This window comes from Clostridium sp. K13 (assembly GCF_019734195.1).
GTDB lineage: Bacteria > Bacillota > Clostridia > Clostridiales > Clostridiaceae > Clostridium.
The window spans coordinates 115,344-173,014 of sequence record NZ_JAASHM010000003.1 but is presented as its reverse complement, the minus strand read 5'-3'; the positions used below and the strand labels follow the sequence as shown (position 1 = coordinate 173,014).

The 57,671-nt window shown below is 26.7% G+C and carries 53 protein-coding genes and 2 pseudogenes (2 of these 55 cut by a window edge); 26 read left to right on the top strand and 29 right to left on the bottom strand.

Annotated elements, in window-relative coordinates:
- Together HCG76_RS19340 and HCG76_RS03700 are read left to right on the top strand one after the other, a co-directional pair.
- Nucleotides 1–640: the 3' portion of a xanthine dehydrogenase family protein molybdopterin-binding subunit gene (locus HCG76_RS19340; protein ID WP_221698584.1), read on the top strand. It extends 284 nt beyond the left edge of the window; the window shows 640 of its 924 coding nt (coding positions 285–924); its start codon lies beyond the left edge, outside the window; the stop codon is at nt 638–640.
- Nucleotides 641–1,195: 555 nt separating this feature from the next.
- Complete coding sequence (locus HCG76_RS03700) at nt 1,196–1,642, top strand: nucleoside phosphorylase (RefSeq protein ID WP_311776377.1); 447 nt, start codon at nt 1,196–1,198, stop codon at nt 1,640–1,642.
- A gap of 20 nt (nt 1,643–1,662) precedes the next feature.
- Here the strand turns inward: HCG76_RS03700 and HCG76_RS19490 are convergent.
- Nucleotides 1,663–1,905: pseudogene (locus HCG76_RS19490) on the bottom strand (DUF3888 domain-containing protein); the annotation flags it as partial.
- A 305-nt stretch (nt 1,906–2,210) separates the two neighbouring features.
- On the opposite strand from HCG76_RS19490, the gene HCG76_RS03695 reads away from it, so the two are divergent.
- From HCG76_RS03695 to HCG76_RS03685, 3 genes are all read left to right on the top strand, one after another.
- Nucleotides 2,211–2,912: a DUF6062 family protein gene (locus HCG76_RS03695; RefSeq protein WP_221698586.1), complete on the top strand. Its 702-nt coding sequence runs from the start codon at nt 2,211–2,213 to the stop codon at nt 2,910–2,912.
- Nucleotides 2,913–3,039: 127 nt separating this feature from the next.
- Nucleotides 3,040–4,026, top strand: coding sequence for a DUF4003 family protein (locus HCG76_RS03690; protein WP_221698587.1), 987 nt, complete (start codon nt 3,040–3,042; stop codon nt 4,024–4,026).
- Between the two features lie 255 nt (nt 4,027–4,281).
- The gene (locus HCG76_RS03685; protein WP_221698588.1) at nt 4,282–5,199 is read left to right on the top strand and encodes a transposase-like zinc-binding domain-containing protein; all 918 of its coding nucleotides are present in this window, start codon (nt 4,282–4,284) and stop codon (nt 5,197–5,199) included.
- Between the two features lie 268 nt (nt 5,200–5,467).
- On the opposite strand, the gene HCG76_RS03680 is transcribed toward HCG76_RS03685, so the two are convergent.
- On the bottom strand, nt 5,468–5,794 hold the full coding sequence (locus HCG76_RS03680) for an inorganic diphosphatase (RefSeq protein ID WP_221698589.1): 327 nt from the start codon (nt 5,792–5,794) through the stop codon (nt 5,468–5,470).
- A gap of 79 nt (nt 5,795–5,873) precedes the next feature.
- Nucleotides 5,874–6,695 (bottom strand): tyrosine-type recombinase/integrase, encoded by an 822-nt coding sequence (locus HCG76_RS03675; RefSeq protein ID WP_221698590.1) that lies wholly within the window; start codon nt 6,693–6,695, stop codon nt 5,874–5,876.
- 299 nt (nt 6,696–6,994) lie between these two features.
- On the opposite strand from HCG76_RS03675, the gene HCG76_RS03670 reads away from it, so the two are divergent.
- Nucleotides 6,995–8,011, top strand: a complete 1,017-nt coding sequence (locus tag HCG76_RS03670; RefSeq protein WP_221698591.1) for an ELKS/Rab6-interacting/CAST family protein — start codon at nt 6,995–6,997, stop codon at nt 8,009–8,011.
- Nucleotides 8,012–8,034: 23 nt separating this feature from the next.
- Here HCG76_RS03670 and HCG76_RS03665 read toward each other — a convergent pair whose 3' ends face one another.
- Nucleotides 8,035–8,472 carry a hypothetical protein gene (locus HCG76_RS03665; protein WP_221698592.1) on the bottom strand — a complete coding sequence of 146 codons (438 nt, stop codon included), beginning with the start codon at nt 8,470–8,472 and terminating at the stop codon, nt 8,035–8,037.
- 139 nt (nt 8,473–8,611) lie between these two features.
- Here HCG76_RS03665 and HCG76_RS03660 point away from each other — a divergent pair, with 139 nt between their 5' ends.
- A complete protein-coding gene (locus HCG76_RS03660) occupies nt 8,612–9,220 on the top strand; it encodes a hypothetical protein (RefSeq protein ID WP_221698593.1) in 609 nt (202 codons plus the stop codon).
- Between the two features lie 32 nt (nt 9,221–9,252).
- Here HCG76_RS03660 and HCG76_RS03655 read toward each other — a convergent pair whose 3' ends face one another.
- On the bottom strand, nt 9,253–9,642 hold the full coding sequence (locus HCG76_RS03655; protein WP_195987971.1) for a PadR family transcriptional regulator: 390 nt from the start codon (nt 9,640–9,642) through the stop codon (nt 9,253–9,255).
- A 500-nt stretch (nt 9,643–10,142) separates the two neighbouring features.
- On the opposite strand from HCG76_RS03655, the gene HCG76_RS03650 reads away from it, so the two are divergent.
- From HCG76_RS03650 to HCG76_RS03610, 9 genes are all read left to right on the top strand, one after another.
- Nucleotides 10,143–10,847: a hypothetical protein gene (locus HCG76_RS03650; protein WP_221698594.1), complete on the top strand. Its 705-nt coding sequence runs from the start codon at nt 10,143–10,145 to the stop codon at nt 10,845–10,847.
- A gap of 58 nt (nt 10,848–10,905) precedes the next feature.
- Nucleotides 10,906–11,676, top strand: coding sequence for a ClpP family protease (locus HCG76_RS03645; protein ID WP_370778398.1), 771 nt, complete (start codon nt 10,906–10,908; stop codon nt 11,674–11,676).
- Between the two features lie 126 nt (nt 11,677–11,802).
- Nucleotides 11,803–14,184: an FtsK/SpoIIIE family DNA translocase gene (locus HCG76_RS03640; RefSeq protein ID WP_221698595.1), complete on the top strand. Its 2,382-nt coding sequence runs from the start codon at nt 11,803–11,805 to the stop codon at nt 14,182–14,184.
- A 73-nt stretch (nt 14,185–14,257) separates the two neighbouring features.
- The gene (rimO, locus tag HCG76_RS03635; RefSeq protein ID WP_221698596.1) at nt 14,258–15,595 is read left to right on the top strand and encodes a 30S ribosomal protein S12 methylthiotransferase RimO; all 1,338 of its coding nucleotides are present in this window, start codon (nt 14,258–14,260) and stop codon (nt 15,593–15,595) included.
- Nucleotides 15,579–16,166 carry a CDP-diacylglycerol--glycerol-3-phosphate 3-phosphatidyltransferase gene (pgsA, locus tag HCG76_RS03630; RefSeq protein WP_221698597.1) on the top strand — a complete coding sequence of 196 codons (588 nt, stop codon included), beginning with the start codon at nt 15,579–15,581 and terminating at the stop codon, nt 16,164–16,166. Before rimO ends, pgsA begins: the two co-directional genes overlap by 17 nt.
- A 169-nt stretch (nt 16,167–16,335) precedes the next feature.
- Entirely contained in the window at nt 16,336–17,379 is a 1,044-nt protein-coding gene (gene recA / locus HCG76_RS03625; RefSeq protein ID WP_195987955.1) for a recombinase RecA, read from the top strand.
- Nucleotides 17,380–17,660: 281 nt separating this feature from the next.
- A complete protein-coding gene (gene rny / locus HCG76_RS03620; RefSeq protein ID WP_221698735.1) occupies nt 17,661–19,187 on the top strand; it encodes a ribonuclease Y in 1,527 nt (508 codons plus the stop codon).
- 165 nt (nt 19,188–19,352) lie between these two features.
- On the top strand, nt 19,353–19,613 hold the full coding sequence (locus HCG76_RS03615; RefSeq protein WP_005212907.1) for a stage V sporulation protein S: 261 nt from the start codon (nt 19,353–19,355) through the stop codon (nt 19,611–19,613).
- A 140-nt stretch (nt 19,614–19,753) separates the two neighbouring features.
- The gene (locus HCG76_RS03610) at nt 19,754–20,014 is read left to right on the top strand and encodes an HPr family phosphocarrier protein (protein WP_042398687.1); all 261 of its coding nucleotides are present in this window, start codon (nt 19,754–19,756) and stop codon (nt 20,012–20,014) included.
- Between the two features lie 56 nt (nt 20,015–20,070).
- On the opposite strand, the gene HCG76_RS03605 is transcribed toward HCG76_RS03610, so the two are convergent.
- The gene (locus HCG76_RS03605) at nt 20,071–20,295 is read right to left on the bottom strand and encodes a DUF378 domain-containing protein (protein WP_221698598.1); all 225 of its coding nucleotides are present in this window, start codon (nt 20,293–20,295) and stop codon (nt 20,071–20,073) included.
- A gap of 137 nt (nt 20,296–20,432) precedes the next feature.
- On the opposite strand from HCG76_RS03605, the gene purB reads away from it, so the two are divergent.
- The 6 genes from purB to HCG76_RS03575 all read left to right on the top strand — a co-directional run bounded on the left by purB (nt 20,433) and on the right by HCG76_RS03575 (nt 28,363).
- Nucleotides 20,433–21,863: an adenylosuccinate lyase gene (gene purB / locus HCG76_RS03600; protein ID WP_221698599.1), complete on the top strand. Its 1,431-nt coding sequence runs from the start codon at nt 20,433–20,435 to the stop codon at nt 21,861–21,863.
- A gap of 135 nt (nt 21,864–21,998) precedes the next feature.
- Nucleotides 21,999–23,837: a hypothetical protein gene (locus HCG76_RS03595; RefSeq protein WP_221698600.1), complete on the top strand. Its 1,839-nt coding sequence runs from the start codon at nt 21,999–22,001 to the stop codon at nt 23,835–23,837.
- Between the two features lie 115 nt (nt 23,838–23,952).
- Nucleotides 23,953–25,878 (top strand): ABC-F family ATP-binding cassette domain-containing protein, encoded by a 1,926-nt coding sequence (locus HCG76_RS03590; RefSeq protein WP_221698601.1) that lies wholly within the window; start codon nt 23,953–23,955, stop codon nt 25,876–25,878.
- A gap of 70 nt (nt 25,879–25,948) precedes the next feature.
- Nucleotides 25,949–26,560: an acetate uptake transporter gene (locus HCG76_RS03585; protein ID WP_221698602.1), complete on the top strand. Its 612-nt coding sequence runs from the start codon at nt 25,949–25,951 to the stop codon at nt 26,558–26,560.
- Between the two features lie 110 nt (nt 26,561–26,670).
- Entirely contained in the window at nt 26,671–26,859 is a 189-nt protein-coding gene (locus tag HCG76_RS03580) for a hypothetical protein (RefSeq protein WP_221698603.1), read from the top strand.
- A 499-nt stretch (nt 26,860–27,358) separates the two neighbouring features.
- Complete coding sequence (locus tag HCG76_RS03575) at nt 27,359–28,363, top strand: tyrosine recombinase XerC (RefSeq protein ID WP_221698736.1); 1,005 nt, start codon at nt 27,359–27,361, stop codon at nt 28,361–28,363.
- Nucleotides 28,364–28,481: 118 nt separating this feature from the next.
- Here HCG76_RS03575 and HCG76_RS03570 read toward each other — a convergent pair whose 3' ends face one another.
- The gene (locus HCG76_RS03570) at nt 28,482–28,880 is read right to left on the bottom strand and encodes a hypothetical protein (protein WP_221698604.1); all 399 of its coding nucleotides are present in this window, start codon (nt 28,878–28,880) and stop codon (nt 28,482–28,484) included.
- 147 nt (nt 28,881–29,027) lie between these two features.
- Here HCG76_RS03570 and lexA point away from each other — a divergent pair, with 147 nt between their 5' ends.
- Nucleotides 29,028–29,630, top strand: coding sequence for a transcriptional repressor LexA (gene lexA / locus HCG76_RS03565; protein ID WP_370778393.1), 603 nt, complete (start codon nt 29,028–29,030; stop codon nt 29,628–29,630).
- A gap of 62 nt (nt 29,631–29,692) precedes the next feature.
- On the top strand, nt 29,693–30,682 hold the full coding sequence (locus HCG76_RS03560; RefSeq protein WP_221698606.1) for a DUF3267 domain-containing protein: 990 nt from the start codon (nt 29,693–29,695) through the stop codon (nt 30,680–30,682).
- A 39-nt stretch (nt 30,683–30,721) separates the two neighbouring features.
- On the opposite strand, the gene HCG76_RS03555 is transcribed toward HCG76_RS03560, so the two are convergent.
- The 15 genes and pseudogenes from HCG76_RS03555 to HCG76_RS03485 all read right to left on the bottom strand — a co-directional run bounded on the left by HCG76_RS03555 (nt 30,722) and on the right by HCG76_RS03485 (nt 48,875).
- Complete coding sequence (locus HCG76_RS03555) at nt 30,722–31,975, bottom strand: methionine gamma-lyase family protein (protein ID WP_370778853.1); 1,254 nt, start codon at nt 31,973–31,975, stop codon at nt 30,722–30,724.
- 152 nt (nt 31,976–32,127) lie between these two features.
- Nucleotides 32,128–32,364 (bottom strand): RNA chaperone Hfq, encoded by a 237-nt coding sequence (hfq, locus tag HCG76_RS03550; RefSeq protein WP_195987939.1) that lies wholly within the window; start codon nt 32,362–32,364, stop codon nt 32,128–32,130.
- A gap of 50 nt (nt 32,365–32,414) precedes the next feature.
- Nucleotides 32,415–33,341: a tRNA (adenosine(37)-N6)-dimethylallyltransferase MiaA gene (gene miaA / locus HCG76_RS03545; RefSeq protein WP_221698608.1), complete on the bottom strand. Its 927-nt coding sequence runs from the start codon at nt 33,339–33,341 to the stop codon at nt 32,415–32,417.
- Nucleotides 33,342–33,354: 13 nt separating this feature from the next.
- Nucleotides 33,355–35,388, bottom strand: coding sequence for a DNA mismatch repair endonuclease MutL (mutL, locus tag HCG76_RS03540; protein WP_221698609.1), 2,034 nt, complete (start codon nt 35,386–35,388; stop codon nt 33,355–33,357).
- Nucleotides 35,389–35,398: 10 nt separating this feature from the next.
- Entirely contained in the window at nt 35,399–38,137 is a 2,739-nt protein-coding gene (mutS, locus tag HCG76_RS03535; RefSeq protein ID WP_221698610.1) for a DNA mismatch repair protein MutS, read from the bottom strand.
- A gap of 559 nt (nt 38,138–38,696) precedes the next feature.
- Nucleotides 38,697–38,951 (bottom strand): hypothetical protein, encoded by a 255-nt coding sequence (locus HCG76_RS03530; RefSeq protein ID WP_221698611.1) that lies wholly within the window; start codon nt 38,949–38,951, stop codon nt 38,697–38,699.
- Between the two features lie 178 nt (nt 38,952–39,129).
- Nucleotides 39,130–40,473 (bottom strand): tRNA (N6-isopentenyl adenosine(37)-C2)-methylthiotransferase MiaB, encoded by a 1,344-nt coding sequence (miaB, locus tag HCG76_RS03525; RefSeq protein ID WP_221698612.1) that lies wholly within the window; start codon nt 40,471–40,473, stop codon nt 39,130–39,132.
- Between the two features lie 176 nt (nt 40,474–40,649).
- Complete coding sequence (locus tag HCG76_RS03520) at nt 40,650–41,321, bottom strand: manganese catalase family protein (RefSeq protein ID WP_221698613.1); 672 nt, start codon at nt 41,319–41,321, stop codon at nt 40,650–40,652.
- Between the two features lie 157 nt (nt 41,322–41,478).
- Nucleotides 41,479–42,414, bottom strand: coding sequence for a GNAT family N-acetyltransferase (locus HCG76_RS03515; RefSeq protein ID WP_221698614.1), 936 nt, complete (start codon nt 42,412–42,414; stop codon nt 41,479–41,481).
- Between the two features lie 113 nt (nt 42,415–42,527).
- A pseudogene (locus HCG76_RS03510) lies at nt 42,528–44,433 on the bottom strand (bifunctional 4-hydroxy-3-methylbut-2-enyl diphosphate reductase/30S ribosomal protein S1).
- A 43-nt stretch (nt 44,434–44,476) separates the two neighbouring features.
- Nucleotides 44,477–45,133 carry a (d)CMP kinase gene (gene cmk / locus HCG76_RS03505; protein ID WP_260458003.1) on the bottom strand — a complete coding sequence of 219 codons (657 nt, stop codon included), beginning with the start codon at nt 45,131–45,133 and terminating at the stop codon, nt 44,477–44,479.
- A 148-nt stretch (nt 45,134–45,281) separates the two neighbouring features.
- A complete protein-coding gene (locus HCG76_RS03500) occupies nt 45,282–46,496 on the bottom strand; it encodes an NAD(P)/FAD-dependent oxidoreductase (protein WP_221698615.1) in 1,215 nt (404 codons plus the stop codon).
- Between the two features lie 77 nt (nt 46,497–46,573).
- Nucleotides 46,574–47,470 carry a MurR/RpiR family transcriptional regulator gene (locus HCG76_RS03495; protein WP_195987911.1) on the bottom strand — a complete coding sequence of 299 codons (897 nt, stop codon included), beginning with the start codon at nt 47,468–47,470 and terminating at the stop codon, nt 46,574–46,576.
- 113 nt (nt 47,471–47,583) lie between these two features.
- On the bottom strand, nt 47,584–48,123 hold the full coding sequence (locus HCG76_RS03490; RefSeq protein ID WP_221698616.1) for a tRNA (mnm(5)s(2)U34)-methyltransferase: 540 nt from the start codon (nt 48,121–48,123) through the stop codon (nt 47,584–47,586).
- An 11-nt stretch (nt 48,124–48,134) separates the two neighbouring features.
- On the bottom strand, nt 48,135–48,875 hold the full coding sequence (locus HCG76_RS03485) for a pseudouridine synthase (RefSeq protein WP_221698617.1): 741 nt from the start codon (nt 48,873–48,875) through the stop codon (nt 48,135–48,137).
- A 228-nt stretch (nt 48,876–49,103) separates the two neighbouring features.
- Between HCG76_RS03485 and ilvA the strand changes: the two genes are divergently transcribed.
- A complete protein-coding gene (gene ilvA, locus HCG76_RS03480) occupies nt 49,104–50,303 on the top strand; it encodes a threonine ammonia-lyase (protein WP_221698618.1) in 1,200 nt (399 codons plus the stop codon).
- A gap of 51 nt (nt 50,304–50,354) precedes the next feature.
- Here ilvA and pyrE read toward each other — a convergent pair whose 3' ends face one another.
- A complete protein-coding gene (gene pyrE, locus HCG76_RS03475; protein WP_195987906.1) occupies nt 50,355–51,026 on the bottom strand; it encodes an orotate phosphoribosyltransferase in 672 nt (223 codons plus the stop codon).
- A 189-nt stretch (nt 51,027–51,215) separates the two neighbouring features.
- On the opposite strand from pyrE, the gene HCG76_RS03470 reads away from it, so the two are divergent.
- Complete coding sequence (locus HCG76_RS03470; protein WP_221698619.1) at nt 51,216–52,172, top strand: alpha/beta hydrolase; 957 nt, start codon at nt 51,216–51,218, stop codon at nt 52,170–52,172.
- A gap of 507 nt (nt 52,173–52,679) precedes the next feature.
- Here HCG76_RS03470 and HCG76_RS03465 read toward each other — a convergent pair.
- From HCG76_RS03465 to pulA, 6 genes are all read right to left on the bottom strand, one after another.
- Nucleotides 52,680–53,597, bottom strand: a complete 918-nt coding sequence (locus tag HCG76_RS03465; RefSeq protein ID WP_221698620.1) for a S66 peptidase family protein — start codon at nt 53,595–53,597, stop codon at nt 52,680–52,682.
- Between the two features lie 66 nt (nt 53,598–53,663).
- Nucleotides 53,664–54,611: a DUF6414 family protein gene (locus HCG76_RS03460; protein ID WP_221698621.1), complete on the bottom strand. Its 948-nt coding sequence runs from the start codon at nt 54,609–54,611 to the stop codon at nt 53,664–53,666.
- Between the two features lie 111 nt (nt 54,612–54,722).
- A complete protein-coding gene (locus HCG76_RS03455) occupies nt 54,723–55,538 on the bottom strand; it encodes a TerC/Alx family metal homeostasis membrane protein (protein ID WP_221698622.1) in 816 nt (271 codons plus the stop codon).
- A 124-nt stretch (nt 55,539–55,662) separates the two neighbouring features.
- On the bottom strand, nt 55,663–55,917 hold the full coding sequence (locus HCG76_RS03450) for a DUF3243 family protein (RefSeq protein ID WP_221698623.1): 255 nt from the start codon (nt 55,915–55,917) through the stop codon (nt 55,663–55,665).
- Nucleotides 55,918–55,992: 75 nt separating this feature from the next.
- Nucleotides 55,993–56,958: a YbgA family protein gene (locus HCG76_RS03445; protein WP_221698624.1), complete on the bottom strand. Its 966-nt coding sequence runs from the start codon at nt 56,956–56,958 to the stop codon at nt 55,993–55,995.
- Between the two features lie 124 nt (nt 56,959–57,082).
- Nucleotides 57,083–57,671, bottom strand: the final stretch of a protein-coding gene (pulA, locus tag HCG76_RS03440; RefSeq protein ID WP_221698625.1) for a type I pullulanase. 2,606 nt of this gene lie beyond the right edge of the window; the window shows 589 of its 3,195 coding nt (coding positions 2,607–3,195); its start codon lies off the right edge, out of view — the gene reads right to left on this strand; its stop codon occupies nt 57,083–57,085.

The following is a 57,671-nucleotide window of genomic DNA, read 5'->3' as shown; positions in this document are numbered from 1 at the left end:
TAATGCTGTTTTAGATGCTTGCAGTAAATTAAGAAATAATATTAATAAAGTTACTAATGAAACAGAAATAATTACCTCTTCTGATATTCTTAATAAGATATTTGAGGATATGATAAAAAATAATATTTCAATATCAGAAGATGGATATTTTAAAGCAACTACATCAACTATCCATACTAAAAATGGTCAAGGAAATCCTTATTGGCCATATACCTTTGGAGCACAAAGAGCTACTGTTATAGTAGATACTGAAACTGGTAAAATAGATGTGTTAGAAATTATAGCTATTAATGATGCAGGTAAAATTATTAATCCTACCTTAGCCGAAGGTCAAGTAGAAGGTGGATGTTCAATGGGAGTTGGATATGCTCTTATGGAGGAAATAAACTTAAATAAGGGAAAAATTAAAAACACTAACTTTTCCAATTATATAATTCCAACATCTATGGATATGCCAGATGTAAAATCATATTTTGTTGAAGAAAAAGAGACTACAGGACCTTTTGGAGCAAAAGGATTAGGTGAACCAGTAATGTTACCAACTGCTCCTGCTATTTTAAATGCTATATATGATGCTATTGGTATTAGGTTTTATGAATTGCCTGTAACTTGTGAAAAAGTATTAGCAGCTTTAAAATAATAAGGATTTATAATTTGAATATAAATTTGTTTTAATATGGATTGTATCTTTATATAAAAGTATAAAGATACAATCCATATTTTGTATTTTAAGGAGATGATTAATTTGCATATGGTATAATATAGAAAATATACAATTTTATTAAGGATGGGGATTTTATGCTAATTGAAGTTAAAGAATTATCAGATAAATAAAAATTTGTGGAGGATAAAAGAATACTAGACTTATTTATGCTTATTGCAGTAATAGGCAGTGGAGTAGGTAATTAAGGTAATAATGATTTTTGAATGGTATACATTGATTAAAATCTTCTTGTGCAATATCAGTTATGATTTTTATAAGTGTAGAATTTATTTTAAAGAAAACTTTTTATAAAAAAGGTTATTAAGTTATAAAAGGTATTGGGTAACTTTAGATTAGGGTTATATTGTAAAAGATATTCAAGAGGTAAGTAAATTGATTAGATTTTATGAGAAGCATGGCTTTGTTTTAACTAAGTTTACAAATTTTAAAATATAATTATTGTATAAACCAGAAATGAAGGGGGGAATAAATGTGAGTATTATAGTTAAAGAAATTATTTCGGCTGGTTCTTGTGGAGCATTAGAGAATTTTCCGGAAAATACTTTCCTTATTCCTAAAAAAGCTTTAAGAGATGAAGGTACATCTTATCACTATATGATGCCATCACGCTATGTTGATATTAATAAATATGCATTAAGAGCAATTGAAAAAACATTAAAAGAACATTCGCTAAAATATACTGAGGTTATATCCTGGTCTACGGATGGATTTTATCGAGAAACAAAAGAAAAGGTATTATATAGAAAAGAAGAAGGTTGCTCAGTTATTGAAATGGAATGTTCTGCATTAGCTGCTTGTGCGCAAATGAGAGGAGTAATATGGGGAGAAGTTTTGTTTACAGCTGACAGTCTAGCTGATATTGAGAAATATGATCCAAGAAATTGGGGAGGAGATTCATTCCAATTATTATTAGAGTAATAATGGTGGTATTCTGTACGCTCTCCTTGGGGTCTTTGTATATTTAATATTTTTACATCCCAAAGATCAAATAAATATTCTTCTCCATAGTAATTCAAAATTGCTTTTTGTACTTGTGGAGAAATTAAGGTAACAATTATATCGTGATATAATTCCTCTTCATTTTCTTGTAAATTAATAGCAGTATCTGCTTGAATGCTAGTAGTGGAATAGTTAATGAATAATAGTATTAATATAAGTAATAATAAAATTTTCTTATTCAAATAATCACCTCATATATACTTTTTATTAGTGTTTACTAACTTTTTTAATTAATTCATATAAAGAGGTATTATTATGTATAACTAAAAAAAATACGTTTTACTATATTTATAGTGTACAGAATGAATATTAAGTTTAGCAAAACAATATATGGTATAATAAAACAAATAATACTTATGTTAGCATATTAACTAGAGAGATTTTAAGTTGCATAAATAAGTTTATTATAATTAGATTTAATACAAAAATACTGGAAATTTAATTTTAAAATCAAAGTGGCTATAAAATTAAAGAAATGGAGAAGTATATGGTAAATGGGGAATTAGAGAAACTAAGTATTGAACATATTAGAATTTATGAGAGCTTTGAAAAGAAAGAAAAGTGTGCTTTATGTAGATGTATAGAGGATTTTGAAAACCAAGTACTAAATGCTATATCTACAGATTTAGTTATGGATTTAGAATTCTTCCCTAAGTTTGGGAACGAGTATACATTTTGTGATTATCATATGAGTAAAATCGAAGATATGCAAGATAAGTTAGGAATGGCTATAATGCTTAAAAAGCTTATTACATTAGAAATAAGAAAAATGGAAAGTGGACAAATTGAAAATAAGAAAACAAAACTGTTTATGAAAAAATCAAATGACAAAAAGTGCTTTGTTTGTGAGAAGGTAAATCTTAAAGCTATGAATATGGATATTGATATTACTTTAGATTTATGGAAGAATACAAACTCTTTTAGAGAGAATTTTAGATCACAACAATGTTTTTGTTTTAAGCATAATAAGCTACTTCTTAATGGTGCTAAAGATAAATTCAATAAAAATGATTTTGAAATATTTAAAGAAGAAATAACTGCAGTTCAACTTAAATATTGTAAAGAGTTAGAAAATGATTTAGAATGGTTCATTAATAAATTTGACTATAGATATCAAAATGAACCCTGGTATAATTCTAAAGATTCTTTATATAGAGCAAGAGAAATATTAAAGAGAGATAATATTTAAAAATGATTGAATAGAAACTAAAGTAGTATATAGAGTAAACAATATTTTTAAAAATAGTAAAAAATATATTGAAAAGCAGTAATTGATAACTTATAATTAACTTAAGGAAAATTGTGGGGTGAAAATTATGAACGAAAAAATCAACTTATTTTTAGAAAATGATAATGCTTTAAAAAATATTAAGGGCTCTTGGAATATGTATGAGGTCCAAAAGAAGTGTAGTGCTTTAGAAGTTACTATTAAAAATAATAAAATTGATTCAGAGAGAATTAATTTAGCTTTACAAAAAATAAAAGAAAACACATCTGTATTTTCAAATTTTAGGGGAACAAATAGATTAACTACAGCGATAACTATTTCTTTAGAAGAGGATATGGAAAGTAGCTTAAAAGAAATAATTTCTATTTACGATAAATTAAAAGAAGAATTTTCAAGTAGTGAGTATTTAATTATAGCATCTCAAATAATTTTTAACGCTAGATATAGAGTTGATGTTGATCTTGCGGTAAGAAATACAAAAGTTGCTTATGATTATATGAGAAAAAGCCATAGGTTTTTAACTGGAAGAGAAGATATTTCTTCCGCAGCTATAATTGCTACTACATCTTCAGATATTGAAAAAACATTTACTGATATTGAAGAATGTTATGAGTTAATAAAAAGAGAAAAGATTTCTTCAAGTAATAATATTCAAGCTTTATCACATATATTATCATTAATAAATTTATCTTCAAAAGATAAGTGTGAAAAAGTAATAGAAATGTATTATGTTTTAAAGGAAAATAAAGTTCCATTAAAGGATTTTTATTTACCTCTATTAGGAATTGTTAGCTTTTTAACTGACAATAAAGAAGGCTTTACAAAGAATGTAGTTGAATTAAGTAAGGAGTTAAAAACTCATAAGGGATTTGGAAATTTTGCATTAGGAAGTCAATTAAGAAACATGCTTTCTACAGTTTTAGTATCTATGGAGTATTTAGATAATTTAGATAATGATTTAAAAGATAGTCTTATAGATAGTACAAATAATGTAGCATTAACAGTTGTTATAGCTATGCAAACAGCTATAATAGCCGCTTCTTCAGCAGCAGCTTCAAGTGCATCATCATCTTAATATATTGATAGTTTTCGGTTATTTATAAAGAGTAGATAGAATTTTAATATATATGATTCTATCTACTCTTTAAATTTTTAGAACATTTTATAGAGTTATCTGTAAAACATCGTGGTATTGTACCAAGTATATAAGTATTTTAAGTATAAAGCTATTTTTAAGAATCCTTGTATCATTATTGTCCAGATGGATTTTAAATTAAGTATATATGTTTAAAATCATATAAACCTGTTAATAATTACGATTGGTGATAATATGGATAATATTTATAAGAACTTAATTAAAAATATCTCTAAAAATAAAGTAATTAATTCTAATATAAATGATAGTAATTTTATAATGTTAAAAAATAAAACTATAGATAAATGCCCGTACTGTAAAAATAAAGAATTTATTAAATATGGTAATTATAATAAAGCCCAAAGATATAAATGTAAAAATATTAATTGTGGCAAAACTTTTACAAGTGAAACTTATAATGTATTTAGATACTCTAAAAAATTTAAACAAAAGTTTCAAGAGTATTTTTCTTTATTAAATGAAGGACTTACAATAAGGCAATGTGCAGAAAAATTAAATATAACAATTGTTACATCTTTTTTCTGGAGGCATAGGTGTTTATTTTATTTAAAAAGGAAATATTATATTGAAAAAATAAATAATCATGTTGAATTAAGTAAGATGATAATAACTGAGAATTTTAAAGGCTCTAGAGAAATTGAAAATAAAAGAAGAGATAAAATCGTAGTTGTAAATGCAATAAATAATATTTCAGATTCAATTCCCATTTTTGCAGCACGAAATATTTTTGGTATATATGAAGTGCGTGATAATATACTTCCTAGACTGGAGAAAGGTGCCTATGTTGTAGGACATTTTGATGGAAAGTTAAAAGCTTTTTCTGAAGCATTTAATGAGATTTATAAAACAAAATTAAAACCACAATGTAATACTATTATAGATAAGTGTTATTCTAATAATACAAAAAGATGGCTTGTTAAATTTAGGGGAGTTGCAACTAAATATCTGGATCATTATTTATATTTTAGATTGTTCAATTATAAAAATAATAGGGCACTAATTGAAGAAAATGATGTTGATTATAAATCAATATATGAAGTAAATAGTTATATAGCATGGAAAAATATAAAGTTAAAGAAACTAAATATATAAATTTTTAAATATATAGTAGGGTTTTAATATTATATAAAATATTAAAAATAACTTGGCCAGTATTTTAAGAGTGTAGTGGCTTGTTTATTATATCTTAATTTATATGAATATGAAATTTTATTAAAAATTTTATATTGAAATTAATTATTTCTTTATAAATACCTATTGTAAGAAGTATTAATATTGACTATTACATAAAACTGTTATATTAAATTGTTGTTACCAATATTTTAATATAACAGTTTTATATAGATAAGAATTAAACAGTTTATATAAGCATCTCAATAAAGATATCAAAATATTGTTCTTGGAAATGTACTAATTCTTGAATTTGTTTTTCAGATAGTTTAGTGCCTGTAGGTATAACAACCCATTTATCTTCAATATCATCTTTTCTATGTATTATAGCAATAACTTCTCCTTCAAATTCTTGCAAGGGGATGTCTACGCCCAGAATATAAGCATCTTGTTCTTCGAGATCACCAGCTATAGTTCCTGGAATATAGCCGTAATTTACAGTGTAGCAAATATCTTTATGAGTGGGATGATAACTCCCTAAAGGCCTATCTATAATTACTTTTGCAAATTTATTCATATAGCACTTCCTCTTAATAATATTAGATAATGTATAAATTTAAGCTTATAGTTTATAATTTTTATTTGCTCCCTCTGTTTTATAGTGCATAAGAGAAGTCAATTTTACTACTCATCTCTTTTAACTTCTTCATACTTACACCTAAATATCTCATAGTTGTTTTTATATCAGAATGATTTAGTACATGTCTAACTAATTCGATATCGTATCCTGATTCTTCATATAATGTATGAGCAAAAAGTTTTCTAAATGAGTGTGTACCAATATTTTTGTATCCTAAATAATCAGTAATTATTTTTAATTGTTGTTGCATGTTTCTTACTTTGTTTGGGTAAATAAAATCATCCTTATCTAATTTATTATTTACAGCATATTCTAATAATTTATTATACATTGCATCATTTAAATCTCTATTTTGCCACTTACCTGTTTTTATTTCTTTTATGGCAAATTTACTTCTATTAAAATCTGAAACCTTTAAATTAACTATATCTGAAGCTCTAAATCCTAACGTTGCTTGAAGTGCTAAAGCAAATGCCAAAGATGGATTAGGCCTAAATTTTTTTTCTCTCCCTGTGTTTTTATCATAATAACTAAATCCTTCTTTACATAATTTTATTATCGTTTCATATTCTTCTACCTCTAATGGTCTTGTTGCTTTATAATTTTTCTTTTTACCCTCTTCTTTTATATTTTCACCAAATTTACTTGAAATTTTATCATTTAAAATTGCTCCCTCTGTTTTTTGAGCTATTTTTTTAGAAATATTGTTTGCTCCCTCTGTTTTGGGTAGATTTTCTTTAGTTTTATTAGTAAACTCATTATTTTCTTCATGTGCTTTCATTTGTTTATAAAATTCGTAGAATTTCATCATCTCTAGCATTTCATCATTTAAATTCATTTAAAATTTCCTTTCTCGTACAAATCGATTTTTACCCAAAATAAAACTGCGCATTTTATTTTTAAAAACTGCGTATTTTGTATTTTTATATATTTATGATACCATAGAAATGGCTTAATATCAACGTTTATATAAAAAACTGCGCACATTCGGGAATGTGCGCAGTTTTTATTTCAAACAATATTGCTAAATTTTTATAGAATTTCATTTTTTTATATGTTATAATTAAAATGTAAAGTTAACCATAGTTAACTTAGTTAACTATGGTTAACTAAAGTAAAAATGAAAGAGGTTTTAGTGTGATGAAAAATAATGATAAAATTAGCGAAAATGAAGATAAAATAGATGAAAAGAATAGTGAAATAACTGTTGAGAATGAAGTGAATAATATTGACTTACCACAAGAAGATAAAGAAAAAATAGAAACTAAAGGATTAAAATTAAAAAAATCTACAAAAGAAAGACTAAATTTGCTTCAAACAAGCTTTGAAGATGCCGAAAGTATGGTAATTGCATTACTAAATCAATACGAAGTCTTTAAATTAGATAGTAATGATAAATTTTCAGATAGAAAAGCTGAAATTGAAAGATTTAATTTCCTTATGGAGTCTATAAAGGGCTGCTTTGTTAATTCTTTGGAGATGGCTACATATATAGAAGATAAATGTACAGAGAAAATTAAGAATGAAATGAAGAAAAAAGACAGAGTTATATCTTTATTGCAGGATGAAAATAATTCTTTGCTAAAAAAAATAAGGGAAAATGAAGTAGAAACTAATAATAGAAGTAAAGAATTGGAAGATACAAAAGAAAGTTTTAGTAGAGTTAACTTGGCGTTAACTACAGTTGAGAAAGAATTAAACGAAAAGGCTAAAATTATTGAAAATCTACAGTTGCATATATCATCTCTTTCAGAGGTAACTGCAGAAAATAGATCTTTTAAAGAAGAAAATGCTAATTTAAAGGAAAAGTTAAGAATATTAGAAGCCCAGTTAACTGAATCAAAAATAGATTCTCAAAGTTTTGAATATTTAAAGAAGGAGAATGAAAGATATACTGTTGAAATTGCTGAATTAAGAAAAGAAAGAAATGAGTATAAAGAATATAGTAATGGATTAAATAAACAAATACAGGAAATATTGCTTGAAAAAGCTAATGAAATAGCAAAAATTAACCTAGAAAAGGATAGGGTTTTAAAGGAATACGATGAAATTAATACTAAAGAATTAAAGGAAGCAAATGATATTATTAATAAGTTAAAAGATGAATTATATGAAATAAAGTTAACTATGAATCAAACAAAAATGGGAAAATAGTTTTAATAAAAAACACTAGGGGATTAGCCTAGTGTTTTTTTGTTAACTATACTAGAAAGTCGTAGTTCACCATTATCTAAAACTCTTATAAACCATTTAAAATCTGTATTATTTATATTATTTTCAAAGGTTATTATATTTTTTTCTGGTAATATAGGGATTAGTATTGTTTCGCTTGTACTATTTTGAGCGTTTATAAAAATAGAACCTTCGTAATCAGTAAAATAAAACCAAAGATTACTTAAATCAAGGGTTAATGTATTTGGTAAATCAGTTGAAAATGGACAAATTAATTCTTCTCTATTTTTAGTATTTTTTATTATTATCATAGAAAAGTTTAGTTTATCGTAATCCTTAGATGAAAAATAAAGAACTAATTTATTGTTATTCTTGATACATTTTTCTAATGAAATCCTTTTTATATATGATGACTTCATATAATTACTCATTGCAAAAGACAAGTTTATTCCTCCTTTTATAATTGTTATCAATAAATATATTATGCAAAAGTTTAAAAATAGACATAAAATATTAAAATTATAAAAATAATATTTATGTGGCAATTATATTGCATAATATTATGTGTAAGGAGTGATTTTTTTGCCTATTGCACTTGTTACGGCTTTAATATCCGCAGGAGGATTGGTGTTAGGTTCGGCAATTGGAGCTATTTGTAGTTGGTTTATAAGTAAATTTTCCTTGCATGAACAAAAGAGGCTTCAAAAAGAAAATTTAAATTATCAACAGCAATGTAAATGTGAAGAAAAGTATGTTAATGCAAATATTATTAGATTAGATTTTTGGAATGCAATATATCAAAGTATAAGATATTTGCAAAAAGAAGATAATTATTCTTTTTACAATTGTATACCTATTTATAAAGAATATCACAAAATAGTTGCATCTTTATGTGGAGAGTATTCTTTAAAGGAGTTAAGCTATATATATCAACTATATGGAATTTTAGAAGAATGCTCCAAGATGGTTGAATTTTATTGGCGTAATGGCTCTGTAGATATCATTACTGTTAGAAATGCCTACAAAAATGTTTTGGAAAAGATTTATGGAAGTAATTATTTAAAAGTTTTATCTAAGAATATTGATTATATCGGTTATAAGGATTTATGTAATGATTCTTTAATGAAAGAGGGATATAGAAATGTTCTTAAGTCTTTAGATGAAATTTGCAACTCGGAACATGAAAAATAAAAGATGATGAAATATACTCATCATCTTTTATTCTATTTCAACATTTCAATCATCAAATCTAAAGTGTTTTTGGTTCTTTTTAAATTATCTATATAATCAGCTATGTGATGCTTATAATAATAAACACCGTCATCGGTGATAGAATAGATTTTTTTGCTTCTTTTATTTAAGAAATCATCACCTGTCCATTTACTTATGACATAACCTTTGCTTTCAAGATCATATAGTGTTTCGTAAATTGTACTTGAGGATACTGGAAATGGTAAATTTGAACTTTGAAATACATCTTTAAATGCTTCAAGTACCTTATTACCGAATATAACTTCTCCTTTTGATAATTCCTTTAATATATAAAATGAATATAGCATTTTTGTATTAACAACATTTCTAGGTGCTATAAGTCTATTTCGATTGGTATTCATACTTGTATCACTCCTTAGATTACCATATATGATTATAATAACAAAAAATATAAATCATGTCTAATTATAAAGAATATATTCAGATTGGTGAACATAAAAAAGTAAAGTTGAATATTATATATTAAAGTACCAATGATAGGAGATGGGAAACATGTCAAAGAAGTGTTGTTGCAGAAGAAACAATTGCTGCCAAAATAATTGTTGTTGTACTTGTTGTACTCCTTGCAATTATAACAATTGCGGATGCGGCGGTTACGGAGGTTGTGGCGGCTATGGCGGCTATGGTAATTGTGGCGGCTGGGGCGGCTACGGAGGATGTGGCTGTGGCGGCTGGGCTTGGTGGATAATTTTATTATTATTCTTCGGTGGCGGTTGCTGGTAATTTATAGCTTAGTGTACCAAAAAGTGTATCAAATTTTTGGTGCACTTTTTTATTTATAATAAATTTATTTGTAATATTAGGGGAAAACTATTTTAGAAAGAAACTCTAGAGGTGTTGTATGATGAAAAAAAATACAGTTCTATTTAGCTTAATTTTAATTATTTTAATAGCTTTAAATTGTGGTATGGCATATTCGGAACCAACTGACGTTACAGAAGAAAAGAAAAGTACAGATCAGGACGAAAATATAGAAAATGAGCCATATAAAACTTTAGAAGAGTTGAAAAAGGAATTAAAAGAGGAAAGGAGACAAATAGACCAACAAAGGCTAGAGGAAATTAGAAAAAAAGAACAAGAAAAGAGAGAAGAGTTAGGAGAGAATGAAATTGAAAATGTAGAAAAAAAGGATGAGAATAATAAGGATGATAAGAAGGAGAAAAAAAGTAAAGAAAGTGAGTATATACCTTCTTTAATAGTAAGATTAAGGGGAAAGCACTCAACTAAATATTTATGCTCATATCATTTTGTTATAGAAAATGAAAATACTGAGAGTGAGCTAGACAAAACTAACTTCGACGATTATCAACTGCTTTTAAAAAAGCCTTCTTTGAAAGTTAGAGCTGGAGAAGTAATAAACTTTGAATTTAGTGAAGAGCCTATAAAAGTTAGAGCTTATATATGGGGTGATGAAATTAAAGAATTAGAAATGAAGAGAGGGACTATAAGAGTTCCAGAATTAGATAAGAAAATAGTAGTTGGAGTTGAAGGAACTTATAAAAACGGAAAAATACTTTATGCTGTTGTTTTGGATATTAGAGGGTAAGATCATATTTAAAATACAGTAAAAAAATAAATATTTATATGGAGGTAACTAAAGAATTATGAATAATGAAAATTATGAAAAAGATATTGACCAACAATTAAAATGCATGAGTGTAACTGAAGAAGAAAAACAAGAAGATAATGAGGAAGAAAAACTAAAAAAAGAACAAGCGAAAGTTTCTGAAATCAAGGAATTAGGAACAAATAATATGACTGGTCCTGATCAAAGTATTCAAATATTACCGATAATAGGTCAAATAGAAGGTCATGTAGTTTTACCACCTCAAACTAAAGCTACAAAGTATGAACATATAATACCACAATTAATTTCAATGGAGCAAAATGATAAGGTAAAAGGTATACTAATTGTATTAAATACCGTAGGTGGAGATGTTGAGGCAGGTTTAGCCATATCAGAAATGATATGTTCTTTATCAAAACCAACAGTTTCAATTGTAATTGGAGGAGGCCATTCTATAGGGGTTCCATTAGCAACCTCTGCAGATTATTCATTTATTACTCCGTCAGCTACAATGATAGTTCATCCTGTTAGAATGAATGGTTTTGTTATCGGTGTTGCTCAAACATTCCATTATTTTAAAAAAATGCAAGAACGTATAAATAATTTTATTGTGAGAACATCAAAAATAGATAGAGATGAGTTAGAGCGTATGATGTTAAAATCAGATGAATTACTAAATGATATGGGAACAATTTTAATTGGTCAACAAGCTGTTGAATGTGGCTTAATAGACAATGTTGGTGGCATAAAAGATGCTTTGGATAAATTAGATGAGCTTATAAGAGAAAAACAAGAAAAAAATAAATAAAATAAAAGAAAAAGAAATTCCTGTAAAGGAGTTTCTTTTTTAGTTGAAATGTGTTTAAAATATTTATAAGCTATAATATAATAAAATTTGCTAAAAATGATGTTTTTTTAATATAGAGGTGATTTGATGGGAACAGGGAGTAAAAAAAGAAATTCAAAAAAGAAAGGTAGTGAATCTATTGAAAAGAAGGGGGATGTTAAAGCGGTATTATATATAGCTATAGGAATATTATTAGCATTTTCAACTTATACAGATTTAGCAGGTATTTTATCTGTATTATCTAGAAGAACCATGTATAACATGTTTGGGGTAGTGGTATATCTTATACCGGTGTATCTTATTTATTTCGGAATAGATACAATAAGGTCTAAGGGAACAATAAAATATTCTAGAAGATTTTTTAGTATTACCTTATTAGCTATTGTTATTTGGCTATTTTGCAGTACAATGTCTATTCAGTTTATGAGCGGATCTGCATATAATAATGAAGGTTTTTTAGAAATGATTAAAAAAATGCATTTTTCAGATAATTATTCTCTTCATGGAGGATTTTTTGGTTTTTTAATTACATATCCGTTATCAAAGCTTATTGGATATATAGGAAGCTATATATTGTATAGCACTTTAGTTTTGATTGGTATGATATTGTTAATGGATATAACTTTATATGATATTTATATAAAGGTTAAGAATATGATAACTGCATTTATAGGCATTGGATTTTCGAAAAATGAAAATAAGAAAGTAAATCCTAAAAAGAAAAGAGAAAAAGTTATTAGTAATGACACTATTGAAGTTGTTGTTCCGGATGTTGCAAATGAAAAGGAAGAATTTATAAAGGGAATAAACAATAAAATACAAATACTAGACTTTATGAAAAATTCAGAGCTTCAAGATTCTAATCCTCTTCAAGATTTTAATTTAGAGAATACTGAAGTGTATAGTAAAGAGAATTTCGTAGAAAATGAAAAAAATAATTTAAAGAAGCATAATAAAAATTTATCTCATGAAGATAAAGAAGTTTTAAGTAAAGAGATAGAACATTCAATAAATCAAGTAGGTGAAAGTGTAAAAAAAGATTATTTATTTCCTACTATGGATTTATTAAATGTAAATTCTAAACTTAAATTAAAAAATGAAGATAAAAAAGATTTAATTGAAAATGCAAATAAATTAGAAGAAACTCTTTCTAATTTCGGGGTTGAAGCTAAAGTAGTACAAGTTACTAAAGGGCCTTCTGTAACAAGATTTGAATTACAACCAAGTCCTGGAGTTAAAGTATCTAAAATAGTAAATTTACAAGATGATATTGCTTTAGGGTTAGCAGCTGATGGAGTTAGAATGGAAGCGCCAATTCCAGGGAAAGCAGCTATTGGTATTGAAGTGCCTAATAAGAAGCAATCTCCAGTATTTTTAAGGGAAGTTCTTGATTCTAAGGAATTTACAAGTACTAATAAAAATTTAGCTTTTGCATTAGGTAAAGATATCACTGGAAAGTGTATTGTTGGTGATTTAAGTAAAATGCCACATATGTTAATAGCTGGGGCAACGGGATCGGGAAAATCTGTTTGTATAAACTCTCTTATAATAAGTTTGTTATATAAATATTCACCTGAACAAGTTAAGCTTCTTATGGTTGATCCAAAAGTTGTTGAGTTAAGTGTTTATAATGGAATACCACATTTATTAATTCCTGTAGTAACAGATCCTAAAAAAGCTGCTGGAGCTTTAAATTGGGCAGTTAATGAGATGAATAAAAGATACAACTTATTCTCGCAAATGAAAGTTAAAAATATAGGATCTTATAATAATTTATTTGAAAAAGGTGAAATACAAGAAAAGTTACCTTATATAGTAGTTATTGTAGATGAGCTTGCAGATTTAATGATGGCATGTCCAAATGATGTGGAAGATTATATTTGTAGATTAGCACAGATGGCTAGAGCGGCAGGTATGCATTTGATTATAGCTACTCAAAGACCATCAGTAGATGTAATAACAGGTGTTATAAAGGCTAATATACCATCAAGAGTTTCCTTTGCTGTTTCTTCTGGAACAGACTCAAGAACTATACTTGATCAAGTTGGAGCAGAAAAACTACTAGGAAGAGGGGATATGCTTTATTATCCTATTGGTGAAAATAAGCCAGTTAGAGTTCAAGGAGCGTTTATCTCTGAAGAAGAGGTAGAAAATGTAGTTGAATTTATAAAACAGGCTGATGAAGATATGGATTATTCAGAAGATATATTAAATCATATAAATAATGAAGTTAGTAGTGAAGCTGTAACAACTAGTGATGGTGATGAGTTATTAGAAGAGGCTATGAAAATAGTTATTGAATATCAACAAGCATCAACATCCTTTATACAAAGAAAGTTGAGAGTTGGATTTAATAGAGCATCCAGGATAATGGATGAATTGGAAGAGCGTGGAGTTATTTCTGAGAAGGATGGAAGCAAACCAAGACAAGTATTGATTGAAAAAGAAGATGTGTATGATAATCAATAGTATAAAATACTTGTAAATATAATGTAGTTAAATTACAATAAATATTATTATTTGAACTTAGGAGGAAATTATTTTGGAAAAATATAAAGTTGGAATGGTTAGCTTAGGGTGCGATAAAAATAGAGTTGATTCTGAATTAATATTAGGATCTATAAACAAACATTATGAGATAACTAATGATGCAAAAAAAGCTGACATAATTATTGTTAATACATGTGGATTTATAGAAAGTGCAAAACAAGAATCTATAGATACAATTTTAGAGATGGCAGAATATAAAAATAAACATAACTGCAAGATGCTTATTGCTACAGGATGCTTAACTCAAAGATATGGAGATGAATTATTAGATTTAATCCCAGAGATAGATATATTAATGGGTGTTAATGATTATATGAAATTGCATAAATTAATATTAGATTTTATAAAGGATCATAAAAGAATCTCATCTGCGTCATACAGTGATGAGGGAATTAATGAAGGCCTTAGATTATTAACAACTAAACAACATACAGCTTATGTTAGAATTGCAGAAGGATGTAATAATTTCTGTACTTACTGTATAATTCCTAAAATTAGAGGAAAGTTTAGAAGTAGATTAGAAAAAAATATTTTAGATGAAATAAAGATGTTAGCGGATAATGGGGTTAAGGAAATAATTTTAATTGCTCAAGATTTAACTGATTATGGTGTTGATATTTATGGAAAAAGAATGCTTCATGATTTAGTATCTAAGATATCTAAAATTGAAGGTGTTGAATGGATAAGACTTTTATATTGTTACCCTGAAGAAATTACTGATGAATTAATTGAAGAAATAGCAAATAATAAAAAAGTTGTTAAATATTTAGATTTACCAATTCAACATATCAGTAGTAGTGTTTTAAAACAAATGGGAAGAAGAACTAATAAAGAAGCTATTATAAATAAAATAGAGACTTTAAGAGCTAAAGTTCCAGGGATAGCATTAAGAACATCTTTAATTGTTGGATTCCCAGGAGAAACAGATGAAAACTTTGAAGAATTAGAAAAGTTCTTAGAAGAATATAAATTAGAAAATGTTGGAGTTTTTGCTTATTCTCAAGAAGAGGATACTCCAGCAGCTAAAATGGAAGGTCAAGTTGATGAAAAGGTTAAAATAAATCGTCAAAAGAAGCTTATGGCCCTTCAAAGAAAAGTTGTTAAAGCACAAAATCAATTGAAAATAGGAAATATTTATGATATTATTATAGATGGAAATAATGGAGAATATTACACTGGAAGAAGCTACGAAATGGCTCCTGAGATTGATGGTCTTATTTACATAAAAAAAGAAAAATCATTAAATTTAGGTGATATAGTAAAAGTTAAGATTCATGATGTTATGGAGTACGATTTAATAGGAGAGGTTTTAGATGAATTTAGCAAATAAATTGACAATGATTAGAATATTTTTAGTTCCTGTCTTTTTGATTTTTATAACGCTAGAAGATATTCCTTATGGATCAATAATAGCTACTGTTGTGTTTATCATAGCATCATTAACTGATCAATTAGATGGTCATATAGCTAGAAGTAGAAATCAAATAACTAATTTCGGAAAATTTATGGATCCGTTAGCAGATAAATTATTAGTAACAGCAGCATTGGTTTCTTTAGTCGAACTTAATTTAGTACCAGGTTGGGCTGTAGTTGTTATTCTTGCAAGAGAGTTTGCGGTATCTGGATTAAGAACATTAGCTGCTTCAGATGGTATAGTTATAGCAGCTAGCTGGTGGGGAAAAATTAAAACAGTAACACAGATGATAGCAATATTACTATTATTAATAAAAGTAAATATTAATTCTTCTGTAAGTGCAATTAATTTTGTAAATAATAATAGCTTCTTAAGTGGTTTCTTTGCTTATGTACCAGAAACTATGATGTTTATAGCTGTTTTAATAACAATTATTTCAGGTATTGATTATTTTGTAAAAAATAAAAATGCTATTTCTATGAAATAGATGTTTAAAAGCGGAGTAAATGGATATAATTTTAAAAAAAGGTTCCTTCTATATTTTATAGTAGGAACTTTTAATATATAAAAAAAGATAATAAATGTTGACTATGAATTAAATATAAATTATAATTTATTCATAGAAGAACAAATGTTCATGAAAGGGTGGTTATTTTATGGCAAATATAGATGAAAATAAGTTAAAAGCAATTGAGAATGCAATGAGTCAAATTGAAAAGCAATTTGGTAAAGGTTCTATAATGAAATTAGGTGAGCACAGCACTTTGAATATAGATTCAATTTCAACTGGGTGCCTTGATTTAGATATAGCTTTAGGAATTGGTGGAGTTCCTAGAGGAAGAATAATAGAAGTTTACGGTCCAGAGAGTTCAGGTAAGACAACAGTTGCATTACACATTGCTGCAGAAGCTCAAAAATTAGGTGGAGCAGTAGCTTTTGTAGATGCTGAACATGCATTAGATCCTAGCTATGCAAGAAATTTAGGAGTAGATACAGAAAGTCTTATTGTATCTCAACCAGATACAGGAGAACAAGGTCTTGAGATTGCTGAGGCACTAGTTAGATCAGGAGCTATAGATGTTCTTGTAGTTGACTCAGTTGCAGCTTTAGTTCCAAGAGCTGAAATAGAAGGTGAAATGGGAGATTCTCATGTTGGTTTACAAGCTAGATTAATGTCTCAAGCATTAAGAAAATTAACAGGTACAATTAATAAATCTAAATGTGTAGTTATCTTTATAAACCAATTAAGAGAAAAAGTTGGAGTTATGTTTGGAAATCCAGAAACAACTACTGGTGGTAGAGCTCTTAAGTTCTATTCAAGTGTAAGAATGGATGTTAGAAGAATAGATTCAATAAAACAAGGTGATGAAATTGTTGGTAACAGAACAAGAGTTAAGATAATGAAAAATAAAGTTGCACCTCCATTTAAGCAAGCTGAATTTGATATTATGTACAACGAGGGGATTTCTAGAACTGGTAATATTGTTGATGTTGGTGTTAAAGAAAATATTGTTCAAAAGAGCGGAGCTTGGTTCTCTTATGGTGATATAAGATTAGGTCAAGGTAGAGAAAATGCTAAACAATATTTAAAAGAAAATCCAGAAGTTGCATTAGAAATTGAAAATAAGATAAGAGCAAAGCATGAATTACCTTTAATGGAAGATAAAAGCAAAAAAATAGATAAAAAAGAAAATAAATAAGTACTAATAAAGGACTATATAATTAACATTAATTATATAGTCCTTTAATAGTACTTATTTAAATAGGGAATACTAAAAATGAAGTATATAGCTATAATTTCTTATATCTATATACCAATCAACTAATCTTGACATAATTTTGTTTTTAAGGTAAAATAATAACAAATACTGGTTTATCATATTCATAGGGACAGTGAGAATAATATGGCACCTAGACGTTCTCTATTCAAATATAAATAGAGATTTTACGAGGAGGTGTTAGTTTGGATAATATATTACCAATGATATTGGTCGATATTTTATTATTAGTAGTATTCGGTTTTATCGTATACAAAGCTATACAAAAAGCCACACAAAAGAAAGTTTTATTTTTAGAAAAAGAAGCAGATGATTTAGTGGAAAAAGCTAAAAAAGAAGCTGAATCAACTAAAAAAGAAGCTATTTTAGAGGCTAAAGAAGAGGTTCACAGACTAAGAAATGATTTAGACAGAGATTCTCGAGAGAGAAGAAATGAAATTCAAAGGCTTGAAAGAAGAATTCTTCAAAGAGAAGAATCTTTAGACAAAAAGAGTGATCTTTTAGAAAAGAAAGAAGAAACTATCAATAAGAGATTGCAAGAAATTGATCAAATGGAAGAAAACGTTCAGCAGTTATATGTAAAAAGAAGAGAAGAATTAGAAAGAATTTCTAATTTAACATCAGAAGAAGCGAAAGAGATTCTTCTAGGAGAAGTTAGAAAAGAAGTTTCTCACGATGCGGCTTTATTGATTAAAGAAATTGAATCAAAAGCTAAAGAAGAGGCTGATAAAAAGTCTAGAGAAATTATAACTACTGCGATTCAAAGATGTGCAGCTGATCATGTATCTGAATCAACAGTTCATGTTGTTGCATTGCCAAATGATGAAATGAAAGGCAGAATTATTGGAAGAGAAGGTAGAAACATAAGAACACTCGAAACATTAACAGGAGTAGATTTAATAATTGATGATACTCCAGAAGCTGTTATTTTATCTAGCTTTGATCCTATAAGAAGAGAAGTAGCTAGAATAGCACTTGAAAAATTAATTGTAGATGGAAGAATACATCCAGCTAGAATTGAAGAAATGGTTGAAAGAGCCAAAAAAGATGTTGAAAATGATATTAAAGAAGAAGGCGAACAAGCGACTTTAGAAACAGGAGTACATGGTTTACATCCTGAAATTATAAGACTTTTAGGAAGATTAAAGTATAGAACTAGCTATGGTCAAAATGTTTTAAAACATTCAATAGAAGTTGCATACTTAGCAAGCGTTATGGCTTCAGAGCTAGGTCTTGATGTGAATTTAGCTAAAAGAGCAGGTTTATTGCATGACATTGGTAAGGCAATAGATCAAGAGCAAGAAGGTCCTCATGCTTTGATCGGAGGAGATTTTGCTAAAAAGTATCACGAATCACCTTTAGTGGTAAATGCTATTGCAGCTCACCATGGGGATGTGGAAATGATGTCTTTAGAAGCTGTTTTAGTTCAAGCAGCTGATGCAATATCAGCAGCAAGACCAGGAGCAAGAAGAGAAACGCTAGAAGCTTATATTAAGAGATTAGAGAAACTTGAAGAAATTGCAAATTCTTATGAGGGCGTAGATAAGTCATATGCCATTCAAGCTGGAAGAGAAATTAGAATTATGGTTAAACCAGAACAATTAGACGATGCTGGTTCAATAGAGTTAGCTCGTAATTTAGCTAAAAGTGTTGAAGAACAATTAGAGTATCCAGGGCAAATTAAGATCAATGTAATAAGAGAAATAAGAGCTGTGGATTTTGCTAAATAAATAAATAAAAATACATTTTGTATTAACACAAAATGTATTTTTTTTATTTTATAATTTTTTTAAATTAAAGAAGGAAATTTAAGTATTTTGTAGAATATATAATCATATAAGTAACTATACGTTATTAGATGTAAACGATTTTAAAATCAGGAGGTAGAAATACAAATGGAAGTATTAAAAGTATCAACAAAATCTAATCCAAATTCAGTGGCAGGTGCGTTAGCAGCAATAATTAAAGAAAAAAATATTGTAGAAATACAAGCTGTAGGTGCAGGTGCAATAAATCAAGCGGTAAAGGCTATAGCAATTGCAAGGGGCTTTGTAGCACCAAGCGGAAGAGACATAGTATGTGTGCCTGCCTTTACAGATATAGAAATTGATGGAGAGGAAAGAACTGCTATAAAACTAATAGTTCAACCTAGATAAACATGTAAGAAAATGATTCGAGAATAAAAAAATGCTTAACTTTTTTATTAAAAAGCATTTTGGTCTTGAAATTCTTCGAAATACGTTATATAATGTAATCGTTAGATATATAATATATTATACGTAAAGAGGTGTGTTTAATGGTATCTAAAGAAGTAATAGTAAACAATGGAACTGGTTTACATGCAAGACCAGCGACTTTATTAGTTAAAAAGGCTTCATCTTTCAAATCAGATGTAAGCATTGAATTTAACGGAAAGAAAGCTAATGTTAAAAGCTTAATCGGTGTTTTATCATTAGGAGTTACTAAAGGAGCTAACATCACAGTTACAGCTAGTGGTGATGATGAAACTTTAGCAGCTGAAGAAATCGCTAAATTAATCGAAACTTTAGAAGACTAAGATAAAAAAAGTGCTTTATGCACTTTTTTTATTTTGCTAATTTTTATGTAGTGGAATTAATTATTATTTATTGTTTTAAATATATTACATCTAAATAGAAGGGAAATTAGATCAATTGCGCCAACTAAGATTAAAATATATATTATTCTAAAAATAATAACGTTATTACCTACTAAAGAAGCGATAATATTAGTACTGAAAAGACCAATGCCGCCAGAATTAAATGCACCTAATAAAACAAGAATAGCAGAGAGTTTGTCAAAGAAATTTAATTTACACATAATAATTCCTCCGTATTATATATTTATATAAAATAATATGAAAATTTTTTTGGAATTATAACTGACAAACTAAATAAAAATATGTTATAATACGAATTATATTAAATACATAATAAAAAATATTCGGAGGTATTCAAATGACAAACTTATACAATTCGCCATTAAACTCAAGATATGCATCAAAGGAAATGAGTTATGTATTTTCTGATGATATGAAATTTTCAACTTGGAGAAAGCTATGGGTTGCATTAGCTGAAGGTGAAAAGGAGTTAGGCTTAAATATTACTGATGAACAAATAAATGAATTAAAGTCTAATATAGATAATATAAATTATGAAGAAGCTATTAAGAAGGAAAAAGAAGTTAGACATGATGTTATGAGTCATGTTTATGCTTATGGATTACAATGTCCAAATGCAAAGGGAATAATACATTTGGGAGCTACAAGCTGCTATGTTGGTGACAATACTGATATAATAATAATGAGAGATGCTTTATTATTAACTAAGAAGAAAATAGTAACTGTATTATATCACCTTTCTAACTTTGCAATGAAATATAAAGATATGCCAACTTTAGGTTTTACACATTTCCAACCTGCTCAATTAACTACAGTAGGTAAAAGAGCTTCATTATGGATGCAAGATTTAGTTTTAGATATAGAGAATATTGATTTCTTATTAACTAAATTAAAATTAAGAGGAGTAAAAGGAACAACTGGTACTCAAGCTAGTTTTATGAATTTATTTGAAGGTGATGAATCAAAAGTTAAAGCATTAGATACATATGTTGCTGAAAAAATGGGATTCGATAAGAATTATGGAGTAACTGGTCAAACATATCCTAGAAAAGTAGATTCTATAGTTTTAAATACATTATCTGAAGTTGCTCAAAGTGCATATAAGTTTAGTAATGATTTAAGATTATTACAAAGTATGAAGGAAGTTGAAGAACCATTTGAAAAACATCAAATAGGATCATCTGCAATGGCATATAAAAGAAATCCTATGAGAAGTGAAAGAATTGGTGCCTTAGCTAGAACTGTAATTGTAAATGCGTTAAATCCTGCTATAACAGCTTCTACACAATGGTTTGAAAGAACTTTAGATGATTCAGCTAATAAGAGAATATCTGTTGCAGAAGCATTCTTAGCTTTAGATGGAGTATTAAACTTATATATTAATATAGCTGAAAATATGGTTGTATATGATAAAGTAATTGCTAGTCATGTTAATAACGAATTACCTTTCATGGCTACAGAAAACATAATGATGGAATCTGTTAAAAAAGGCGGAGATAGACAAGAATTACATGAAAGAGTAAGAGTTCATTCTATGGCTGCATCTCAAAGAGTTAAAGGCGAAGGCTTAAACAATGATTTAATAGAGAGAATTATAGCAGATGAATCATTTAATTTAAGTAAAGAAGAAATTTTAGCTATTATAGATCCACAAAAGTTTGTTGGAAGAGCTCCAAGTCAAGTTGTTGAATTTATAGAAGAGTATGTTGAACCTATTATAAGAGATAATAAAGATGCTCTTGATATAAAAAGTGAAATAAATGTTTAGATATTAATATAAAACTCGTTCAGGGCATAGTTACATGTCAGGGACGAGTTTTTTTATTAAAATCATATTCGTAGTAATCTAATTAATTTAGAAAACATATTTATATAGTAATAAGGGGATGAGGAGAATATTACTATGAATAGTGTATATAGACTTATGTTAAATAATAAAGCTTTTGATGATATAGTAGAAAATTTAATAAACAATAAAAAGGTTGCAATAATTAAACAGGGTAATGAATTAGAGGAACTTATTATATATTTTAAAGAATTTATAATTAATAATTTTGATAAAGATAGTTTGATTATAGAAATTAATAAAATTATGAGTGATACTAATGATAAGAATTTAGAAATAAAAAAGATAATAGTTCTTAGAAGGCAAATTGTTAATAATGCAGAAAATATTATTAAAATATTCTCTGGATTTATTGATAAAGATTCTAAAAAATACTCTTTAAATGATTTATATTCAATAACTCAGAAAATTATTGAATTTAAAGATAAAGAGTTTGAGTATTATTCTTTATTAAGTAAGGCTTCTATTATAATTGAAAATGATAGTTCAATTATAATAAAAAAAGTAAAAGAATTAATAAAAAATAATTATGTAAATACTTTTATAAGATATAAAAAATTTAAAAGTAATAAGAGATTTGATGTGCTTAGAGATGATATTCAAGCAAATTGTATTGATGATATAATTAGAAAGCTAAGTGGAGTGTTAAACAATACTTTTGCCTTTATACCACCAATTTATTTTAATGATTATACTAGTGATTTCCAAGAGGATAAAGTTTATTATAAAAATTATAGTAATGATCAGATTAAAGAGATAGCTAGAAATGTGAACTATAAGCATAATAAGAATATATTAGATGATATAGAAAAGTTAAAATGGTATAAGTACATTGGAATAAAAAGATATAAGGAAATGATTAATAAGAAAAAGAAAAGATATGAGGAATATAATGAAAAGGAAGAATTAATATATAATCAATATATAGAAAACATAGAAAATTTAAAGTTTTTTTCTAATTCATTCTCATTTGTAAAAAAAGTATTTAAAAATGAAGTTTTGGACAAGATAAATAATTGTATTATAAATGAGGAAGAATTATATAATTATATTTTATATATAAAAGAAACCTTATCTATTTATAAGGATTATTTAACATTAGAAAAGAAAGTTAAGAGTTTAGATGAGGATTTAATTAAACTTTTAGAATATATATATGAAAAAATAGATGATAAGGGTGAGTTAATAAATATATTAGAATTTATAGAAAACTACTATTTTTATAAACAAATAGAATATGTGGAAAACGAAAGAATAGATATTATAAATTCTTATAATAAAGTATATGAAAAGATAAATAAATTAAATGAATCATTAAAATCATATAATAAAATTCTAATACAAGCTTTAAGAGAAGGCTGTATTAAAGGAATGAAAGAGTTTTGTGAAAGTAAAAATATAAAACTTGATGGTGTTGATGTAGATAAGTTATGTGATAATAGATATGATGAAGAAAATAATGAATTATTATTAAATATATTTCCTATATTAATTTTAGATGAAAATCAATATAAACAATATAAAGATAAGATAGATAGAAGTTTTGATTTAATTGTAAGTCAGTCAGACTTTAATGAGAAAATAGAAGAGAAAAGTGTTAAAGAAAATAAGAGATGCAATGAAAGATTAGATAGAAATATTTTCAAAATGCTAAATAATTTAGGGTATACTATTTTTAGAAAAGATGATGATATTTCAGTGATATATGTTAATTTTAATAAAGAAAAAGATAAAGTTATATATATAAATAATAAAGAGCTTTTTGATTATGAAGAACTTATTAAAATAATAGATTTAATGAATTCAGAGGATAAAATAATTTTTGTTTGGTATAGAAATTGGTGGTTAAATAAAAATGATGAGGTAGAGAAAATACACAAATTAATAAATGAATAATAGAAATAAGAGATATCTAAAATAAGATATCTCTTATTTTTTTTATTAAATTTGAACTATATCATTAAAATATGATAAAATTAGTGAATGAAATGAATAATCAAAGGAGAAAAAAATGAATTTATTAAACATTGAAAATATTAGTAAAACTTATAGTGAAAAAATACTATTAAATAATGTATCTTTTGGTATAAATGAAGGAGATAAGATTGGAGTTATAGGTTTAAATGGTAGTGGAAAATCTACTTTATTAAAAATTATAACTGGTAAGGATGAATTTTTTGAAGGAACCTTAACTAAAGGTAAAGGTGTTAGGATAGAGTATTTAGAACAAAACTCACCATTTGATTCAGATGCAACTGTGCTTCAACAAATATTTAAAGGTGATACTCCTGAAATGAAATTGTTAATGGAGTATGAAGAGTTATTGGAAAAAATGAATTCTAATGGTTTTAATGAAGAGGATAATAATAGACTGATTAAAATTCAAGAAAAAATAGATGCTTTAAATTTATGGAATTTAGAGAGTGAAGTAAAGGTGATACTAAATAAACTTGGAATAAAGGATTATACACTGAAAATGGGCTCTTTATCAGGTGGTCAAAAGAAAAGAGTATTTTTAGCTTCTGCATTAATTAAACCTTGCGAATTATTAGTTTTAGATGAGCCTACAAACCACTTAGACTCAGATTCTATAGAGTGGTTAGAAGAATATTTAAATAATAGAAAAGGAGCTCTATTAATGATTACTCATGATAGATACTTCTTAGATAGAGTATCTAATAGGATATTAGAGTTAGATAGAGGAAGTATCTATCAATATGTAGGTAATTATAGTGACTTCTTAGAGAAAAAGGCTGAAAGGTTGGAATTAGAATCTGTATCAGAGGAGAAAAGACAAAAGTTAATTCAAAAAGAATTACAATGGGTTAGAAGAGGGGCTAAAGCTAGAACAACAAAACAAAAGGCTAGACTTCAAAGATTTGATGATTTAGTTAATCAAGATTATATAGCACAAAAGCCAAATGTTGAAATGTCTTTCATAGGTACTAGATTAGGTAAGAAGATTATTGAGATGCATAACATATGTAAGGGGTATGGAGATAAAAATCTTATAAATGATTTTAACTATACCATTTTAAAGGAAGATAGAATAGGTATAATAGGAAATAATGGTGTTGGTAAGACAACTCTATTAAGTTTAATAAGAGGTTCAATTAATCCTGATAAGGGAGAAGTTGAAGTTGGAGAAACTGTAAAAATAGCAACATTTACTCAAGATGATTCTCATATGGATTTAACTATGAAGGCTATTGATTATATAAGAGAAGGTGGAGAGTGGATACCAACAGAGGGTGGTAGTAAAATAAGTGCTTCTCAACTAGCGGAAAGATTCTTATTTGATGGAACAATGCAGTATACTATGATTGAAAAACTATCAGGAGGAGAGAGAAGAAGATTACACCTAATGAGAGTTCTAATGGAGGCTCCTAATGTTCTTATACTAGATGAGCCTACAAATGATCTTGATATAGAAACTCTAAAAATATTAGAGGATTTTATTGATGAGTTTGTTGGTGTTGTAATAGTTGTATCTCATGATAGATATTTCTTAGATAGAATTTGTAATAAGATTTTTTCTTTTGAAAATAAAGGATTAATTAATATATATAACGGAAACTATAGTGATTATTTAATAAATAAAGAAATAAAGTTCTTAAAGGAAAAAGAGGAGCAGGGTAATAAGGTAGAAGCTACTAAGAAAAAAGAGTACGTTAAGAATAAAGATGAAAGACCTAAGTTTACTTTTAAGGAACAAAAAGAATTTGAAAATATTTATAGTGATATTGAGGCTATAGAATTAAAAATAGCAGGGATAGAAGAGGAAATGGAGAAAAACTCTAGTAGTTATGGTTTGTTAAATGAATTAGATCAGGAAAAGGGGAAATTAGAAGAGGAACTGTTAGAAAAATATGAGCGCCAAGAATATTTAGAGGAGATTGCTAAAAGAATAGAGGAATATAATAATAATAGATTATAAAGCGTTGACAAGATAAGCAGTTTCTGATAATCTTGATTAGGTCATAATAAATGTTTCTTAGGAGGAAAAAATGGAAAACACGCAAAAGATAAAAATTGTTACTGCTGATCCGTCAGCATTAGGTTTATTTGGACTAGCTATAATTACTTTAGTTGCTTCATCTCAAAAATTAGGGTGGACTTCAGGAGTATCTTTAGTATTGCCATGGGCTATATTCTTAGGAGCAACAGCTCAATTATTTGCTTGTATCAACGATTTTAAACATGATAATACTTTTGGAGCAACAGCATTTGGTGCTTATGCATTCTTCTGGTATTCAATGGGATTCACATGGTTAATTCAAAATGGAGTATTTGGAGAAAAGTTAGCTCAAGCTACAGATACTAAGCAATTAGGGTTTGCTTTCTTAGGATACTTAATATTTACTGCATTTATGACAATAGGTGCAATGGAAACTCACAAAGTATTATTTATAATATTTGTTTTAATTGATTTCTTATTCATAGGCTTATCATTAAATTCTTTTGGTATTATGCCAGAGTTTTCACATGGGTTAGCTGCATGGTCTGAATTATTAATAGCAATAATGTCATTCTATGGTTCTGCAGCAGCTGTATTAAATAAGCATTTTGGAAGAGTATTTTTACCAGTAGGAAAACCATTTGGGATTTTCAAAAAGTAAATTAAATTTATAAAGAGAAGGAAAGGTTTGTATAAACTTTTCCTTTTTTTCTTTATAAATTTAAAATCATGATGTATACTAAAAGTATAATTGAAACAAAGGAGTAAGTTATGAAGATTAAGATTAATATTAAAGGGCAAAAGGATCCTATAATATATAGTGGTGATCGTATTGATGTTCTTGATTTTGAAATGAATGGAGAAAAATATAAACAAATAAGATATTTTAGAAAGGGTTTTTCTAAATCAGAATTATTAAAGGCTGATTTGATTGTTAAAATTGTAGAGATTGAAAAATAAAACGTATTTTTATATACGTTTTATTTTTTTTGTTTAGAAATACACATGGCTCTTGAAAAAAATATAAAATTTTTATTTTTTTATTAAAGTGAAAATGATAAAGTTAATAAAAAGTTGAAATTTAAAATTTGTAGAAATCAAAGTGTTAAATAAAGATAAATTTAAATAATAATGGAAGTTTAAAAGCGATAGATATAAATAGGTGTATATGTAAGAAGTTTTTATAATTTAGGTAAGAATAATATACAATATAATAAAAATAAGAGTAAAAACTCAAAAAAACACCGAAAAAACTCTAAAATTTATTTCGCTAAATAACCATTTAGCGAAATAAAGTGTATTGTTAGCATAAAATACCTATGATATAATGAAATTAATGTTAAAGTAACATTTTAGGGGGATTTAAATGACTGAAATAGAAGGTTCAAATAATAAAAAAACAAAAAGTAAAATTGATATAAATTCAATTATAAATGATGATGAAAAATATATTAATAATATGAAAAATAGATTTGGTATTGAAGTTCAACAAATAAATAAATTGCCTAAGGTTATAATGGATTTTTTAAATTATTTAGAAACTATTAAAGGTAAGTCAAATAATACTATTGAAGCATATAAAATTGATTTATGTTTATTGTTCAAATATTTAAAGGTCTATAAAGGTTATAATATACCAGATGATATAGAGTTTAAAGATATACCTATAAATGATTTAGGTGAGGAATTTGTAAGGAGTATTGTTTTGACAGATCTTTATGCATTTTTATCTTTTGTTGAAAAACAAAGGGGTAATGGGAACTATGCTAGAGCTAGGAAGGTAGCTACTTTTAAGTCATTCTTTAATTATTTACAAGGAAAGGCTAAAATAGTAACATCTAATCCAGCAGCTGAATTGGAATCACCTAAGATAAATAAAAGACATCCAATATATCTTACATTAGATGAAAGTGTTTCACTACTCTCCTCCTTAGATCCAAGTAATTGTAATTATTTAAGAGATTATTGTATATTAACTTTATTTTTAAACTGTGGAATGCGTTTATCAGAGTTATGTTCAATAAAAATAGATAAAATTAAGGAGGATACTTTAACTATAATAGGAAAAGGTAATAAGGAACGAACTGTATATTTAAATGAAGCGTGTATATCGGCTATAAGTAATTACTTATCTAAACGAAACGACTCTAAAGCTACAGATGAAAATAAAAAGTATTTGTTCTTATCATCTAGAAATACACCAATAAACAAGAGAACTGTAGAATTGTTAGTTAAAAAGCATGTTAAAAATGCAGGATTAACCAATGCTAAGTATACGCCTCATAAACTTAGGCATACTGCTGCTACTTTAATGTATAAGCATGGAAATGTTGATATCAGAAGTTTACAAAGTATTTTAGGTCATGAGAATATATCTACAACTCAGATTTATACCCATGTAGATGAAGAAATTTTAAGAGAAGCTGCTAATGCAAACCCTTTAGCTAATATAAAAAACGATTAAAGAACATATGTTCATAACTCGTAAAAATAGCATTTTGTTATTAAAAATGCAAAAAAATATATAAAAAATTAAAAGAAACTCAAAAATTACATGAGTTTCTTTTAATTTTTTATATTTGCTATTTTTTCATTTTTCTTATACCTGGATAAATTTCTTCTGTTAATTCTTCTAATTCAGTATCATTATCTACTCCAAGTTCATCAAAATAAACTATATTATCAAAGGCATCAACATAATCTTCGTTATTATCTAAGTTATTTAAAATATCGTTATAATTTTCTAAAGTAAGTTCTTCTTCTGAAGAGTTTTCAGAATCCTGTTCCTCTTCTTTTAAAGCTTCTAAAGCATTTTTTAACTCTTCTTCAATAAATGCATTTTCTTCAACGGTTTTAGCTATATCATCAATGTTGATGGCTCTAATATCAATACCATCTTCTTCTAAACATTTTCCACAATTATCACAGATTTTTTTAGAAAATAAATCACAATAATCGTCTTCAGTATATTTATAAGTCATAAAATCACCACCTAGTTTTATTAACCTTATTATTCTATCAGTTATTTAATAATATTTCAATAATAAATATTATTATTATAAAGAACATAAGTTTGATATTGTATTTTGTATATGGTATAATATATTTAAATAAGTGAGGTGTTGAAAATGCGTGAAGTAAGCGAAAAACAAAATGAAATATATGAATTCTTAAAAACTTACACCGATAACAAAGGATACCCTCCTTCAGTAAGAGAAATTTGCGAAGCTGTAGGATTAAAATCTACATCATCAGTTCATGGCCATCTTAAACGTTTAGAAAGTAGAGGTTTAATAAAAAGAGATCCTACTAAACCAAGGGCGTTAGAGATAATAGATAATTCAGTAAAAAAAGAGATGGTTAACATTCCTATTATAGGAAAAGTAACTGCTGGTTTACCGATATTAGCAAATGAAAATGTAGAGGATATATTCCCTATTCCACTTGATTATGTTAGTCATAATAAAGAGTTATTTATGCTTAATATAAGTGGTGATAGTATGATTAATGCTGGAATATTTGATGGAGATTTAGCTATAATAGAAGAATGTAAAACGGCAAATAATGGTGAAATAGTTGTTGCATTAATAGAAAATGAAGCTACTATTAAAAGGTTTTATAAAGAAAAAAATAATATTAGATTACAACCTGAAAATGATAACATGGAAGCTATCATAGTTGATGATTGCAAAATTTTAGGTAAATTAGTTGGGTTATTTAGGACATATTAATATTTAAGGAGTCATACAATATTGTATGACTCTTTTTATTTTAATTTAAGGTGTGTGATTATATGAGAATAGATTTAGGTAGATTCATAAAAAGAAAGGAAGACTATGATAGTGAAAATATAATATCCCCTATAAAAGATTACAATAGAGACAAATATTTAAATAGAAGGGTTTTTATAAGAATACTCTTTACATTAATTTATGGTTATGGATTTGGATATATATTAGCTATAGAAGCTACTACTATACAAGAAATTAAAATAACTATCATAAATTTTATTGTTTTTTATATTCTAAGTTTTTATTTAATTCAAATTCCACATGAATTTATTCATACTTTGTTTTATAAGAAGCCATTTAAAAATAGTGGTAATACTTTAGTTTTTTTTAATAAGAAAAGAATTGTAACTTCTGAATTAAATGAAGAAATTCACTCTACTCTTCTATGTCTTAGTTTAATTATGCCATTTATATTATTTTCTATTATGCCATTAATAATAATTCAATATTTAGGATACGTTGATTTATACTTATATTCACTTTCATTTGCTAATGCAATACTATCATCAGATGATTTGCTTAATATAATTTTACAACTTTTTGTTAAACCTAATGAAAAGGGTTTTAAAAGATTATATGTTATACCTAATAATTATGATTATCTTATTGAAGTTAGTGATAACTTAGAGGTTGATTTTAAGGAAGAAAAGTTACCTGAAAGTATTGTAGAAAGTGATATAGGTATTATTATAAATGATAATAATGATAATGTTGTGGGTGAAAAAGAAACTATTATGGATACAACTTATAATGAATTAGTTGATGTTAATGAAAATGATAATAAAGAGTCTATTGATAACACTCTTAAAGAGGAAATAAAAGATCTTGATGTTACTGAAATAGACAATAAGGATATTTCTATTGAAGTGAATAACTTACAAACAGATAATACAGCTGAAATAAATGATTTGCAAATAAATAATATAGATAATGATGATAACTCTACAAATATTAATGATGTTGATTTAGATCCAAGTAATAATAGTATTTAAAAATAGGCTATATTAAAAAATATAGCCTATTTTTAATAATTAAAGTATGTTATTTAATGAAATTAATATACCTATTTTAGCATGATCGAATGTTAAACCACCTTGTAGATATGCTATATAAGGCTCTCTTATAGGAGCATCAGCAGATAATTCAATAGATGAACCTTGAATAAAAGCACCTGCTGCCATTATAACTTCATCATTATATCCAGGCATTGCCCATGGTTCACATTCAACATAAGAATCAATTGGAGATCCTTTTTGAATTCCCTTACAGAATTTTATTAAGTTTTCTCTATCATTAAACTTAATAGCTTGAATTATATCGCTTCTCTTATCGTTATACTTAGGTAAAACTTCAAAACCTGCAATTTCCATTATTCTAGAACAGAATATAGCTCCTTTAAGGGCTTCTATAACTATATGAGGTGCTAGGAATAGTCCTTGATAAAGTTGTCTCATAACGCCAAATGTAGAGCCACACTCCCCTCCTATTCCTGGAGTTGTTAATCTGTATGCAGCTTGTTCTACATATTTTGCTTTACCAGCTACATAACCACCAGTTGGTGCTATTCCACCACCTAGGTTTTTAATAAGAGATCCAGCAACTAAATCAGCGCCAACATCTGTAGGTTCAATTTTATCTATTAATTCTCCATAACAGTTATCAACAAAAACACAAACATCGCTTCTAATTTCTTTTATTTTAGAAATTACTTCTCCAATTTCAGAAACTAAGAATGATTTTCTCCAACCGTATCCAGTACTTCTTTGTATATGTACTAATTTAATTGTTAAATCTTCTTTAAGAACTTCAATAATTTTTTCAGTATCAAAAGTACCATTTTTTAAATCTACTTGTTTATAGTTAACACCATACTCTTTTAATGAGCCTATGTTTTCTTTACTACTTATACCAATTATGTTATGTAAAGTATCATAAGGAGCACCAGTAATACATACCATAGTATCTCCAGTTTTTAAATTACCCATTAGAGCACAACCAATAGCATGAGTACCATTTACGAAGTGAGGTCTAACTAATGCACTTTCAGTATTGAAAATTCTTGCATATACTTTATCTAAAGTATCTCTACCAATATCATCATATCCATATCCAGATGAATTTGTAAAATGCATATCACTTATTCTTTCTTCTTGGAATGCACTTAGTACTTTTAATTGATTGTATTCTCTTATTTCATCATAAATTTTAAATTGTTCTTCTACATCATTTAAAGCCTTTTTATATAATTCAAATACGTGTGGCTTAATGTTGTATGACTCCATCATTAACTTTTCTGTTTCTTTTAACATTAAAGTTCCTCCATTATATAATATTTCATAATTATTATATATAATTATATATTAAATATAAAGTTTTTTTATATTTAAAAATTAGAAAATTAATAAAACTAGAGAAAAGGAACTGCTATATGCAGTTCCTAAAATGATTCATTATCTGTAAAAGATATAGGTTTTGATGGGGTTATTGTTGTAATTGAATGTTTATATACTAGCATTTGTTTTCCTTCACAATCTAAAACAACAGTAAAGTTATCAAAGCATTTAACTGTTCCTCGTAGTTGAAAACCGTTAACTAAATAAATAGAGACTAATGTTTTACTTTTTCTAGCGTTATTTAAGAAAATGTCTTGGATATTATTGCTTTGTTTATTCATAATAACCACCTCCATGGCTAATAATTTATTTTAATATAATTATAAACCTATTATTTATTTAAATCATCCATTATTATTTGGAGTATTTCATCATCAGATAATATATCTTTATTTAAAAATTTAGCTCTTGGATCCTTTCTAAACCACGTTAATTGACGCTTTGCATAATTCCTAGATCCCTGCTTTATCATTTCTGTAGCCTCTTCTAATGTTATTGAGTTTTCAAGATATAAAAGAACTTCTTTATAGCCTATTCCTTGCATTGCCTGCATAGAAGAATTATACCCATTTTCCTTTAATTTAATACATTCCTCTAGTAGTCCATTTTCAAACATTATATCTACTCTTCTGTTTATTCGTTCATAAAGCTTTTCTCTATTCATATCTAAAACATAATAGTGAACGTCGTATTTACTTTTATAAAAGTCTTCACCAGCATTAAAAGAACTAAAAGGTTTATTAGTTACTTTGTATACTTCAAGAGCTCTAATTACCCTCTTCCTATTATTAGGATGAATTGAATTGTAACTGATTGGATCAATTTCTTTTAACATATTATGAATATAGTTATCACCATTAGATATTGCAAGTTCCTCTAATTCTTTTCTATACTCTTCATCATTTGTTGCATCAGTAAAGTTCATATTGCAAGTTAACGAATTAATATAAAGTCCTGTACCACCAGTTAAAATAGGAAGTTTATCGTCCAATAATAAATTATCTATTATCGGCATTGCTAAATCCTTAAAATCTACAACTGAAAATGGTTTATCAGGTGTTGTTACATCTAACATGTGATGTTTTACTCCATCCATTTCAGCAGGAGTTATTTTTGCTGAACCAATATCCATATATTTATATATTTGCATAGAATCAGTTGATACTATTTCTCCATTTAATTTCTTAGCTAATTCTATAGATAAAGCTGTTTTTCCTACTGCTGTAGGCCCAGCTAAAACTAGTATTTTATTTTTCATATTATAAACCTTTCTACACTATTCTTCTAAACTTTTTATCTAATTCATATTCAGTAAATTTAATTATTATAGGTCTTCCATGTGGACAGTTAAAAGGATTATCTATATATCTTAAATCAGAGATAAGTTTCTCCATTTCTATTTGTGTTAAATAATCATTTGCTTTTACAGCAGCTTTACAAGCCATTGTAGCAATTTTATTTAACTTAACTTCTACAGTTTTACCACTACCTAAGTTTTTTAAGTTATCAATTATACTTAATAAGAAGTTCTTAGCATCAAGTTTTCCTAAAAAATAAGGAACTTCTTTTAATGCTATTGTATTACCTCCGAATTCTTCTATAACAAAACCAGAATTAGTAAATACATCGATATTTTCTTTATAACATTCATAGTCATCTAAAGATAAATCAATTATACAAGGAATAAGTAATTGTTGTACTATTATCTCTTTAGTTTCAATATCTTTTACATACTTTTCATATAGTATTTTTTCATGAGCAGCATGCTGATCTATTATATAAAGTGTATCTAAATATTCAGCTAATATATAGGTTTTGCTAAATTGGCCAATAACTCGTAAGTCAGGGAATTTAGCCTTTTTTATTTCAGTTTCTTCTACAATTTCATTGGTTGAATTTATGATATTTGTAGATGAGTTTGAATTGCTAATATTTTCTGAAATAGGTATATTAGCTTTAGTTGAAGTAAAAGTATTTATTGAGTAAGACTCTGTATTATTAGTATTTTCATTTATACTTGTATTATTTAATGATTGTAAATTACTATATTTTAAATCTTCTTTAGTTGTAGTATCCTTAGAAGAGGCAGTAAATTTGTTTTTATTTAATTCTTTTAATCTATTGTATAAATCCTCTTCTTTAGCTACATCCTGTATAGTAACATTGTTATATATATCATTTATAGATGGTTCAATCTTGTTAGAAATAATCGGTTCATCTATAGTTTTACTTTGAGAAGGAGTATCTAAATCTAATTTTATTTCTTCTACTATATCTTCAACTACAAATTTATCTTCAACTGCAAATGAATTAAAAATATCTTCTTTTAAGGCACCATGAACAGCATCAAATACTCTCTTATAAATAACCCTTTCATCTTTAAATTTTATCTCTGCTTTTGTAGGATGTATATTTACATCTATAGAGTCAGGTGATAAATCTATAAAAAGTACAAAGAAAGGGAATTTATTTACTGTAGAGAATGATTTAAATGCATTTTCTACGGCTGCTACGATTGTTTTATTTTTTATATATCTATTATTAACAAATATGCTTTCGTTGTTTCTAGATCCTCTAGCTATGATTTCTTTACCTATATATCCATGAACCTTTAAAGTTTCATCTTCATATTCAAAGGGTAATACATGTTCAGATATATTTTTCCCATAAATAGTTCTTATTACATTATTTAAATTACCATCTCCATATGTATGAAGTGTCTTTTTACCATTGTTAAATAGTTTAAAAGATATATTAGGATTTGATAAGGCTATTCTTAAAATAATATCATTAATTAAGCTACCTTCTCTTGAAATAGATTTTAAAAATTTTCTTCTAGCTGGAACATTAAAAAATAAATCTTTAACTTCCATCACAGAACCGTTATTCATACCTATATCACTTAAAGATATTTTTTCTCCTGCCTCTAAAATTATTTCCTTACCAAAGTCACAATCTGAAGGTTTACTTCTAAATGTTAATTTAGATACAGAAGCTATAGATGGAAGAGCTTCCCCTCTAAAGCCTAGGGTGTTTATTGAATATATATCTTCAACAGTACTAATTTTAGAGGTAGCATGAGGTAGAAAAGCTTTTTCTATATCTAAATTGTGTACTCCAGATCCATCATCAATAACTCTTATAAGAGCTATTCCACCTTCTTCTATCTCAATAGTTATATTTTTAGAGACAGCATCTATAGAGTTTTCTACAAGCTCTTTAACTACAGAGGAAGGACGCTCTACAACTTCCCCTGCAGCTATTTTATTAGATGTATGTTCATCTAATAGATTAATTCTTTTCATAGAGCACCTCCTATTTTAGTTTTTTTGCATCTTGGACTATTTTAAATAGTTTATTCATTGCATCTAAAGGTGTCATTGTCATAACTTCAATATCAGCAATTTCGTTAAGTAAAGATTCTTTTTCAAGCATAGTGAAATCCATTTGTAAAATTTCATTGCTTTCTTTAACTTGTATAGGCTCATTAACTACTTTAACTTCTTCTTTAACTTTTTCTTCAATAACAGGTTCAGTTATTGGTTCTTCTTTTATTTCAACGACTTTACTTTTACTTTGTTCTGTTACTGCAGCTTCAATAACTTTTTCACTTTCTTTATAATTATTAAATAATTTATCTATTTCAATTGATTTTTCATTTTCTAATTTAGCTAAAATATGCTTTGCTCTCTCTATTACTTCTAACGGTAATCCAGCAAGTTTAGCAACTTCAATACCATACGATTGATCTGCTCCACCTTCAACTATTTTTCTTAAGAATATAACTTGTTCATCAGTTTCTTTAACTGCAACTGAATAGTTTTTTACACCTTCAATAATTCCTTCTAACTTAGTTAATTCATGATAGTGAGTAGCAAATAAAGTTTTGCATTTTAAATCCTTATTTTTAGAAATATATTCTATAACAGACCAAGCAATACTTAATCCATCATAAGTTGAAGTACCTCTTCCTACTTCATCTAATAAAACTAAACTATTAGGTGTAGCATTTTTTAATATATTTGATACTTCCCACATTTCAACCATAAATGTTGATTTACCACCAGCTAAATCATCTGATGCACCTATTCTTGTAAATATTTTATCACAAACAGAGATATTAGCCTTTCTAGCGGGTACAAATGAACCTATTTGAGCCATAAGTGTTATTAAAGCAACCTGTCTCATATAAGTTGATTTACCAGCCATATTAGGACCTGTTATTAAAAGTAATCTATTATCTTGTTTATTAATACAAGTATTATTAGATACAAATTCACCGTTACCTATTACTTTTTCTACTACAGGGTGTCTACCATCATCTATTTCTATTACACCTTCATTATTTATATTAGGTCTAATATAATCATTATCAACAGCAACCTTAGCTAAAGTAGTAATAGCATCTAATGATGATATTATATTAGCACTGTTTTTTAATCTTGGAATTTGAGCTTCTACCTTATCTCTTAATTCTACGAATAGTTCATATTCAAGAGCCATTAAGTGTTCATCAGCACCAAGAATCTTTTCTTCTACTACTTTAAGTTCTTCTGTAATATAACGTTCTGCATTAGCTAAAGTTTGTTTTCTTATATATCTTCCTTCTGGTATTAGATTATAATTTGCTTTAGATATTTCTATATAGTATCCAAATACCTTATTGTAGCCTATTTTTAAAGATTTAATTCCAGTAAACTCTCTTTCTTTACTTTCTAGAGAAGCAATCCATTGTTTACCGTTTAATTTGGCCTCTCTTAGCTCATCTACTTTGTCAGAATAACCAGTTCTTATGATATTACCTTCTTTAATAGAAGTAGCAGGATCGTCTAATAATGACTTTGAAAGCAATGTACTTATATCTTCTAATACATCTAAGTTTTTATACCAATTACTTAATAAATTAGATTTACAAACAGATAATCTTTCTTTTATTTCGGGTAATTTTTTTAATGATATATTTAAAGATACTAAATCTTTAGCATTTACATTTTTATTAGATATTTTACCTACTATTCTTTCAATGTCATAAATATCTCTTAAAGCTTCACGTAATTCCTCTGTAAAGTAAATATTATTAAATAATTCATCTACAGAATTTAATCTATTATCTATTTCATCAATATTTATTAATGGTTCTTCTATCCACTTTCTTAATGCTCTTCCACCCATTGTAGTAGATGTTTTATCTAAAACCCAAATTAAACTACCCTTTTTAGATTTTTCTTTAAGGTTTTCTGTTAATTCTAAGTTTCTTCTAGAACTACTATCTATAGTCATATAATTAACTATGTCATAAGTTTCAAGAACATTTATATTAGAAAGGCTCATTTTTTGAGTGTCTAATATGTATTTTAATAATATAGAAGAGGCTACTTTACTTCTTAAATCTAACCCAGCAACTTCTACTTCACTAAATTGATTTATAAGCTCTTCATCAGTGCAATTGAAATTAAGAACATTTTTCTTAGTTATTAAAGCATTGCTTATATTATGAATTTCATTTAGTAACTCTTCATCAAAGTTAGTATCAACAATTACTTCCTTAGGTAATATTTTAGACACTTCATCTAAAAGTGTTGTTTTTAGGTCCTTAAAGAAAGTTGTTTTGAATTCACCAGTTGAAATATCTGATGATGCAATTCCATAATATCCATCTTGGTTATATATAGCCATTATATATGTATTTTTATATTCTTCATCACCATTCCCTTCAGCAAATGTTCCAGGAGTAACAACTTTTATTACGTCTCTTTTAACTATTCCTTTTGCTTGAGCAGGATCTTCAACTTGCTCACATATTCCAACTTTATATCCTTTAGAAACTAATCTAGATATGTAGTTTGCAGCTGCGTGAAAGGGAATTCCGCACATAGGGGCTCTTTCTTCTAAGCCACATTCTCTACCTGTTAAAACTAATTCTAACTCCTTTGAAGCAGTTTTAGCATCTTCAAAGAACATTTCATAAAAATCACCTAATCTATAGAAAAGGATACAATCTTGATATTTATCCTTTATCTCCATATATTGTCTCATCATTGGAGTTAAAGCCATTTACATCACCTCATTTGTATTTTTTATCTAACAATATAGCATTTTAGCCACTTTAAAGCATTTTTTTAATAATATACTATGAAAATATAGGAAATAAAACGAATATAATTTTTGACGATTTCAAAAATATAAGAACCAAGAAATAGCCTTAGTTCTTGATTCTTAATAATAATATAAAAACAATTGTTATATATCCATTCTAATAAAACTATATGCTATAAAATAGCCAATGCCTAAATTTAAATCTATTATAGCAAAAAATATGCTACTAATAAATAAAAATAATAAACTATGAGTAATGGTTCTATGTTTAATTTTAAATTTAGGCTCTGTTTTAAATCACAATAGTTTAAATCTATTGTTAATTTAGTTTTTTCATACCATTGTTTATTTCCTTTTAATACTTTCTCCTTGTGCTTTTCTCTATATTTTTTACCTTCTATACTTGCACATTCTTTTATAAAAAATCCTTTATAATAAACAGCTATACTTTTTAAAACTGTTTATTATAAAGGATAGATATAAAATAGATAATTAGTTTTTTTAATAGGTATTAAAACTATAAAATATCAGCTTCGCTAACTGTGATATCACTTTCTTCAGGATTAATTTCATCAAATCTCACAACAGTAAATGTAACATTTATAGTTATATCATTATCTAAAGTAAAATTTATATTTGAGCTTTCTAATAATTCTTCATAAGATATAAAATCAGTAATATCATAACCACATAAATCATTAATCTTATTAATTAACTCTACTAACGTTATTTCTTCATCAGTTAAGTTTCGTATTGTTTTTAATTCTTCCATTTTAAATACCCCCAAATCTATTATAATTTGATTTGCTCTATATTTTTATTATATATACTTTAATACATTTCATTCATAGATAAGTTAAATTATAAACTATGTTGTTATAGTTAATATAGGAATATTATAAATATTAATATAAAAAGGATAACTCCTATATAGAAGTTATCCTAAAAAATTATTTAATTGCTTCACCAATTAGAGAGAAGTTTTGAGCTTTAGTAACTTTAACATTTACTATGTCACCAACATTTACTCCTTCTCCAGAGAAGTTAACTAATCTACCATTTCTAGTTCTACCTGAAAGCTTACTTTCATCATTTTTGCTAGTACCTTCAACTAATACTTCAACAACTTTGCCATCATAAGCTTTATTCTTAGCTATAACACCATTATTAACAGCTTCTACTAATCTATTAAATCTATGATGTTTATCCTCTTCAGAAACTTGATTTAACATCATATCAGCAGGTGTATTATTTCTTCTAGAATATATAAATGTAAAGGCTGAATCGTATTGAACTTCTTTTACTAGATTTAAAGTATCTAAGAAATCTTCTTCAGTTTCTCCAGGGAATCCAACAATTATATCTGTTGTTATTGCAACATCTGGAATTTCTTGCTTAATTTTATTTACTAAAGACATGTAGTATTCTCTTGTATAATGTCTATTCATTTTCTTTAATATTCTATCAGAGCCACTTTGTACAGGTAAGTGAATTTGCTCACATAGTTTACCACATTCTTTAATAGCTTTAATAACATCATCATTTAAATCCTTAGGATGAGATGTCATAAATCTAACTCTTTCTAAACCTTCTATTTCATTAATCATTCTTAAAAGCTCTGCAAATGAAACTTCTTTTTCAAGACCTTTTCCATAAGAGTTTACATTTTGACCTAAAAGAGTTATTTCTTTATACCCAGTTGAAACTAATTCTTTTATTTCATTTATTATATCTTCAGGTTTTCTTGATCTTTCTCTACCTCTTACAAATGGTACTATACAATAAGTACAGAAATTGTTACATCCATACATTATAGTAACAAATGCTTTTACATCACTTTGTCTATCTATAGGTAGACCTTCAACTATTTCTTCTTCCTTATTGAATATTTCTTTTATTTGAACACCCTCTGTTCTTACTCTGTTTAAATATTCAGGGAATTTGTATGCATTATGAGTTCCGAATATAATATTAACATATGGGAATTGCTTTAATATTTTATCTGCCATTCCCTCTTGTTGCATCATACAACCGCATATACCAATTATTAAATCAGGATTTTTTTCTTTTAATTTTTTTAATTGTCCTAAGTTACCAAATACTTTATTTTCAGCATTTTCTCTAACACAACAAGTGTTGTATAAAATTATTCCAGCTTCATTTTTTTCTTCAGTTCTTGTATATCCAAGTCTTTTAAGCATACCTGAAAGTTTTTCTGAATCCTCTTCATTCATTTGGCAGCCCCAAGTTTCTATATAATACTTTAATGATTTACTATTTAATTCGTTAGCCATAACTATTTCCTCCATTGTTATCCATATAATATAAAATTCTCAATGTATTATACCATATTATTTTGTAAAAAATAAAGTGTTAAGAGTTATCTATCTACATTATTTAAATTATTAATAAAAAATACCCTATTATTCAAAAACGAATAATAAGGCATTTTAATAATTAATCATTTAATTTACCTATTAGGATTTTCAAATGAAGGAGGTGTAGGATTTGGAGCTTCATGAGAAGGTCCTGGACTTGATAAATCAAAGTATAATTTTGAGTCCTCTGTAACTCCAAAATCTTTATTTGAACCGCTCTTTTGTACTTTGTTTAAAGCTTCTCTAAATAATGCATTATGAGCTTCTTCTCTATTAAGAAGAAAATCTATTGTTGCTCTTACCTCTTTATCTTCTATTTGTCTATAAAGATATTCATAAACAACTTTTGCTCTTTGTTCAGATGCTATATTAGATAATAAATCGGCTACCAAATCACCAGTAACGGTTACATAATCTGCAGTCCAAGGTGCACCTGATGAGTTTATAAGTACTGGAGATAAACCACATTGTACATGAGTTTGAATTTCTCCATTACAAACCTCAGTATTATTAACATCATGACCATTTAATAAATTAATAGTTTGGGCAACCATTTCCATGTGACTTAATTCTTCTGCCCCAATATCTAAAAATAAATCTTTAATTTCAGGGTCTTTTATTCTGAAACTTTGAGAAATATATTGCATAGCAGCTTTAAGTTCTCCATTTCCACCACCTAATTGTTCTTGCATTAACACTGCATATTGTGGATTAGGTTTTTCAACTTTTACTTCATGTAATAATTGCTTTTTGTGTTCAAACATTATTATTTTCCTCCAAAAGAATTTTATTTATCAATTTTATTATTAAACCTTTTAGATTTTAATATTCATTTTTATAAATTAATATAAAAAAAGGATAGGTTTACTATCCTTTGGTTAATATTTTACAAATAATGAAATTTTATATATAAATAATTTATTATCTTTCCCATCTATTAATTATAGATTTAGGGGTGAAGCCTATCCAATTATATAGTTTTAACGCACTATAATTAGTTTCTTCAACTCTTATAAATAATTCATCAATATTCATATCCTTTGCTTTATCAATTAAAGAATTTAATAAAATTTTACCAAAGCCAAAATTTCTAAACTCTTTAATAATTCCAAAATTAACAACAGTATACATAGCCCTATTGTAAATTATTTGACCATATCCAATAGCTACATTATTTATTTTAATAAAAATAGATAAATCTTCTATATAATAATCTTGTTGTATATCATTTTCTATATCTTCAATTTCTAATGGAATTCTAGTAGATGCTGAAAAAATAGAGTTTTGTAATTTACATCGTAATTCTTCATCTTTATTTAAAACCACTTTTTCTAGAGAAATTTTGATGTTATCAATATTACAATTATATAATATGTTTATTTTCTCTAATAAATAAGAATTATCTTTTAGTGAAGACAATAGCTTATCTGTTTGTTGTGCTTTAGTATAGTTCTTTAAATTCATACTCATCAAAATTGAAGGCTTAACTTTTTTAAATCCTAATTTTGAAAGCATTTCATTATTAGTTTCATCATCACAAGTTTCATAAGAGAGAACGCTATTATTAAAGCTATTTAAAATATTAGATGATAATAAGTTTAAATATTCTGGTTTAACATATAATGACCAGACACGTACTGGAATTTCCACAGGAACTTCATACCATATATAACCTATAACTTTTTTATTATAAATAAATAGTTTAACAAATTTTTTAAGAAAAATTTTTAAAAAGAATTTTTCATTTTCATAGTATTCAAAAAAGTTTTTATCATAGCTTTCCTTGCTGAATCTCTCTAAATTTAAAGTTTTAAAATTCTCAAAATTATTACTAGACAACCTTTCTAACAATACCATATATAACCCCTAATTTTAATTTTCTCATAACCCTTTTATAAAAATAATAACCCTTAATATATAAAAAGATTACACTTATATATATGTGTAATCTTTTTGTTTATTGCTAAATATTATTGAGCATCTTTAATACTTAATGCAATTCTTTTGTTTTCTTTATCAATACTTAATATTATACATTTAACTTCTTCATCTATTTTTAATACTTCAGATGGGTGTTTAATGTGATCATGGCTTATTTTAGAAATATGAACTAATCCATCAATTCCTGGTTCTAACTCTATAAAAGCACCAAAATCGTTAATTCTAACTACTTTACCTAAAACAGCTGAGTTAACAGCATATTTTTCTTCTACAACGCTCCATGGTTCTGGAGTTAAAGCTTTTATGCTTAAAGATAATTTCTTTTGTTCTTTATCTAAGCTTAAGATTTTAACATCAACAATTTCACCAATTTTTAATATTTCATCACAAGAATTAACATGTTTCCATGAAAGTTGTGATAAGTGAATTAAACCATCAATACCATTGATTTCTGCAAAAGCACCAAATTTAGTGAATCTTTTAATTTCAGCTTTTACAACATCGCCTTCATTTAATGATTCCCAAGCTAATTTTTCCTTAGCTTCTTTAGCTTCTTCTAATATTATTCTTCTTGATGCAACTATTTTTGAAAGATTATCTCTAGAAAAATCGATTAATCTTACATTTAAAGTAGTTCCTACTAAACTTTCTTTATTTTCAACATATTTTGTGTCTATTTGAGATGCTGGAACAAATATTCTTACACCATTATAGTATGCTACTAAGCCTTTTTCTTTAGCATCTTTAATAACAACATCAAATTCAGCTTTAGTATTGAAGAAATCTTCTAATTTAGCTAAAGTTTCTTCTTTTTCATATTCTAATCTAGATAATACTACATAATTATCTTCATTTTTTAATTTAATTACTTTAGCTTTTATTGTATCTCCAACTTTTAAATTTTCTAATACTGAACTAAGTCTATCTTCAGATGTTAATTCTTTAAAAGGAATAATTCCATCAGATTTATATCCAACTAAAGATATTTGTAATTGGCCATCTTTTATTGAAAGTATTTCTCCTTCAATTTCATCACCAATCTTAAATCTTCTATCCATTTCATTCATTAATAATAATTGTTCTTCCATTTTATAATCCCTCCATAATTTTGACTACTTCCTTTATAATCCAATCTGGAGTTGAAGCTCCAGCTGTTATACCAATGTTTTTTATGTTTTTATTTTCTAATAAATCCTTAGGTAATTCACTAGCGTTTTCAATATGAATTGTATTAGGGCAGTTTTCTTTAGCTATTTGATATAGTTTAGTTGTATTAGAACTATGTTTACCACCTACAACAATCATAAAATCAACATTTTTAGATAAATCATATACGCTTTTTTGTCTTTCTTCTGTTGCAGCGCAAATTGTATTAAAAGATTTTAATTCATCAATTGATTCTTTTGATAAATTATCTATTGTTTTGTCCCAGTTTTCTTCTTTTTCTGTAGTTTGAGAAACTACACAAATTTTATTAGGAAGATTTTCATTAAAGCTTCCATCTTTAGTGATAATAGCATCATTATTACACCAACCATTGATTCCAACGACTTCAGGATGTTTTTCATCACCAAGAATAACAATTTTATATCCTTCATGAGAAAACTTATTAACCTTTTGTTGGATATTAGTTACAAATGGACATGTTGCATTTATAATAATTAAACCTTTTTCGTTTAAATCATCAAAAGTTTTTTTAGATACTCCATGAGATCTTATTAGTATAACATCACCTTTATTTAAAGTATCTAAGTTATTCATGTCTATTGCAAATATATTATTATCTTCTAAATATTTTACTACATCACCATTATGTATTAATGGACCTAATGTATATATTTTTTTGTTATATTGTTTTTGAGTTTTTATTGCTTCATCTACTGCTCGTTTAACTCCAAAACAAAAACCAGCATTTTCCGCTAAGAATACGTTCATAAATTTTCTCCTATATCTTTAGTTTTAAAAGCTATCTCTTAATCTATTGTAAAGCATTTTCTATAAAATTACAAATTATTTCAGTTACTTCGTTAATATTATAGTTTGAACTATCTATTTCTATAGCGTCATCAGCTTTTCTTAATGGATCAACAGCACGAGTACTATCAATATGATCTCTTTTTATTATATCTTCTAAAAGTTTATCATAATTAACATCTAACCCTCTATTTAAAAGCTCTGTATATCTTCTTCTAGCTCTTTCTTCTGGCGTTGCTGTTAAGAAAAATTTAAATTTAGAATTTTTTAAAACTACTGTACCAATGTCTCTACCATCCATAATTACGTTGTATTTTTCAGACATTTTTCTTTGTAAACTAACAAGCTTACTTCTTACTTCTGGAATAGAAGCATAATTAGAAACTATCTCACTTATTTCTGGCATTGTTATTTCATTTTGAATATTAACACCATCTAATATTAAATCATCATTTTCAAAATGCATTTCCATATTATCTATCATAGTCATTAATGCTTCAATATTAGTAGTGCTAATATCATTTTTTTTGGCTAATAAAGCTACAGCTCTATACATTGCTCCAGTATTAATATACATTAAATCAAATTTTTTCCCTACTAATTTAGCTATTGTGCTTTTACCCGCACCTGCTGGTCCATCTATCGCTACAGATATTCTCATAATAATTTTTCCACCTTTCAAATAAAACCTCTATCTTATGTTCTTATTAATTATATAATTAAATTTAATTTATAACAATATTATAGAAACTTACTATTTATATTTACTAAATAGTAGTAAGTTATATTAACTAAATTTTAAATTTAGATTATATATTGCTTCCTGCAATATATCCAGTTGATAATGCTATTTGCACGTTGTAACCACCAGTAAAAGCATCTACATCTATGACTTCACCAGCAAATGATAAATTTGCAATTAGCTTAGATTTCATAGTAGATGAATCAATTTCTAAAGTATTAACGCCCCCAGCAGTTACTATTGCTTCAGCTATTGGTCTTAATCCTTTAATCTCCATTTTAATATTTTTAATTAAATTAACAAGGTTTTTTCTCTCATCTTTAGTTATTACATTTACTTTTTTTTCTTCTGGAATGCCACTTAATCTAATTATTAAAGGAATTATCTTTTGAGGCAATAAATCATTTAAAGAGTTTTTAAATGATTTATTTTGATACTTTAAAAAATCCTTTTGTATTCTTTTATCAAGTTCATGAGTTTCAAGAGCTGGCTTTAAATCAAGTAAAGCTACATATTTTGAGTCGTTTTTTACAAACCTAGAACCTTTTAATACCAATGGTCCAGACATTCCATAGCTTGTAAATAACATTTCTCCTTGTTCTTTATAAAGAGTTTTATTATTTTTTAAAATACTTAATGAAATATTTTTAAGAGATAATCCCATTAACTCTTTTAGCCAGTTTTCATTTAATTCTATTGGAACTAATGATGGCTTCAAATCTATTATTGAATGTCCAAGTTTTTCAGCAAATTTTTGCCCTTCTCCCCTAGAACCTGTTAAAGGATAAGAAGCTCCACCAGTAGCCATAATAAAATGATCACCCATTATTTTTTCACTATCATTTATTATAACACCAGATATTTTATTGTTTTCAGATATTATATTAGTAACTTTTGAATTAAGTTTTACTTGAACTCTATTCTCTTTTAATCCGTTAGAAAGACCTTTTATAATATCAGAAGATTTGTCAGATGATGGGAATATTCTTCCGCCACGTTCTGTTTTTAACTTAATACCTTGATTTTCAAAGAAATTTATAGTATCTTCATTTGTAAATGAATAAAGAGAACTATATAAGAAATGAGGATTTCCATAAATATAATCGAAAAACTCACTTATATCCTTGGCATTTGTGACATTACATCTTCCTTTTCCTGTTATAAATAATTTTTTACCAACTCTATCATTTCCGTCTAAAAGAATAACTTCATGATTTTTAGAGGCGGTAATTGCGGCCATTATTCCTGCAGGGCCAGCGCCTATTACAATGACTTTTGCCATTTAAAATCCTCCTAAAACTTTATTTATAATAACTAAAGGAATTAACAAATGTTAATTCCTTTTTTGAATAAAATATCCTAATCATCTCCAACATTTCTATTATTATAGGAGTAGACATTGTATTCTTGCCATATTTCTTCAAGACTATTAAATGTAGAAGAAATATTTTCTTTTTCTCTCATTCCAACTGCTATTATTAAAGCATTTATTACTGATAAAGGTGCTACTAAAGAGTCAACGAATGAAGCCATATTACTTTGAGCAATTAGTGCATAATCAGCTCTTGTTGCAAGTGGTGATAAAAAGCTATCAGTTACAGCTACCACTCTTGCTCCTCTATCTTGAGCAAAAGCTAAAGCATCTATAGTTCTACTTGCATAACGTGGGAAACCAATCCCAATTACTAAATCTCCTTCACCAACATTTATCATTTGCTCAAATATATCAGAAATACCATATCCTACAGTTTTTACATTTTGTAAAATAATATTTAAATAGAAGCCTAAAAATTCAGCTAATGCCATTGAACTTCTAAGACCTATGATATATATTCTTTTAGCAGCAAAAATATTATTTACAACATCTTCAAAAGTGTTGTAGTCAATTTTTTCCATAGTAGATCTTATATTTTCCATATCTGCCTTTAAAACACCTTTTAAAGCATGACCTTCAGTAATATAATCACTAGATAATTCTAATCTTTGAACTGTTGTTAGTTTATTTTTTATTAACTCTTGAAGAGATTTTTGAAGTTTAGGATATCCTGAAAAACCTAATTCTATTGCAAATCTTACTACAGTTGATTCTGATACTCCAACTGAAACACCAAGTTTAGCAGCGGTCATAAATGCTGCTTTATCATAGTTTTTTAATATGTATTCAGCAATTAATTTTTGGCCCTTACTTAACCTAGGAAATCTCATTTGAATTAATTTCATTAAATCCTTTGATTCATCATTGATACTTCGTTCCATTATTGTATTCTCCTAATTTAATTAACTTCAATTATTTTAGCATTATTTATAAATTTAATCAATGTTAGCATAATAAAAAATGCAAGATTTATAAATAGTAATTCAAACAGTTGTTATTTTTTCTCGACTATTACTAATAGAGGAGAGGTATTAGATCTATTTATACATTCATGTAACATAACACCGAACTTATTTTTAGGTAAACCTCTTAAATACTGAAGAATGCAACTTTCCTCTTCTTTACCTTCATTATGACCTCTATAAATAGCTATAGCCATTATTCCGTTTTGGCATAATAAATCTAAAGAAAGTTGTATACTTTTAAGACTAGTTTCTGCTAGTGTTGTTACTTCTTTATTCCCGCCTGGTAGATATCCCAGGTTATAACATATGCAATTAATTTCTTCTTTAACAAATTCGTCTATTTTATGATGTGATTCATTTATTATTATTACGTTATTATTTTTATCTATGTATTTTTCACAAGCTTCTTTTTGAATTTCAAAAGCATATACTTTTTTAAAACAAGAAGATAAAAAGTCACAATCATATCCATTTCCTAGGGTTGCATCTACTGCAATATTTTTATCTTTAACATATTCTTTTATAATATTATGTGATAATATACTAACATCTGAAACATATTTAAACATGCTTTACCTCACTATAAACTTCTAATATAGTTTAATTCGCTATCAGTTAGGTTTCTCCATTCTCCTTTTTTTAGATAGCCTAATTTTATATTACCTATTGAAACTCTTTTAAGACTTATAACTTCATGATTTAAAGAAGAGCACATTCTTCTAATTTGTCTGTTCTTACCTTCATGAATAGAAATTTCAACAGTTGATAAAATTTCATCCTTATTAGTTCTTCTATTAAATCTTTTTTCTTCAGATATTACTTCAATATCTGCTTCGGCAGTAACATAACCACCAATATCTATCCCCTTTTTAAAATGTTTAATATCATTTTCAGTGAACTTGCCTCTACACACAGCAATATAGTTTTTCTTAATTGCTACTCTTGGGTGAATTATATTATTATAAATACTACCATCGTTTGTTAATAATAATAATCCTGAACTATCGTAATCCAATCTACCTATTGGATATATTCTTTCTTCAACATTAACTATATCTAAGACAGTTTTTCTTCCTTTTTCATCCTTAGCAGAAGTTATGTAACCTTCAGGCTTATTAAGCATTATATAAATCTTTTTTTCTTCTACTTTTATAATGTTATCATTGTATTTTACAATATCCTTTTCAGGATCAATTTTAGTTCCAACTTCTTTTACTATATTGCCATTTACTTTAATTTTTCCTTCTAAAATTATTTCTTCACACTTTCTTCTAGAAGCCACACCACATCTAGCCATATACTTTTGTAATCTTTCTTCCATTTTATTCACTCCGTCTCTTAATATTCAAAGTAATTATATAGTTTATATTTCATTAATACAACTAAATATTTATAGGTTTATTATATTAATATAAATTATTTGTATTTAATATTTTAAATTTTAGAAAGCAAATATAAAATTAAAATCGATAACTGTATATTTATGTGATAAAATATATATATTAGAAAATTTGCTTAAAGTTACACATTAAAAAGGGAGGCTATAATTATGTATCTAGAAAAAATAAAGGAAGCAAGGGAAAATATAAAAGATGTTGTTACTAAAACACCATTATTATATAGTAACGTATTTAGCAAAAGTAGTAATAATGAAGTATATATGAAGTGTGAAAATCTACAATTAACTGGTGCTTATAAGCTTAGAGGTGCTTTGAATAAAATTATTTCTTTGTCTGAAGAGGAAAAAGCTAAAGGGGTTATTTGCTCATCTGCTGGGAATCACGCTCAAGGAGTTGCATATGCATCTTCTTTAATGGGCGTAGAGTCAAGTATTGTAATGCCTGAAACTACTCCATATCTAAAGGTTGAGTCAACTAAAAATTATGGGGGAAATATAATACTTCATGGAAAGTGTTATGATGATGCTTTTCTTAAAGCAAAAACTATAGAAGAAGAGGAAGGAAAGGTTTTTATACATCCTTTTAACGATATTGATGTAATTTGTGGACAAGGAACAATTGCATTAGAAATTTTTGAAGAAATTAATGATTTGGATTATATACTTGTTCCTATTGGTGGCGGAGGATTAATTTCAGGTATAAGTGTTGCCGCTAAATCTCTAAATCCAAATATAAAAATAATAGGAGTTCAAGCTGAAGGTGCACCTTCAATGGCTTTAAGTATAAAGAAGGATAAAATTTGTACATTAGATAGTGTTAATACAATTGCTGATGGTATTTCAGTTAAAACACCTGGTAGTAAAACTTTTGAAATTGTTAGAGAATACGTGGATGATATTATAACAGTTTCAGAAAATGATATTGTAAATGCATTCCTTTTACTTGTTGAAAAACATAAATTAGTGGCTGAAGCATCAGGAGTTGTAACTTTAGCTGCATTAAAGAAGTTAAGGGTGAAAAATAAAAAGGTATGTTGCATATTAAGTGGTGGAAATATTGATATGCTTACAATTTCAACATTAATAAATAATGGACTTGTTTCAAAAGGTAGACTATTTTGTTTCTCAATTGAACTTAAAAATGTACCTGGTGAGTTGTTAAAAATATCAGAAATTTTAGCAAAAGAAACTGCTAATGTAGTGAAACTTGAACATAATCAGTTTAAGGCAATAAATAGAATTCATAATGTACTATTAGAGGTTACAGTAGAAACTAATGGTCATGAACATATTGAAAAAGTAATTAATTCATTTGAAAGAGAAAAGTATTCTATTAGAGTTATGTATTAAAATAATATTAAAAGTCGGCAAGTTAAATTGCCGACTTTTAATATTATTTTATTAAACACCATATTTTGTATAATAATCAGCTATAGCAGCTTTTATTTTATCATCAATATAAATAGTTCCATCAATTTCCCTATTATATAAATATTCAACAACTTCAGCCATTGTAACTATAGGATAAGTTGTAATTCCAAATGCTTCTTTTATTTCGGCTTGTGCAGATTGCTCTCCTCTACCCTTTTCCATTCTATCTACAGATATTACTAATCCAGCAATTTCAACATCTCCTTGAGCTTTTAAAATTGGTGCTGTTTCGTAAATTGAAGTTCCTGCAGTCATAACATCTTCAACTATAACCACTTTCTTTGTACTATCAAGTTTAGCACCAAGTAAAATTCCACCTTCACCATGATCCTTAACTTCTTTTCTATTTGAACAATATTCAACATTTGCTCCATATAGCTTATTCATAGATATAGCTGTAGTAACAGTTAATGGAATTCCTTTGTAAGCTGGTCCGAATAATACGTCTACATCAGATCCAATACGCTCATTTATAGTTTTAGCATAAAACTCACCTAATTTTTCAAGTTGTTCTCCTGTAGTATAGTTTCCTGTATTAATAAAAAATGGTGTTTGACGTCCGCTTTTTGTAACAAATTCTCCAAATCTTAAAACATTACTTCTTACCATAAATTCAATAAATTCTTCTTTATATTTTTGCATAGAAAACAACTCCTCTAAATATGTATATTTTTCTTAAATATTGTAACATTATTCGGTAAAAAAAGCTAATAAATATTTCAAATTATTATTTATATTTATGGTTATTATACTTTTAATGTGTCAATAATTTAAAAATATAAGTTTTATTATATAAAATAATAATTTATTGCTTTATTTTAGGAGGTAACTATGAAGAAAAGAAAAAAGTTAGGAATTATTATATGTACTATTGTGTTAATATTAATTATTTCACTTACTCAAGCAAAAAAATTAAAATTTTTCTTTGAAATTATAAAATTAAGTAGTAGTTTACCTACTGTATCAAGTGATTTTTATAATGATCCAATTAAAGATATAACATATAAAGATATAGTATATAAAAAAAGAGGCAATAAGGAGTTAAAGTTAGATATATATACAAGTAAAGATTCAGGTAAACCTACTCCAGTAATTATATATGTATTCGGAAATGGATGGATGTATGGAGATAAGGTAATTCCTTCTGCTATTGAGTCTATTATTGAGTTGCTAATGGATGAAGGATATGCAGTAATAAGTACGTCATATGAGCTAATGGATGATGAAGTAATTTTAGAGGAGCAAATATCAGATGTTAAGGATACAATAAGATGGATTTATAAAAATAAAGATAAGTATAATTTTGATGTAAATAATATAGGAATGATAGGTCCTTCAGCTGGGGCTCAACTTTCTATGATGGCAGCTTTTTCAGATGACGAGGAATTTATTGGTGATAAAACACTAAAAAATTATTCTTCTAAAGTGAAATATATAATTGATCTATTTGGTCCCGCTAGATTAAGTAAAGTAAATTTATCTGCTGGTCCAGAAGAGGTTGTTAAAAAGTTTACTGATAATGATATAGAAAGGATATCAAATGAATTTAGTCCTATTGAATACATAAGAAGTGATTTGCCAGATACACTTATAATTCATAGCTTAAAGGATGATATAGTACCCTATGAAACTTCTGTGGAATTATATGAAACTGCATTAAAATATGAAAATAACTTTGAGTTATATACCTTACAAAATTGTACTCATTATTTAGAGAACCTATCAAGCACAGAGGCTTTAAATTTATATATGAAAATTGTTGATTACATATTAAAAGAAACTTCTTGAAAAGAGTTTTAAAAAACAGGATGACTTACAAAGTCTATAAGTAAACATAATAACTAAATTGCGAACCAAAGCTTAAATGCCGTGATGCCGAAAATTAATAATATAACCTCCATTAAGTAATATAATTTCTTCTGGTGATATCATTAAATTTTCTCTATCACTGGCTTTAAAGCTTAAGTCTGCAATTTAAGCAGAATTCCCCTAAAGTTAACGACTTGTAATACAAATTTGTAGCAGGTGTCATTAACTATAAGTCGGGGAACTAAGAAAAACAGTGAAGAGAAAAAATGAAATATTAATTTGGAGTGAAGCATTGAAATTAAGCTGTAGAATTTAATAATTGATGTAGTAAAATTTGCGTTAAGAAGATTTTACTGTTTGACGCGCTAGCTAGTTTAAAATCTTTAGGAAATTTTACGGAATCAATTATATAAATTCAAAGTGAAAATTTCACCGCTTCCTGGAAAAGTAATATTCCATTTTTCGGTCTCACTGTAGTTCGCAGTTTTATTCAATTATTTTAATTCTCTTTTCATTAGCATCTAGAATAACCTTTGAACCTAAAGGAAGTGTTAAAGTTGGAAGACAATGTCCGCAAACTAATTTGCTTATAGTTGGCTTTTTTAATGGTAAAATAATTTCATTAAAAACTTCTTCTAATGATAAGCTTTTTTTGTTAGAGGATGCAATGCAATCGGTGAATGCGCCTAAAATAATACCGGTTGCATCTTTAAATTTACCAGATTGTTTTAGTTGAAGTAGCATTCTATCAACTTTGTAGGGAGTTTCGTCTACCTCTTCTAAAAATAGTATTTTATTTTTTGTATTTATTTCATATTTAGTTCCTAATGAAGAACAAACTAATGATAAATTTCCACCTATAAGTTGTCCGCTAGCTATACCATCATTAATAATTTCAAGATTACACCCAACAGGATTAAATATTTCATTTATTTTTTCCTTTGAAAAAAGAAACCTTTTATAATAATCAGCACTATACTCATCTAATCCTTTTATTAGTTCTGTTGAAACCATTGGACCATGATATGTTATAAGTTTGCTTTTTTGATTAATAGCAATATGAAGTGCTGTAATATCACTATATCCTACAAAAATCTTTGGATTTTTTTTTATTATCTTAAAATCTATAAGATCTAATAATCTAGCGCATCCGTATCCCCCTCTAATTGCAAATATTCCTTTTATATTCTTATCTGCGAACATACGATTTATATCATTAGCTCTTATATCATCAGTACCAGATAAAAACCCATGTTCTGATAGACAACTAGTTCCAACTACAACTTCTAATCCTAGATCTTTTAACGAACCAACACATTTATCTATTAAAGTTTTATCAACAGGACTTGCTGGTGCTATTATAGCAACGCTATCACCTTGTTGTAATGGTTTTGGTTTAATCATTATTATCATCCTTTTATAAGTAATATACTTTAGTATATTATTTATAGTTATTATTTTAGAATAAATTTAAATTAACATACTTATTGGAATTAAAAGCAATGCCTCTCCTGGAATTTTAAATCGAGGTTGTTCAGGTAAATAAATACCTGAACTTGACAGTTTTTCCATAAGGGGAGAACAACAATTAAGAAAGTTTTCATAAAAATTAGGTTGTCCGGATTTTCTTAATAAATGAATGTGTTGATTTGAATCACATTTTCTAATGACTTTCCCTATTATTGTACAAGGACAATCTGCACTATCATAAATATTTGCATAGGTACTGATAAAATTACTATTGTTTACAGTTAATACAACATCCATATCGCCACATTTTACAATCATATCTTGACTATTATTATTTGTTAAAAGTGATTGCAAGTAACTAACTTGTTTATACATCATATCATAATTTATAAATGAACTATTAGTACTTTTTATAGATTGACAATATGAGTTTAAATTATCTATTCCAATACATGATAATAAATTTGATAAACTATCTATATAAGAAACCATAGATTCGTTAGAAATTTGCCCACTAAGTTTTACATAGTCACCAGAATTTACATTAGAGCCTAAATAACTACTACCATCAAATTCTTTGATTAAGTTTGATTCACCTAGTCCTTGAAGTAATTGTTTATGGATTTCAAAAGTTGTATATATACGAGTTAATTCTTCTTCACGTCTTACAAATCTCCTACCTTCTATAGATTGATTATCTCTATTTATTGTTGTTACAGTATCAGCTTCTGTAAAGTTTTTAGCCTTATAACCATCACGTTCATCTCTTACACATCTATCTTCACCATATTTTTGGTTAGTTCCTTCATTTCCTGTTTTGGCATTTAAGGTTCTATCTTCTATAAATCTAGAGGTTCTTTTTTCAATATATCCATCTATAACTAAAGAATTTAAGTTCTTAGTTAGAGCTTCATCAAGATAAATAAGTAAATCAAGAGCATCACTCAAAAGATATTACCTCCTTATAGCGTTTTAGACAATATCATAATGCCTTATATTATATAGTTAATAAATTTTAGAAAGCTATAATACTTATATATAGTATTCTAAATACACAAATTAATTACTTTTTATTAGAGAAAATAAAATACTACTCAATAAAATAATTGCAATAATTAACAATGATACTACTGTTGAGATATTAATACCCCAAAATGCAATAAAAAGCTTTATACCAGTAAAAATTAAAATAAAAGCTACTCCATATTTTATACAACTAAACATGCTATTTAATTTTGCTAGAAGAAAATAAAGACTTCTTAGTCCTAATATAGCAAAAATATTTGATGTATATACAATATAGGGATTGGTAGTTATAGAAAATATAGCAGGAATAGAATCCAAAGCAAAAATTATATCTGAACTTTCAATTAATACTAAAATTAATAATAATGGAGTTGCATGTAGAATTCCATTAATTTTAACAAAGAATTTTTCATGATGTAGTTCGTTTGTAACTGGAATTAAACGCTTCATTATATTTAGAATTTTACTTTTTGAAAAATCAACCGCTTCCTCTTTATTAAACAATATTTTTAATCCACTACAGAATAAGAAAAAACCAAAAATATATAAAATCCAACTGAATTTACTTATTATTGCAACTCCTAGAAAAATAAATATAAATCTTAATATTACAGCACCTATGATACCATATGTAAGTACTCTTTTTTGATATTCCATAGGTATATTAAAAGATGTAAATATAATTAAAAATAAAAATAAGTTATCAACACTCAAACTTAATTCAATTATGTATCCACCTAAAAATTCAAGGCCATAATCTGCTCCAAAAATAAAATAAATTAAGATATTAACCATAAAGGCTAGGCTTGCCCACAGTATAAAATTTCTTAATGCACTTCTTGCTCTCAAAATACTTCTCCTTATATTAAATTAATTCACAGAATAATTATATGATTTGATATATAAATTTATTTATAGTTAATGATAATAAAAAAAGTAAGATTAAATTTAAAATTTAATCTTACTAGTAAAATTAGTATAAAGAATCATTTTGAGTAATTTTAACAACTAGTTTTGCTAATACATGCTTATCATGAGAATTTGCCACATTCCAAAGTTCTTTTAATAAATTTTCTTCGTTGTTAGAATTTATAATACTATTAGATAAAAAATAATCTACACTTTCAGTAATTGTATTAATTGGATTATTTAACATACCCATATTTCCATTAGTATTTAGTTCTTTGTTTAATGCTTCCTTCAAGGTATCGAAATTAGTATTATTCATTTAAAAATCCTCCTCTTAACTATATATTTAGTATTTAATTAACTAAATTTTATATTCATAAATAAATAATTTATATTAATGAATTAACTTTCCAGAATCATTAACTAATACTAAATCTTCAGGATATGGCATGAAAAATGTTTGATCAACTAAATGATTAAGGTCAAATCTAATAATATAGCTTTTAACTAAATATAAAGGAACAGAAAATGGTACATATCCATTTTTATATTTGTCTATAGTACTCCAAATAAATTTCATTTCATCTGAAGTTATTTTATCGTTAAACTGATCTAAAGATTTTAGTAGAACATTAATATTAGATGTATATCGAGGAGCTTTTTCTAATAACCTATGAAGATAAAATTCATATTCTTTAAATAATGTTTCTAAATTTTCAATATTATCTTTATAAATAAGATCATCAAGGGCTCTAGAATATTTTTGACTATATGATAAAAATAACAAAGTATTTTTTAAATGAAATTTTCTTAAACTTTCAAAATTAAGGTTGCTTTTTGCTATTCTAAAATCACATAATATAAAAATTCTAGCTAAAAAATGTTCACGTATTTTAAAGTTTGTTAATCTACCATCATCTTCAATAGGAAGATATGGGAAATGTTCCATAACAGCTTCTGCAAAAATTCCCTTTTCTCTTCTTATAGCTCTCCCTTTTTCAACTGTAGTATAAACCTTTGCATCTTTAACTCCACAGGATGGAGATTTACATTTTAATATAAAACCATCTACAGACTCTAATTTATTTAGAAATTTTTCAGAGAAATTTATCATATCATTTGTTATATATTTATTTTCTTTAGGCTGAATTAGCTCCTTTTTATTATCTATTTCAACTATTCTAACAGGATTTCTTGGAATACTTAGTCCACATTCTACTTCTGGACAAATTGGAATAACCTCCACATATTTTTTTAGTTTATCTATAAATTCATTTTCTTCTATACTTCCGTTATATTTACAACTTTCAAACCCTAAACATTTACTTATTACTATAATCGGTTTATCGGTATTCAGCATTATTATCTATCCTTTCTAGTGCTTGTATAATTATTTTTTGTTTAATCTATATTATTTATACAAAAGAACATTAGAAAGAAAAGAGCACTATAAAATATTTTATAGTGCTGCTAATAAAAAAACATTACATATCCGTTTTATTGCATAAAATCATTATAGAAAATGATTTTAATTTAGGAACTTCATTTAATTTAACTTTTTTTAATATATCTAATCCAGCAGTTTTATCATTAGCGATAATATTCCAATAGCCAGTTTTTGAAGGTGGTATATATGCATTAACATCATAATCATCAATGCTTGTAGCATTATAAATAACAACCACTTCTCCTTTATCATACTCACTTAGGTCAATATGATTTATTATAACACCACTACTTTCATTATTAACAAAAACAAATTTTGCTTTGTTTTTTATAATATCTGAATTTCCTATATTAAAATATGGTAAGTTTTTTCTTATAGATATTAATCCTTTAACATAGTTAAATACATCTATAAATTTATTTTTATCACTCCATTTTATGGAGTTTATTTCATCATTGCTTTTGTAACTATTATGATCACCTTGTTTTGTTTTTAATAATTCAGCTCCGTATTGGATAAATGGAATTCCTTGAGCTGTAAATAGGATTGATAATCCTAAAATGTTTTGTCTTACATAGGAATTATTAAATGGATAAATATTTAAATTTTTTCTGTAATTGCCTCTA

Excerpts from the sequence above, each read along its gene's own strand:
- HCG76_RS03695 (WP_221698586.1), top strand. The coding sequence starts at position 2,211 with ATGGTAAATGGGGAATTAGAGAAACTAAGTATTGAACATATTAGAATT.
- HCG76_RS03690 (WP_221698587.1), top strand. The coding sequence starts at position 3,040 with ATGAACGAAAAAATCAACTTATTTTTAGAAAATGATAATGCTTTAAAA.
- HCG76_RS03685 (WP_221698588.1), top strand. The coding sequence starts at position 4,282 with ATGGATAATATTTATAAGAACTTAATTAAAAATATCTCTAAAAATAAA.
- HCG76_RS03680 (WP_221698589.1), bottom strand. The coding sequence starts at position 5,794 with ATGAATAAATTTGCAAAAGTAATTATAGATAGGCCTTTAGGGAGTTAT.
- HCG76_RS03675 (WP_221698590.1), bottom strand. The coding sequence starts at position 6,695 with ATGAATTTAAATGATGAAATGCTAGAGATGATGAAATTCTACGAATTT.
- HCG76_RS03655 (WP_195987971.1), bottom strand. The coding sequence starts at position 9,642 with ATGAATACCAATCGAAATAGACTTATAGCACCTAGAAATGTTGTTAAT.
- HCG76_RS03650 (WP_221698594.1), top strand. The coding sequence starts at position 10,143 with ATGATGAAAAAAAATACAGTTCTATTTAGCTTAATTTTAATTATTTTA.
- HCG76_RS03645 (WP_370778398.1), top strand. The coding sequence starts at position 10,906 with ATGAATAATGAAAATTATGAAAAAGATATTGACCAACAATTAAAATGC.
- HCG76_RS03640 (WP_221698595.1), top strand. The coding sequence starts at position 11,803 with ATGGGAACAGGGAGTAAAAAAAGAAATTCAAAAAAGAAAGGTAGTGAA.
- pgsA (WP_221698597.1), top strand. The coding sequence starts at position 15,579 with ATGAATTTAGCAAATAAATTGACAATGATTAGAATATTTTTAGTTCCT.
- recA (WP_195987955.1), top strand. The coding sequence starts at position 16,336 with ATGGCAAATATAGATGAAAATAAGTTAAAAGCAATTGAGAATGCAATG.
- rny (WP_221698735.1), top strand. The coding sequence starts at position 17,661 with ATGATATTGGTCGATATTTTATTATTAGTAGTATTCGGTTTTATCGTA.
- HCG76_RS03615 (WP_005212907.1), top strand. The coding sequence starts at position 19,353 with ATGGAAGTATTAAAAGTATCAACAAAATCTAATCCAAATTCAGTGGCA.
- HCG76_RS03610 (WP_042398687.1), top strand. The coding sequence starts at position 19,754 with ATGGTATCTAAAGAAGTAATAGTAAACAATGGAACTGGTTTACATGCA.
- HCG76_RS03605 (WP_221698598.1), bottom strand. The coding sequence starts at position 20,295 with ATGTGTAAATTAAATTTCTTTGACAAACTCTCTGCTATTCTTGTTTTA.
- purB (WP_221698599.1), top strand. The coding sequence starts at position 20,433 with ATGACAAACTTATACAATTCGCCATTAAACTCAAGATATGCATCAAAG.
- HCG76_RS03595 (WP_221698600.1), top strand. The coding sequence starts at position 21,999 with ATGAATAGTGTATATAGACTTATGTTAAATAATAAAGCTTTTGATGAT.
- HCG76_RS03590 (WP_221698601.1), top strand. The coding sequence starts at position 23,953 with ATGAATTTATTAAACATTGAAAATATTAGTAAAACTTATAGTGAAAAA.
- HCG76_RS03585 (WP_221698602.1), top strand. The coding sequence starts at position 25,949 with ATGGAAAACACGCAAAAGATAAAAATTGTTACTGCTGATCCGTCAGCA.
- HCG76_RS03580 (WP_221698603.1), top strand. The coding sequence starts at position 26,671 with ATGAAGATTAAGATTAATATTAAAGGGCAAAAGGATCCTATAATATAT.
- HCG76_RS03575 (WP_221698736.1), top strand. The coding sequence starts at position 27,359 with ATGAAAAATAGATTTGGTATTGAAGTTCAACAAATAAATAAATTGCCT.
- HCG76_RS03570 (WP_221698604.1), bottom strand. The coding sequence starts at position 28,880 with ATGACTTATAAATATACTGAAGACGATTATTGTGATTTATTTTCTAAA.
- lexA (WP_370778393.1), top strand. The coding sequence starts at position 29,028 with ATGCGTGAAGTAAGCGAAAAACAAAATGAAATATATGAATTCTTAAAA.
- HCG76_RS03560 (WP_221698606.1), top strand. The coding sequence starts at position 29,693 with ATGAGAATAGATTTAGGTAGATTCATAAAAAGAAAGGAAGACTATGAT.
- HCG76_RS03555 (WP_370778853.1), bottom strand. The coding sequence starts at position 31,975 with ATGATGGAGTCATACAACATTAAGCCACACGTATTTGAATTATATAAA.
- hfq (WP_195987939.1), bottom strand. The coding sequence starts at position 32,364 with ATGAATAAACAAAGCAATAATATCCAAGACATTTTCTTAAATAACGCT.
- miaA (WP_221698608.1), bottom strand. The coding sequence starts at position 33,341 with ATGAAAAATAAAATACTAGTTTTAGCTGGGCCTACAGCAGTAGGAAAA.
- mutL (WP_221698609.1), bottom strand. The coding sequence starts at position 35,388 with ATGAAAAGAATTAATCTATTAGATGAACATACATCTAATAAAATAGCT.
- mutS (WP_221698610.1), bottom strand. The coding sequence starts at position 38,137 with ATGGCTTTAACTCCAATGATGAGACAATATATGGAGATAAAGGATAAA.
- HCG76_RS03530 (WP_221698611.1), bottom strand. The coding sequence starts at position 38,951 with ATGGAAGAATTAAAAACAATACGAAACTTAACTGATGAAGAAATAACG.
- miaB (WP_221698612.1), bottom strand. The coding sequence starts at position 40,473 with ATGGCTAACGAATTAAATAGTAAATCATTAAAGTATTATATAGAAACT.
- HCG76_RS03520 (WP_221698613.1), bottom strand. The coding sequence starts at position 41,321 with ATGTTTGAACACAAAAAGCAATTATTACATGAAGTAAAAGTTGAAAAA.
- HCG76_RS03515 (WP_221698614.1), bottom strand. The coding sequence starts at position 42,414 with ATGGTATTGTTAGAAAGGTTGTCTAGTAATAATTTTGAGAATTTTAAA.
- cmk (WP_260458003.1), bottom strand. The coding sequence starts at position 45,133 with ATGAGAATATCTGTAGCGATAGATGGACCAGCAGGTGCGGGTAAAAGC.
- HCG76_RS03500 (WP_221698615.1), bottom strand. The coding sequence starts at position 46,496 with ATGGCAAAAGTCATTGTAATAGGCGCTGGCCCTGCAGGAATAATGGCC.
- HCG76_RS03495 (WP_195987911.1), bottom strand. The coding sequence starts at position 47,470 with ATGGAACGAAGTATCAATGATGAATCAAAGGATTTAATGAAATTAATT.
- HCG76_RS03490 (WP_221698616.1), bottom strand. The coding sequence starts at position 48,123 with ATGTTTAAATATGTTTCAGATGTTAGTATATTATCACATAATATTATA.
- HCG76_RS03485 (WP_221698617.1), bottom strand. The coding sequence starts at position 48,875 with ATGGAAGAAAGATTACAAAAGTATATGGCTAGATGTGGTGTGGCTTCT.
- ilvA (WP_221698618.1), top strand. The coding sequence starts at position 49,104 with ATGTATCTAGAAAAAATAAAGGAAGCAAGGGAAAATATAAAAGATGTT.
- pyrE (WP_195987906.1), bottom strand. The coding sequence starts at position 51,026 with ATGCAAAAATATAAAGAAGAATTTATTGAATTTATGGTAAGAAGTAAT.
- HCG76_RS03470 (WP_221698619.1), top strand. The coding sequence starts at position 51,216 with ATGAAGAAAAGAAAAAAGTTAGGAATTATTATATGTACTATTGTGTTA.
- HCG76_RS03465 (WP_221698620.1), bottom strand. The coding sequence starts at position 53,597 with ATGATTAAACCAAAACCATTACAACAAGGTGATAGCGTTGCTATAATA.
- HCG76_RS03450 (WP_221698623.1), bottom strand. The coding sequence starts at position 55,917 with ATGAATAATACTAATTTCGATACCTTGAAGGAAGCATTAAACAAAGAA.
- HCG76_RS03445 (WP_221698624.1), bottom strand. The coding sequence starts at position 56,958 with ATGCTGAATACCGATAAACCGATTATAGTAATAAGTAAATGTTTAGGG.